The following is a 56,217-nucleotide window of genomic DNA, read 5'->3' as shown; positions in this document are numbered from 1 at the left end:
CATCCCGGCGAGGTCCACACGCTGTCGGCGACGCTCGACGGCAAGCAGCGCCTGCTTTCGGTGGGCTACCTTCCCGAGCTGGACTGGGTGATGATCACGGCGCTGGACGTGCAGGCTGCCCGACTGCTCGATCCCGGTTGGTTATGGCCGCTGGTGGGAGGGCTCGTCACGCTCCTGACGGTCCTGTTGCTGGCGTTTTCCTACGCGACCGAACGGCTGATCATCCTGCCGCTACGCCGCCTTCAGCAGTCGGCATCGGCGATCGCCGATGGTGACTACGTGTCGCAGTTGCCGGTACGCCGCAACGACGAGATCGGCGAACTGTCCCGCGCCTTTGCGCGCATGGCGCAGCAAGTCGAACGGCATACCCGCGAGCTGGAAGCCCGGGTGCGCGAGCGCACCGCCGCACTCGAAAGTGCCAACCGGGACATGGTGAGGGCCCGGCGTCAGATCGAAGACTCGCTGGAGTATGCCGGCATCATCCAGCGGGCTATCCTGCCCAGCCCGCAGCTCGGCACGGCACTAGAGCATCAGTACGCGGTGCTCTGGCGTCCCCGCGACCATGTCGGCGGCGACTTCTACCTGTTCCGCGAGTACGAACACGGGTGTCTGCTGGGCGTCGTCGATTGTGCCGGGCATGGCGTGCCGGGCGCGCTGATGACCATGCTTGCCCGCGCGATCATCGATCATGCCATTCTGGAGATCGGCGAGGACGACCCTGCGGGCATTCTCAACGCCACCGATCGCCAGGCCCGGGAGCTGTTCAACCAGGAGCGCCTGCCGGGTTCCATCGCGACCAACATGGATGTCGGCCTGGTCTGGGTCGATGCCGCGACCCGCACCCTGACCTTCGCCGGGGCCAAGATCGGCCTCTACGCCACCGATGGCGAGCAGCTCGAGGTCCAGCGTGGCGGCAAGCGGGCCCTGGCCCAGAAGCGGCGCATGGTCTACACCAGCACGCGTCAGCCGCTGCGCGCCGGCTGGACCTATACCCTGTGCAGCGATGGTTTCCTCGATCAGGCCGGCGGCGAGCACGGCTTCGGTTTCGGCAATTCGCGCTTCGAGTCGATGTTGATGAGCCAGGCCGGTCGACCGCTCGAGGCGCAGATCGCCGCCTTCGAGACCGAGCTGGAAAGCTATCGCGGCGAGCTTCCCCAGCGTGACGACATCACCGTGCTGAGCTTCCGCTATCGGCCCTCGGCCGACACGCGACGCGATGCTTTTGTCCCTTCTCGCTCCGACGACTCCTCATGAGGACGACGCCATGAATCTGCTCGCCATGCGCGATAGCTATCTTCAGCAGCGCATCATGCTGTGCTTCAACGGTCCGATCTCGCGCAGCCTCATCGAGGAGATCGGCAACGCCCTGCGGAACTACATGGCCAACCAGGAAACCGCCCCCTCGGCGGCGATGGATGTGTTTGCCATCTACATCGAAATGACCCAGAACATACGTCACTATGCTGGCCAGCAGGGCTATGACGAAACCCAGGCTACCGCGACCATCGCCGTCGCCCGGGACGCGGACGAGCGCTACCTGATCTCGGCGGGCAATCTCGTCGAGTGGGCCGACGGCCGGCACCTGGTCGAGAGCATCGAGGCGTTGGCGGGGCTCGACAAGGCCGAGCTCAAGCGCGCCTACAAGCAGCAACTGCGTCAGCCTCGCGATGCCGAGGCGAGCAGCGGTGCCGGTCTGGGTATTCTCGACATGGCCCGCAAGTCCAGTCGACCACTTCAAACCTCGCTGGAGCGCCTGCCCGATGGCCGGGGTTTCTTCAGCCTGACAGCGACAGTATGAGATAGCCCCATGCACAGTGATCTGAAAATTGCCGGTACCCAGTCCACCCCCGCCGTCCAGAGCGACTGGGCGGCGGGACGGCTGACCATGCAGGGCGATTCCTATCCGGAAAACTCCTACGAACTCTTCGGCCAGATCATCGGCTGGGTGCAGGCCTTTCTCGAGCAGGGCTCGGCGCCCCTGCGGCTCGAGCTGGCCCTGGTCTATCTCAACACCAGTTCGGTCAAGGCGATGATGGACATCTTCGACCTGCTCGAGGAGGCGCATCTGGCGGGACGCGACGTCGCCGTGGACTGGCGTTACGACCCGCGCAACGAACGTATCGCCGAACTCGCCGAAGAGTTTCGCGAGGATTGCACCTTTGCCTTTCTCATCGCACCGACCGAGGTTGGTGCGTGAGCGCCGACGACGCTTCGCTGTACGCCTATATCGAGTCGCTGCTCGAGGCGGACGCTTATCGCGAGCATCCGCTCTATCCGGCGCTGGAGCAGCTGTATCGCAGTCACTGCGGGCAGCGAAAGCGCCTGGAGCGTCTGCTGTCGATCGCCGACGGTTATCAGCAGTTCACCCGCGACGAGATGCGCGAGGTCCAGCAGCAATACGAGCGTCAGTTACGCCGGGAGCGAAAATTGTCGCGTATTTCGGACCATTACCAGGAGCTGATGCGCGAGAGCAACCGCGAGCTGCACGCGGCCTCGACGCTCGACCCGCTGACCGGCCTGGCCAACCGGCGGAAGATCGCCGAGTATCTCAAGCAGGCCGCCTGTCGCGCCCACCACGACGCTGCCACGTTCAGCGTGGTGATGGTCGATGTCGACCATTTCAAGAGTATCAACGACAAGTACGGTCACGAGACCGGCGATAGGATTCTCATCGAGCTGGCGGCGATCATGCGCCAGGCGCTACGCACGCGGGATCTGTGCGGTCGCTGGGGCGGCGAGGAGTTTCTGCTGCTGTTGCATGACTGTTCGCTGGCGCAGGCGCGACAGCTCGTCGACCGACTGCTCGCACGGATACGCGAACCTCGCTTCACGGCCGGCGAAGAGGCGCTTGCGCTGACCGTGAGTGCCGGCATCGCCGAATATCGCCTCGACGAGAGCTATCAGAACACGGTCAACCGTGCCGATCTCGCCCTGTTTCAGGCCAAGCGTGACGGCCGCGACTGTTATCGGGTCCCGGTCTAGCCCGCTCGCCACCCGCGTGCGAATGGCTGCCGGCAGCACCGTGTCGCGACGGCTCTGCGGCTCGCCAAGTCGGCTGCGGTGCAGGTGGTGTCTCGGGCGTCACGCGGTGCCACAGAGGGGCTTGGATCGGGTTCTCGCTCGTTTGGGAGCCTCGCTTTATAGGATATGCTAGTGCCCGTCACGCAGAGCACCGGGAAGAACAGGATGAATGAGCGTCAGGATTCCGCTGATATCGATTTGATGACAGAGATTGCCACTCTCTACTATGTGGAAGGCGAGACTCAGGAAGTTATCGCCAATCGGCTGGGGCTGTCCCGGGTCCGGGTCGGACGTTTGCTCAAGCGGGCTCAGGCGGAGGGCATCGTGGATGTCAGGGTGCGCCAGCACCCGGCAGTCAGTGCCGAGATCGAACAGGAGCTCAAGCGTCGCTTTGGACTCAAGCGGGCGCTGATCGCTCTGGATAATGCCGATCTGGACGTGCAACGCTCAGCGGTGGCCAGTCTGGTGGCGGATCATCTTTCCCGGAGCCTGGCCGATGGCCAGATTGTCGCCGTAGGCATGGGACGTAACGTCGGGGCGGTTGCCGACAACGTCTTCGGCGCCGAATCCTTGAGTGTGTCCTTTGTCTGTGCCATTGGTGGCTCGCTTCGGGCTGGCGAATACATGAACCCGGACCATATCTGCCGCCGCATGGCAAGCAAGTTCGGCGGTGAGAGTGAAACCCTCTACGCGCCTGCGCTGGTGCAGAACAGCGAACTGCGCGACGCCCTCTATGACAATCCTACCGTGCGCCAGACGCTGGACCGAGCGCGTCGAGCGGATATCGCCCTGATCGGTGTGGGGGATGTGAGTGAAAATAGCAACATGGTGCGTATGGGGTGGTTCACGGCCCAGGAGATCGCCGAGGCACGGCTCTCCGGAACGGTAGGCGATATGATGGGCTACGACTTTATCGACATTCATGGTTGCCCCTCGGCCACTCCAATGCAGGGCCGGGTGATCGGTCTCAATATTCAGGATCTGATCCGGATTCCCGATGTCATCGCCATCGCCAGCGAGAATACCAAGGCAGTGGGTATCCTCGGCGCCCTGCGCACCGGAGTGATCGATACCCTCGCCACCAGCGTCACCAACGCACATACCATCATTCGCCTCGATGAGGCGACCCGTCGAGGGGACAATTTCGCTTGAGGCGATATTGGCCCCGCTATCACCTCGCCCTCGATGAGGGCGCATGAGTGACATGGAGCATGCACCGATAGCGAAGCAACAGGCGATTCCCAGCGGGGCGCCGCCTGTTGCTCGTGGTGGTAGCGCTCTCCGGTGAGTGTCAGAGGGCGGCCTCAGGCCTCGTATAGCTTGCGTATTTGGTGATGGTTTTCCAGGGTCAAGGCACAGGCATCGGCGGCTTCGCGCCCCTTGGTCACGAAGTGCTCCCGGAAGAATTCGCTGTGCACGGCATGTTCGTGGAAATGATGAGGCGTCAGCACTATGGAGAGCACTGGCACTTCGGTGTCCAGTTGGACCCTCATCATGCCGTCGATCACTGCTTGGGCGACGAAATCGTGGCGATAGATGCCGCCATTGACTACGAAGCCGGCGCCGATGATGGCAGCGTAGCGGTTACTCTTGGCCAGCAGTTGGGCTTGTAGTGGTATCTCATAGGCCCCGGCAACGCTGAATACCTCGATGCTGGACTCCTCGATGCCGTGCTTTTCAGTCAATTCGGTAATGAAGGCTTGCCGGGCTTGACCGACGATGTCGTCGTGCCAACTGGCCTGGATGAAAGCAATGCGTGGGGGAGTCATCGTGAGCTGATTCATGGTCTTCCTCGTAAAGTCACCAGAATCAGGGCATGCGGAACCCATCGCCGGGCCAGTCGGGGCTGGCGATACTGCACGCCAGCATAGTCCGAGGCCCGTCCAGGGTGCCGTTCTCTTCCATCCGGACTGTCACCGTCGGCTTCGGAATCTCACCGAATCTGCTGACCCCGACTTTGTAGGCGTGCCTACCAGGACGGGCGCTCGCGGGCTTGGCTGCTCTTTACTTCCTGGCTGCAGGCTAAAAGGCATCCTTACCGCCGGTGGGGACTTTCACCCCGCCCTGAGAACAGTGGCCGCAATGTAAGCGGCCGCGAGGAATTTTACCCTCCCTCCCTCGGAAGCGCCACTCGAGCACAAAGTAAAGGGACGCACGGTCGTTTGACCGTGCGTCCCCTTTTTCTGCCCATGCGGTAGGCCGTCGCGACCAGCGCTGTCGCTCAGTCGGTGCCGTCCAGCAACGCCTCGACCTGGGCGACGACGTTCTCGACGGTGAAGTTGTAGTACTTGAACAGGTCGCCGGCCGGCGCCGACTCGCCGAAGCTGTCCATGCCGACGATACGCCCGTCCAGGCCGACGTACTTGTGCCAGTAGACGCGATGGCTGGCCTCGATCGCCACCCGCTTGCGAACGTTTGGCGGCAGCACCGTGTCGCGATAGCTCTGCGGCTGGGCGTCGAACACGTCGGTGGATGGCATCGATACCACGCGCACCGCCTTGCCCTCGGCTTCCAGCGCGTCGGCGGCCTGTATCGCCAGGTCGACCTCGGAGCCGGTGGCGATCAGGATCGCCTGGGCCGGTTCGTCGCTGTCCTTGAGCACGTAGCCGCCGCGCTGGATGTCGGCCAGCTGGTGCTTGTCGCGCTGCTGCGGTGCCAGGTTCTGGCGCGACAGCACCAGCGCGGTGGGCGCTCCGCGGCGATGGATGGCAGCGTGCCAGGCGGTGGCCGTCTCGGTGGCGTCACACGGGCGCCAGGTCGACAGGTTGGGCGTCGAGCGCAGCGCGCTGAGCTGCTCGATGGGCTGGTGGGTCGGGCCATCCTCGCCGAGACCGATGGAATCGTGGGTGTAGACGAAGATCGCCTGGCGATTCATCAGCGCGGCCATGCGTACCGCGTTGTGCATGTACTCCATGAAGGTCAGGAAGGTGGCGCCGTAGGGGATGAACCCGCCGTGGGCGCTGATGCCGTTCATGATCCCGCCCATGCCGAATTCGCGCACCCCGTAGTGCAGGTAGTTGCCCTCGAGGTGGTCGCGGTTGATCGCCCGCGAGCCCTTCCAGAACGTCAGGTTGGAGGGCGCCAGGTCGGCGCTGCCGCCGAACAGTTCGGGCAGATCCGGGCCGAGCTCGTTGAGGCACGCCAGCGAGGCCTTGCGGGAGGCCAGCGTCTCGCCCTTGTTCTGGGCTTCCTCGATCAGTTTCTCGCTTTTCAGGGTGCTGGGCAGCTGGCCCTTGAGGCGGCGCTGGAGTTCCTTGGCGAGTTCCGGGTAGTCGGCCTGGTAGCGCTCGAAGCGCTCGTCCCAGTCGGCCTCGGCCTGCTGGCCTCGGCGCGTCGCATCCCAGCCGCTGTAGATCTCCTCGGGGACGTGGAAGGGCGGGTGCGGCCAGCCCAGCTGGCTGCGCGCGGCGTCGATCTCGTCGTCGCCCAGCGGGGCGCCGTGGGCCTCTTCCTTGCCCTGCTTGTTGGGGGCGCCGAAGCCGATGACCGTGGTGCAGATGATCAGGCTGGGCCGGTCGTCGTGCTGACGGGCCAGCTCGATCGCCGCCTTGACCTCTTCCGGATTATGGCCGTCGACATTGGGCACCACATGCCAGCCGTAGGCCTCGAAGCGCTTGGCGGTGTCGTCGGTGAACCAGCCCTCGATCTCGCCGTCGATCGAAATGCCGTTGGAGTCGTAGAAGGCCACCAGCTTGCCCAGGCCCTGGGTGCCGGCCAGTGAGCAGACCTCGTGGGAGATGCCCTCCATCAGGCAGCCGTCGCCGACGAACACATAAGTGTAGTGGTCGACGATGTTATGCCCCGGCTGGTTGAACTGGGCGGCCAGGGTACGCTCGGCGATCGCCATGCCCACCGCGTTGGCCAGGCCCTGGCCGAGCGGGCCGGTGGTGGTCTCGACGCCGGGGGTGTAGCCCAGCTCCGGGTGGCCCGGGGTCTTGGAGTGCAGTTGACGAAAGTTCTGCAGATCCTCGAGAGTGAGCTCGTAGCCGGTCAGGTGAAGCAGCGAATAGAGCAGCATCGAGCCGTGACCGTTGGACAGCACGAAGCGGTCGCGGTCGGCCCAGTGCGGGTTGGCCGGGTTGTGCTTGAGGTAGTCGCTCCACAGCACCTCGGCGATATCGGCCATGCCCATGGGGGCGCCGGGGTGACCGGACTTGGCCTTTTGCACGGCATCCATGGACAGTGCGCGGATGGCATTCGCCAACTCGAAACGGGACGGCATTCTTGAGCTCCTCGCTGCGGCAAATCGGCAATGGCAGTCATCGGCGGGCATCCCTGTCGCTCGACGCCCGACCCACTGCCGCTTGGCTGGACCACGCCGCAGTGCAGCGCGGCACGATAATCAGACAGTTATTGTCGCCGAGATGGGGTTTGCCATCAAATGCGGCGATCGCCGCGGCGCGGCGTTCTCGCTAGGCAGCTATCGAAGCAGCGTGTAGACTCTTGACCCCCGAGCCGGCTCCACCGCCAATCAGGCTTGTCGCGCGTCGTCCTTGCCGTCACGGCGGTCGCGGCGCTGTGTTCCCCTTTTCTCCGAAGCATCGGAACGCCTACCAGAGAGGGTCGAGGACGCCATGAGCGAATATTCCCTGTTTACTTCCGAATCCGTATCCGAGGGGCACCCGGACAAGATCGCCGACCAGATCTCCGATGCGGTGCTCGACGCCATCATCGCCCGCGACAAGCAGGCTCGCGTGGCCTGCGAGACGCTGGTCAAGACCGGCGTGGCGATCGTTGCCGGCGAGATCACCACCAGCGCCTGGATCGATCTCGAGGAGCTGGTTCGCAGGGTGATTCTGGATATCGGCTACAGCTCCTCGGATGTCGGTTTCGATGGCGAGACCTGCGGCGTGCTCAACCTGATCGGCAAGCAGAGCGTCGACATCGCCCAGGGCGTCGATCGCTCGAAGCCCGAGGATCAGGGCGCCGGTGACCAGGGGTTGATGTTCGGCTACGCGACCAACGAGACCGCCTCCTACATGCCGGCGCCGATCCACTATGCGCACCGCCTGGTCGAGCGCCAGTCGGAGTTGCGCAAGAACGGCATGCTGCCGTGGCTGCGCCCGGACGCCAAGAGCCAGGTGACCTTCCGCTATGATGCCGACGGCAAGCCCCTGGCGGTGGAAGCGGTCGTGCTCTCCACCCAGCACGACCCGGAGATCGACCAGGACGATCTGCGCAAGATGGTCAAGCGCGAGATCATTGAGCAGGTGCTGCCGGCCGAATGGTTGACCGACAAGACCCGCTATCACATCAACCCGACCGGCAAGTTCGTGATCGGCGGTCCGGTGGGCGACTGCGGGTTGACCGGGCGCAAGATCATCGTCGACACCTATGGCGGCATGGCGCGCCACGGTGGTGGCGCCTTCTCCGGCAAGGATCCGTCCAAGGTCGATCGCAGCGCCGCCTACGCCGGCCGCTACGTGGCCAAGAACATCGTGGCCGCGGGGCTCGCCGACAAGTGCGAGATCCAGATCTCCTACGCCATCGGCGTGGCCGAACCGACCTCGGTGTCGATCGACACCTTCGGCACCGGCAAGGTCAGCGATGCCAAGATCATCGAGATGGTCCGCGAGCACTTCGACCTGCGGCCCTATGCGATCACCCGCATGCTCGACCTGCAGCATCCGATGTATCAGCTGACCGCGGCCTACGGCCACTTCGGTCGCGAGCCGTTCGAGTCGAGCTACACCTGGACCGACGTTCACGGCGAGGCGCAGACCGAGACCTTCACCGCCTTCCCCTGGGAGAAGGTCGACAAGGTCGATGCCCTGCGAGCCGCCGCCGGCCTCTAGAGCGGCTTTGCCGGATGCGTGCACGACGCCCTGCCACAGCGCGGGGCGTCGTCGTTTGTGGCCGGCCTTATAGCCTTCTACGCTATCTGTGGGAACTGGGTATCGCTAATCAATGGAAATGAGGAACGTGAACATGGTAAACCGCAAACTTGCTTGGTTCGCCGCGATGGCGCTGTCCGGTGCGCTGTTGGTCGGCTGTGGTGACGACGGTGAAGAGCAGCAGTCCGGCGGTGGCAACGAATCGGCCACCAGTTCTGAGACCACCGGTTCGGAGGGCACCAGCGGCGAGGCATCCAATTCGGGCGGTAACACGACATCCGATTCGGCCAGCGGCTCGGCGACCGATACGGGCAGTGGCTCGACATCGGGCTCCACGGGAACCGACGACTCCTCGGGCGAGCTGGGCATGAGCGACGACCAGGCCAGCGGTGACATGCAGGGCGGCCAGTCCCAGGGCGGCTCGTCGGACACCACCAACGGCGACATGGCCGACGACCAGAGCGCCACCCAGGATGGCGGCCAGAACGGCGAAAACGCTCAGGACGGCGACCAGCAGCAGCCGGAGGATGACGAGGAGCAGCAGTCCTCGCAGTGACCGCCGGTCAACGATGAATCGAGCGAATCTGGCGGCCCTCGCGGGCCGCCTTGTCGCGAGCGCGGGCGGGTCGATTGAAAAAGCGCCCCGCCTGTAGTGAACTGCCAGAACAGGGTCATGACCCAGGTCGCGTTGCCGCCGTTCGAGGGGCGCTGCAGCACGCCGATGGCAAGCGTCGGTGTGCGAGGCTCGGACGGCTTGCTGCAAGCAAGCAACGGCGCCCATTCCCAGGAATGGAGACAAGACGACGATGACAGCCATGGCGGATGCCCAAGCCAAACTCGCCGAGGATTACAGGGTCGCCGATATCGCGCTGGCCGACTGGGGCCGGCGCGAAATCCGGATCGCCGAAACCGAGATGCCGGCGCTGATGAAGATCCGCGCCAAGTATCGGGACCAACAGCCGCTGGCCGGTGCCCGTATCGCCGGCTGCATTCACATGACCATTCAGACCGCGGTGCTGATAGAGACGCTGATCGAACTCGGCGCCGCGGTGCGCTGGTCCTCCTGCAACATCTTCTCGACCCAGGATCATGCCGCCGCGGCGATCGCCGCGGCGGGCATTCCGGTGTTCGCCTGGAAGGGGGAAAGCGAGGAGGAGTTCTGGTGGTGCATCGAGCAGACCGCCGAGGGCCCCGACGGCTGGACGCCCAACCTGGTGCTCGACGATGGCGGTGACCTGACCGCGCTGCTCCACGACAAGCGCCCGGAGCTGCTCGACGCCATTCATGGCATCAGCGAAGAGACCACCACCGGCGTGCACCGCCTGCAGGAGATGCTGCGCGACCGCACGCTCAAGGTACCGGCGATCAACGTCAACGATGCCGTCACCAAGTCCAAGAACGACAACAAGTACGGGTGTCGTCACAGCCTCAACGACGCCATCAAGCGCGGCATCGACCACCTGATGGCCGGCAAGCAGGCGCTGGTGGTCGGCTACGGTGACGTGGGCAAGGGCTCGGCGGCCTCGCTGCGCCAGGAGGGCATGATCGTCAAGATCAGCGAGATCGACCCGATCTGCGCCATGCAGGCGTGCATGGACGGCTACGAGGTCGTCTCGCCCTACGTCGACGGCATCAACAACGGCGTCGAAAGCATCGACGCCGAGCTGCTCGGCAGAATCGACCTGGTGGTGACCTGCACCGGCAACGTCAATGCCTGCGACGCGCCGATGCTCAAGGCGCTCAAGAAGGGCGCAGTGGTCTGCAACATCGGCCACTTCGACAGCGAGATCGACACCGCCTACATGCGCCGGCAATGGCACTGGGAAGAGGTCAAGCCCCAGGTCCACAAGGTCTACCGCGACAGCGATCCGGGCGATTTCGATCCGCAGAGCCGCGATTACCTGATCCTGCTCTCCGAAGGGCGCCTGGTGAACCTGGGCAACGCCACCGGCCACCCGTCACGGATCATGGACGGCTCCTTCGCCAACCAGGTACTGGCGCAGATCCATCTCTACGAGCGGCGCTTCGCCGATCTCGGCGACGACGACAGGGCCGGCGGCCTGAGCGTGACGGTGCTGCCCAAGCAGCTCGACGAGGAGGTCGCGCGTTACATGGTCGAAGGCTTCGGCGGGGTCGTCACGCGCATGACCGACGATCAGGCCAGATACACCGGCGTGCCGGCCGAAGGGCCCTACAAGCCGGACGCGTATCGCTACTGAGACCCTTCGACACGTTACACGCAGCGCCGCCGGCAGGCGGCGTTGTCGTATCGGGCCGTCAGACGTGCCAATCCATCGCAAGCGGCCAGGGAGGGCCCATGCTCGATCTCATCGCTATCGTCATCACACTGACCGCCGTGCTGGCGTGGCTCAACCACCGCTTTCTCGGCCTGCCGCAGACCATCGGCGTGATGGCCATCGCGCTGCTGCTGTCGGGGGCCATGCATGGGCTCACCGCGCTGGGCTGGACGGCCCTCGAAGCTCAGGTCGAGACCTGGCTCGGGCAGATCGATTTCAATGCGCTGCTGATGGACGGCCTGCTTTCGCTGATCCTGTTCGCCGGGGCCCTGCACGTCGATCTCGATCGCCTGCGTCGCTATCGCTGGTCGATCGGCTTCCTCGCCACCGTGGGGGTGGTGGTCTCGACACTGGCGATCGGCAGCGCGAGCTATGCGCTGTGCGCGCTGTTCGGCTTCGATATCCCCTGGCTGTACTGCCTGACCTTCGGCGCGCTGATCTCGCCGACCGATCCGATCGCCGTACTGGGCATCCTGCGCAATGCCGGCGCGCCCAAGGATCTGGAGCTGCGCATCGTCGGCGAATCGCTGTTCAACGACGGCGTCGCGGTGGTGGTGTTCACGCTGTTGCTGGGTGCGGCTACCGGGGAGGAGGCGCTCAGCGTCTCGCATGCCGGCATGCTGTTCCTGCAGGAGGCCGGCGGCGGCATTCTGCTGGGGCTGGTCGTCGGCGGGCTGGCGTATGGCCTGATGCGCAGCATCGACGCCTATCGTATCGAGGTGCTGATCTCGCTGGCGGTGGTGCTGGGCGGCTACGCCCTGGCCCTGCACCTGCACTTCTCGGGGCCGCTGGCAATGGTCGTCGCTGGCCTGCTGATCGGCAACAAGGCCCGCGAGAGCGCGATGTCCGACACCACGCGAGAGTATCTCGACGGCTTCTGGGAGCTGGTCGACGAGATCCTCAATACGCTGCTGTTCGTGCTGATCGGCCTCGAGGTGCTGCTGATCCCCTTCGAGACCGGCTATTTCTGGGTCGGCCTGGGTGTGCTGGCGGTGCTGCTCACGGTACGCTTCGTGACCATCGGCGTGCCGGTCAGGCTGTTGCGCGACCAGCTGGGTTTTCGTCGCGGGGCGGCGCGTATTCTCACCTGGGGCGGCCTGCGCGGTGGCATCTCGGTGGCCCTGGCCCTGTCGCTGCCCGACGGCGAGAACCGCGACGTCCTGCTCACCGTGACCTACCTGATCGTGCTGTTCTCGATCCTCGTCCAGGGGCTGTCGATCGGCAGGGTCGTCAAGGGGTTATTGACGGATAGATAAGACCTGCTCCGTCTTGACCTGGGTGCCGGCCACAGGTTCTACGTTAGGAAAGCTAGCCGCTTTCTCGACGCATGACGCCCTGAATGCCCGGCTTTCCCGGGGCGGATAGCGGACCCGTCGAGAGCGGCGAAGCGCTTGCCCCGGGCTGTCGCAGCCACTAAACCTAACAGAGGCGCGACATGACGCGCTGACCAGAATCATCGAACCAGCTTGTGGAGGCCGAAATGGATTTCGGAAAGCATCAGTCCTGCATCGAAGCCTGCAATGTCTGCGCCGCCTATTGCGATGCCTGTGCGGTCGACTGTCTGCAGGAAGACAACGTCGAGATGATGGCCGAGTGCATTCGCCTGGACAGGCAGTGCGCGCAGGTCTGCCGCCTGACGGCGTCGCTGATGGCTCAAGGCAGCGAGTACATCGGCGAGATATGCCGGTTGTGCGCCGACATCTGCCGCAAGTGCGGTGATGAATGCGCCAAGCACGACCATGCACATTGTCAGGAGTGCGCCAGGGCCTGCCATCGTTGCGCCGACGAGTGTGCCGCCATGGCGGCATGAGGGCGCTGGCTACCCACCAGCCGAAGCGCGGGCCCGGTCGCGACCGGGCCTCGGCATGACACCGCTGATACCAGGGGCGAGGGATTCGCATGGAACTGCTGACATTGCTGGCGGTACTGCTGATCGCGCTGGGCGCCGGCCTGGCGCTGCAGTGGCCGGCGCTACGCCGTCAGCCACTGCCGGGCTATTCCCAGCGGGCGCCGTTCCTGGGCGGCGGTACCCCGGATAGCCACGCCTGGAACCGCTATCACATCCGCTATTACCCGATGACCCTGCTGCTGATCGCCTTCGAGATGGAGATGATGTTCATGTACCCGTGGGCGGTGGTGTTCGTCGAGAAGGGGCTGATGGCGGTGATGGAGATGGGCATGTTCCTGGCCATCCTGTCGGTGGGCATCGTCTACGCCTGGCGCGAGGGGGTGTTCAAGTGGCAGTGAGCTGGCTTGGCCGACTCGCGGCCCGCGCGCCGGTTCCGGTCTATCCGCTGCTGGGCATCGGCGGCGAACGGGCGTTGTACCCACTGGCGCTGGCCGGGCGCGTCACGCGGGTCGACTCGCCGCGCCACGCCAGCGTGCTGCTGGTCGCCGGCCACGTGCCGGTACACCACCACGAGGCGCTCAAGCGCGTGCATGACCAGCTGCCGCGCCCGTTCGCCACGCTGTGGTTTCGCAGCCAGCCGTTGCCCGGGCTGGAAAATGCCCGGCGGGTCGATGATCCCGCGACGCTGACCGACGAACTGGTCGCGCTGCACCGCGAGCTGCAGACCGGTCAGCGCGGCAGCTCGCCGCGGCTGCTGCCCGACGAACCACCCAACCCCTGGGAAGGGCTGGGCGACGACGGGCATGGCGGCGAGGGCATGATGGGCGGCACGCCCTATGGCCGGCCGATGGCGATGAACATGCAGGACGACATTCGCGACGGCCTGACGCTCGACTCGCTGACCTTCCGGCTGGGGCCGTTCTATCCGCTGCTACCCCCCGGCCTGGCTGCGGAGATCACCCTGCAGGGCGACGTGATCCAGTCCTGGACGAACCAGTCGCCCGCCTACCCGCGGGCTCTCGATGCGGTCTTCCAGACCGCCCGCGAGCGACCGGTGGCGATCGCCGAACTCGAACTGGCGCGCGCCCGGCACCATCTCCGTCATCTCTACCGGGCGCTGCGTCTGGCCGGCCTCGAAGGGCTCGGCCTCAAGGCGCTGCGTCTGGCCCGCGAGCTGACGCCGGCGAGTCACCTCGATGGCCTGCGCCGGCAGCTGACGCGCGCGGGATTCTTCCGCCTGGCGGCGCTCGACGGCGGTGCGTTGGACGCCGAGACGGCGCGTCGACTCGGTGGTCCGGCGGCGCGCGCCGCGGGCATCGACACCGACCGGCGCAGCGACGATGCGCACTATCGGCGCCTCGGCTTTCGGCCGGCGCTGGGCCGGGGTGGCGACACCCGGGCGCGCTGGCATCAGAAGCTCGCCGAGATCGAGCAGTCGCTGGCGCTGGCCGGGCGCGCCGTCGATGAAGGCGACTTGACCACCGTCGGGCCCGGCGGCCTCGAGACCCCGTGCGGCCCGTGGCGCGAGCGGCCCGCGCAGGACGCCGGCGGCTGTCTCGAGGCGCTGCTGCCCGGCATGGAATGGGACAGTGCGCTGGCGACGATCGCCAGCCTCGATCTTGCCGAGGGCAGCGCCTCGCCGCCCCCCGGCGAGGCGCACGCGGAGGAGCCGCAATGATGGCGTGGGCGGCAATGGTGTTGACGTTCCTGGCCCTGGCCGTGGGCGGTTACGCGGTGGCCGTCGCCGATCGGCTGATCGCCGGCGCCTGCGGCTGGCCGCACCAGGGCAACGCCTGGCTGGCCCCGCTGGCGCGCGGCGCCTGGTTGTATCGCCAGGATGCCAACGTCACCGAGGCGCCCGACCGGCCCGCCTGGCGGCTGGCCCCGGCGCTCTACCTGGCGCTGGCCGCACTGGGCCTGGCGCTGGTGCCCTGGTCGCCGACCCTGGTCGTCGCGGACCTGGCCACCGGCGTGGTGCTGTGGGGCAGCCTCGAGGCGCTGGCCACGGTGGCGATCTTCCTGCACGGCTGGTCGGCCAACGCGCCGCTGGCGCTGATCGGCGGCTATCGCTACGTGGCGCTGGGGCTTTCCTACATCCTGGTCAGCATGTTCGTGCTGATCGGCGTGGTGCTGCCCGCCGAGTCGCTTAAGTTCTCGCAAGTGGTGGCCGCCCAGGAGGAGCTGTGGAACGTGGTGCGCCAGCCGCTGGGCCTGCCGCTGTTCTTGATCGTCGGATTGGGGCTGACCTTCTGGGGACCGCTGAACCTGGCCGACTCGACGGACCTGGCCGGGGGCACCGCCAGCGAGGTCTCGGGGCCGCCGCGGCTGGTCTGGGAGATCGCTCGGGTGGCGATGCTGGTGGCCTTCAGCGGTATCGCGGCAACCGCCTTCCTGGGCGGCTGGCTGGGGCCGTGGCTGCCCGGGCCGCTGTGGCTGGCGCTCAAGATGCTTGCGGTGCTGCTGGCGCTTGCGTGGCTGGGCCGGGTATTGCCGCGACTGGCGCCGGAGCGCTGCGTCACGCTGATGTGGGTGGTACTGCTGCCGCTGTCGTTCGTGGACCTGATCTGGGCCGGACTGGAGGCGCTGTAATGCAAACGAGCCTGTTCGCCGACGCGATCTTCTGGGTGCTGGCCGCGCTCGCCGTGTTCAGCGGCTGGCGGGTGTTCCGCACCGACTCGATGGTTCGCGCGTCGTTCTTCCTGCTCGCCTCGTTCATCGCCGTGGGCGCGATCATGCTGCTGCTGGCGGCGGTCTACCTGGGGTTGGCGATGTTGTTCATGATGGCCGTCGAGATGATGGTCATGGCGCTGTTCATGGTGATGTTCATGATGAACCCGGCGGGGCTCAACCCGATGGTGATGGTCCACCAGCATCGCCTGTCGATCGTCGCGGGCGGCCTGGCCTTCGCGGTGCTGGGGGCGCTGGCGCTGTTCGTCGAGTTTCCCGACCGGCCGCTGCCGGCGGGGCTCGATCCGGTGGCCTCGCTGGGCCGCGAGATGCTCGGCGATTCGATGCTGGTGTTCGAGTCGGCGGGCATCGTGCTGCTGGCGACGATGATCGGCGTGGTGGTGATGTCGAGCCATCGCGGGCGCTTCGGCGCCGCCGACCAGGGCTCGCTGCCGCCGGGGCTCGAGCCGGGCGGCGTACCGGCGGGACCCCAGCCCGACGCGGAAGGTTCGGGCGGCCACCATCACCACTGCCATTGATCGTCCGGGAACCACACAGGGAGACGTGGAATGACCTTGGTTAGCCTCTTGCTTGTTGCCGCCGCGCTGATCGGGATCGGCCTGTATGGCGCGCTGTCGCAGCAGTCGTTCGTGATGCTGATGATGGGCCTGGAGTTGATGCTCAACGGGGTGATGCTGGCCGCGGTGGCGTTCTGGGCGCTGAGCGGTGCCGGCGCCCCGGAGGGCCAGTTGCTGACGATCGTCGTCATGGCGGTGATGGCGATCGAGATGGCCATGGGCTTCGCCCTGGTGGTGGCGGTGTTCCGCACCAACCAGGCCGACATGACCGAAGCGCTCGGCGAGCTCAAGCATTGATGTTGTGGTCGCTGGGAGGGGTGCCGATAGGCGCGGCGGTGCTGCTGTACCTGGGCGGCGCGCGGCTGGATCGTAACGCCGTGACGGCCGCGGCGGCGCTGGCCGTCACGGCCGCGCTGGGGCTGGCGGCGCTCGCCCTGGCCGGCGGCTGGGGCGCGGCGAGCTATCGCTGGAGCGATGCGCTGGTGCTGACCCTGGCGCCTTCGCATGCAGCGGCGGCGTTCACCCTGGCGGTGCCGCTGATCGCGCTGCCGATCGCCGTCTACGCGGGCTTCCACGAGCTGCCGCCGGGTGCGGCCGGCCGGAGCGGTGCTCGACTGATGGCGCTGATCGTCGCCTTCGTCGGGGCCATGCAACTCCTGGTGCTGGCCGACGACCTGCTGACATTGCTGATCGCCTGGGAGCTGATCGGCGCCTGCTCGTGGGCGCTGATCGGTTACCGCTGGGGCGAGGCGGAGGTGACGCGCGAGGCGCTGACGGCCTTTCTGACCACGCGCTGCGGCGATCTGGGGCTGTATGTCGCCGCGGCGGCGGTCTTCGCCGGCAGCGGCGGCTTTAGCTACGCCGATCTGGCCGCGCTCGACGGCCCGCTGCTGGATGTCGCGGTGGCGGGCATCGTGCTGGCGGCCGCCGCCAAGTCGGCGCAGCTGCCATTTTCCGCCTGGCTGTTCGCCGCCATGGCCGGGCCGGTGCCGGTTTCGGCCCTGTTGCACGCGGCAACCCTGGTGGCCGCGGGGCTCTATCTGTTGGTGCGCCTGCAGCCGATCCTCGACGGCGTGGCCTGGTTCGCTCCGCTGGTAATTGCTATCGGCCTGGCCACTGCGCTGGCGGGGGCGCTGACGGCCATCTGCCAGGGCCATGCCAAGAAGCTGCTGGCGGCTTCCACCTCGTCGCAGTACGGGCTGATGTGGCTGGCAGTAGGTGTGGGTTTCCCGGCGGTGGCGCTGGTGCACTTCGTCGCGCATGCGTTCATGAAAGCCGGGTTGTTCCTGTCCGCCGGGCTCGCCGCCAGGGAGTCCGGTGGCCATGAACTGGCCGGCATGCGTCTCGGCCGCCGGCTGCCGGGCGTCGGGGCAACCACGCTGGTCTCGAGTCTGGCGCTGGCCGGGATGATTCCGCTGGGCTCGGCCTGGAGCAAGGAGCAGATCGCCTCGGCGGCAGGCCAGCAGGCGCTCTGGCTGGCCCTGACGGTGGCGCTGGCCGGCGGGCTGAGCGCGCTCTACGCGACCCGTTTCCAGCGCCTGGCCTATGGCCGCACCGATCGCCTGCCGGCGTCGACGCCTCCCTCGCGTGGCGAGATCGCCGCGCTGCGCAGCCTGGCGGCCGGCACGCTGCTGTTGTCGGTATTGTGGTGGCCGCCCGCGCGCCAGGCCGTCGCCGGCTGGCTGGCGACCCGGTGGCCGCCCAGCCACACGTGGTTGCTGCTGGTGTCGCTGGCGCTGGTATTGGCGGGGATCGGCGCCGGCTGGTGGCTGACCCGCCCCGGTCGCCGGGTCGAGCCGGCCTCGGCCGGCCAGGCGATTGTCGCCGAATGGTTTGGCCTGAGCGCGCTGCTCGAGCGTGTGGCGGTTGCGGTGGCCGCGCTCGCCCGGCGCCTGGCACGCTTCGACGATGCCGGGGTCGATGCCGGCCTGCACGCCACCGCACGCGTCGCCGACGGCCTGGCACGCTTCAACGCGCGGCGCGGCGAGGCGTTCGCCGAGGGCCTGCCCGATAGCCTGAGCCGGCTGGCCGATTGGGGCGGCGCATGGGCGCGCCGTGCCCAGAGCGGCCAGACCCACCACTACTACAGCACCATCGTGATCGGTGTCGTCTTGATCCTGAGCTTGCTGGTGATAGGAGTCCTGTTGTGATCCTGAGCATCGCCCTGGCCGTGCCCCTGTTGGGCGCACTCGCGCTGGCCGGTTACCCGCGCTGGAGCGCCGTCCAGGCGCGCCGCATCGCCGTGGGCGCCGCCGGCGTCTCGCTTGCGGCGCTGATCGTCGCCTGGCTGGGTTTCGACCCGCGGGGCGCGCAGTTCCAGCATGTCGTCGAACTGCCCTGGGTGCCGTCGCTGGGCGTCGCCTATCGGCTCGGGGTCGACGGCATCGCGCTGGCGGTGGCGACCATGAGCGCGTTGCTGTTCACCGCGGCGGCGATCTACCCCGTCGATACCCGCGGCGAGCCGCGCAGCTACTATGCCTGGCTGCTGTTCATGCAGGGCGTGTCGCTGGGGGTGTTCCTGACCCTCGACCTGCTGCTGTTCTACGTATTCTTCGACTTGAGCCTGGTGGGGATGTTCTTCCTGATCGGGCGCTGGGGACATGGCCAGCCGCAACTCTCGGCGCTCAAGTTCTTCCTCTACACCTTCGCCGGGTCGCTTTTGCTGCTGCTGGCGATCATCGGCCTGTATCTCTCGCTGGAGCCGCACAGCTTCGACATGCGTGTGCTGATCGAGCAGCAGCCGCTGGCCGGCGGCGGGCTCTACGCCGGGCTGGTGTTCCTGGCGCTGATGCTGGGCCTGGCGATCAAGACCCCGCTGGTACCGCTGCACACCTGGCTGCCGCAGGCCCACGTCGACGCCCCGGGGCCGGTCTCGGCGATTCTCGCCGGGGTGCTGCTCAAGATGGGCGTCTACGGCATGATCCGCCTGCCGCTTTCGATGATGGCCGAGACCTTCGCCCGCTACGCGCCCTGGGTCGGGGCGCTGGCGCTGCTGGCGATCGTCTACGGGGCGCTGGTGGCGCTGGGCCAGGGCAACCTCAAGCGGCGCATCGCCTACACCTCGGTCAACCACATGGGCTATGGCGTGCTGGGGATCGCCGTGGCGGCTTCGGCATTGGGCGACCCGGCCGCGCGGCAGCTGGCGCTGACCGGGGCCTCGCTGCAGATGGTCGTGCACGGGCTGATCACCGGCGCACTGTTCCTGATCAGCGGCTCGCTTTGGCAACGTACCGGCGACTACGAGCTGGCGCACTACGGCGGCCTGGCGCATCAGGCGCCGCTGCTCACCGGCTTCACGGTACTAGCGGCCTTCGCCAGCCTGGGTATGCCGGGGCTGGCCGGGTTCGTCGCCGAGTTCCAGGTGTTCGCGGGCGCGTTTGCCGTCTACCCCTGGCTGGCGGTGCCGGCGCTTGCCGGCATTCTGATCACCGCGGCGCTGTTCCTGGACATGCTGCGGCGGCTGTTCTTCGGCCACCTGCCTGCCTCGCTGGCTACCTTCAGCGACCTTGCCCGCGCCGAATGGCTGGTGCTTGGCGTGCTGTCGCTGGGCATCGTGACGATCGGCGTCTACCCGAGCTTCGTGCTGACGCTGCTCGAATCGGCCTCGAGCGCACTGGTCGGGGGGCGCTGATGCCGGTCGGCGATCTGATTCCCGAGCTCATCCTGCTGGCGGCGGCGGTGGCGATCGTGCTGTTCGCCTCCTTCGCCGCGCAGCGTCACCAGGCCTGGGCCGCCGGCCTGGCGCTGGCCGCGCTGGTGGCGGCGGGAGTGGCCAGCGTGGCGCAGTGGGGGCCGGCACCGCAGTTGAGCTTCGCCGGGGTGTGGGCGCTGGATCGTCCGGCGATCGTCGCCAAGCTGGTGATCCTGGTCAGCGGAGCGGTGTGCATCGGGCTGTCGCCGGATTGGCTGCGCGGCGATCGCCGTCACGGCGAATACTACGCGCTGTGCCTGTTCACGCTGCTCGGCGCGCTGATGATGGCCGCGGCCCACGACACCATGGAACTGATGGTCGGGGTGCTGCTGACCTCGGTGGCCAGCTACCCGCTGGCGGCCTTTCATCGTGGCTGGGCACCGGCGCTCGAGGCAGCGATGAAGTATTACCTGATCGGCGCGCTGACCAATGCGCTGCTGGCGCTCGGCGTGGTGCTGCTGTTCGGACTGGTCGGCGACACCGGCTACGCAGCCACCGCGGCGGCGCTGGCCGGGGCCGACCCCTGGGGCGTGATCGTTGCGGTGGCCTGCGTCGTCATCGGGCTGAGCTTCAAGCTGGCGGCGTTTCCCGGCCACGCCTGGCTGCCGGACGTCGCCCAGGCCGCCCCGGCCCCGGCGGCGGCGCTGCTGACGGTGGTCCCCAAGGTCGGCGCGGCGCTGGCGCTGGCGCGCTTCGTCGCGCTGTTGCCCGATGCCGTGGCCTGGCCGGCGATCGTCGCGCTGATCGCCGCCGTGACCATGACGCTGGGAAACCTGGCGGCATTGCGCCAGCACGATCTGCGCCGGCTGCTGGGCTGGTCGTCGGTATCGCAATCCGGCTATGCGCTGATGGCGATCGTGGTGCTCGACGCCGCGCCGCGCGCACTGCCGGCACTGCTGGTGTTCCTCGTCGCCTATGCGTTGGCCAACCTGGCCGCCTTCGCGGTGGTCACCCATTGGCGCGGGCGCACCGCGTTCGACGATTGCCGCGGGCTGGGGCACAGCCGGCCGCTGACCAGCGCGGTGCTGATCGTCGCGCTGCTGTCGCTGGTGGGTATCCCGCCGCTGGTGGGCTTCGTCGGCAAGCTGCTGCTGTTCGAGGTGACGATCGCGGGCGGCTATGTCTGGCTGGCCGTGCTGGCGGTAGTCAATACCGTGATCTCGCTCTACTACTATCTGCGCGTCGCCGCCACGCTGTTGTTCCACTCACCAAAGGGCGAGATCGCCGTGCTGGGCCGGTTCTCCGGCTGGACGCTGACGCTGACGGCGGCGCTGCTGGGCGTCGTCAGCCTTGTGGTACAGGTCCTGCTGGCGCCGTTGACGGGAATCGCTTTCGCCGCCGCCTAGTGGCGACCAGACATGCCGCAAAAGTTTATCGGCGATGCATAACAGCGCCGGCAAAATAGGTTATGTTGGGGTATCTGATTCTGTCCCGGGCCGCTTCATGACCCACCCGAGTTATCCTGCCTCAGCGTCGTCTTCCATCGCCGACATCGAACGTCCCGCCAAGCTCAGCGACCGTGTCTACGGCGGTATCATCGAGCGCATACTCAAGGGGGAATATGTCGAAGGCGAGCGGTTGCCCTCGGAACTGCGGCTTGCCGAGATGAACGGTGTCTCTCGCCCCGTGGTGCGTGAGGCGCTATCACGGCTGCGCGAAGATGGACTGGTGCACTCGCATCGCGGGGCGGGCAGCTACGTCAAGCGCCGTCCCGACCGGGCGATGCTCGACTTCGCGCCGCTCGAGAGCCTGGCGGACATGCAGCGTTGCTTCGAGTTCCGCGCCGCGCTGGAGGGCGAGTCGGCGCGCATGGCGGCGGTGAACGGATCGTCGTCGATGGTGAAGGAAATCGAGCGCGCCCTGCAGCAGCTCGAAGCCTGCATCGAAGCCCGGGAGCTGGGAGTGGAAGCCGATTTCGCCTTTCACCTGGCGATCGCTCGGGCGACCAATAACCGTTTCTTCAGCGATACGCTGAGCTCGCTGAAAGCGCAGATCAATTTCGGTCAGAACCTGGCGCGCAACCTGGGCTTGCGCCGCCCGGACCAGCATCTGCCGGAAGTTCAGCAGGAACATACCCGCATCTTCATCGCCATCCACGAACGGCAGCCGGAGCAGGCCTGCCAGTACATGCGCGAGCATATCGGCAACTCACGACGGCGTGTCTTCGAAGGTTGATACGGCAACTCCTCATTGCTTGTATGACAAGTCGAAAAAGCGACACTTTCCCTTTATCCCGTATAAGTTACTGATTTAATAGAATTAAATTATGGGTCGAATCTCGGTGGAGTACATTCGGCTTGTTTCAGACGAAGGTCTATGGCTGGTTGATTGACAGATTTTACAGGTTGGCTAGCCTCAGAAGTGTCGAGTCGTAGCGCCTGCCGTTGGCGTTTGGCTACGCCTCATCCGCTCCGTGGTACTGCGACAAGAACAATCACACGGAGCGCGAACGCCAGACCACATAAATACAAGGAGCACGCCAATGAAACTCACCGCAACGCGCTGGGTGGGATCGCTGTCACTGCTGGCTGCGCTGGGCATGCCGGGCATCGCCCTCGCCGAGTATCCCGAACAACCCATCACCTACACGATTCCGTTCGACCCGGGCGGCGAGTCCGACGTTACCGCGCGCTTCCAGGAGCCTCACCTGGAAGAGATCCTGGGGGTCGAGGTCAACGTCAATCACCGCCCCGGCGGCGGGGGCGCCGTCGGCTGGAGCGAGTTCCAGAACAGTGCCGAGCCGACGGGGTACGAGATGATCGGGGTGAACATCCCGCATATCATTGCCCAGCCGATCATGCGTGAAAATGCCGGTTACGAGACAGACAACTGGAAGATCGTGACCTTTTTCCACACCACGCCCAATGCCTTGATCGTTCCCAAGGACAGCCAGTTCAAGACGCTCGACGACCTTGTCCAGTACGCCAAGGAAAATCCCCAGGCGGTGACGCTGGGCGGCAGCGGGACATTCAGCGCCAACCATCTGGGCGCCCTGCGTCTCGAAAGAGAGGCCGACATCGATATCACCTATATCCCGTTTACCGGCACGGGACCGCTGCCGGCGGCGGTACAGGGGAACCATGTGTCGGGCATCTTCAACTATTCGATGCTCGGCGTGCAGATGCAGGACAACGCACGCGTCCTGGCCGTGGCCTCGGAAGAACGCGTGCCCGCGCTACCGGATGTGGCGACGTTCAAGGAACTGGGCTATGACATCGTCGGTGGCGCCTATCGTGGCGTAGCCGTGCCCAAGGGGACGCCGGACGAGATCGTCAATACGCTGCAAGAGGCGTTTGCGAAGACCAACGAGCGCATCGCCGAAAAGCAGGAGCCGCTCGGCTTCGTCATGACCGATATCACCGGTGACGAAGTGGACGAGGTCATGCAGCAACTCAAGTCGGCTTACCAGCCGATCCTCGAAGAAGCCAAAGCCAACCAATAACGCAACGTGATGCGTTCTCGACCCTGTGCGCCTTATGGGCTGCAGGGTCGGGTGCCGGCCGTTCATCCGATGCGCGTCATGCATTCAGTGGAGTTGGCTCATGGACATGTTACTGGAAGCCCTGTTCTCGATCCTGACGCTCGAAGGGCTCGTCACGATCCTGGCCGGGGTGACGGCAGGATTGTTCATCGGCGCCCTGCCGGGGTTGACGGCAACCATGGCGCTGGCGGTGCTGCTGCCGTTCACCTTCACGATGTCGCCCCTGCAGGGCCTGATGGCGCTGGGGGCGGTCTACATGGGCGCCATCTACGGCGGCGCCTTTACCGCCATCCTGATCAACACCCCCGGAACGCCGTCGTCGATCGCCACGACGTTCGATGGGTATCCCATGGCGCGCCAGGGGCGCGCCTACGAAGCCCTGGCCGCCGCGACCATTGCCTCGGTGGTCGGGGGCATCATCGGGGTGACCTTCCTGCTGTTGCTGGCGCCGCCCCTGGCGAGGCTCGCCGTGGTTTTCGGGCCGGCGGAGATGTTCTGGGTGGCGCTGCTGGGTCTGACCCTGGTGGCCAGCCTGTCGAGCGGGTCGCTGCTCAAGGGATTGCTCGGTGGCTGCATCGGCATGCTGTTGAGCACCATCGGGGTCTCGCCGATCGGTGGCGAGACCCGCTTCATCTTCGGCATACCGGCGCTGCAGGGCGGCATCGAGCTGATCGTCGCCCTGATCGGGCTGTTCGTGGTTCCCGAGCTGATCTCGATGGCGGCCCAGGGCCGGGGTGCGTTGCCGGCAAGCGGCAAGCTTGAGGGCGGCGCGGGCTCGGCCATCATGCGCATGGGTCGGCATATCTTCGGCAAGCCGGTCAATCTGATCCGTTCCTGCATCATCGGCCAGATCATCGCCATCATCCCGGGTGCGGGGGGCAACGTCACCAGCCTGGTGGCCTACAACGAGGCCCGCCGTTTCTCCAGGGACCCGTCGTCGTTCGGCAAGGGCAACGTCGATGGCGTGATCGCCTCGGAGTCGAGCAACAACGTCATGGTGGCCGGCAGCATGGTGCCGTTGCTGACCCTGGGCATCCCCGGCGCGCCACCGGATGCCATCATTCTTGGCGTGCTGCTCATGCATGGCCTGCGCCCGGGGCTGGATCTGTTCACCGAAACCGGGGTGCTGACCAATGGCTTCATCCTCTCGATGGGCTTCGCGGCCATGTTCCTGCTGCCGGTCGGCCTGCTTGGCGGGCGCCTGATTCATCGCGTGGTGGTCAAGACGCCGTTCTACTTCCTGCTGCCGAGCATCGCCATGGTCACCATCCTGGGGACCTATGCACTGCGCAACAGCATGACCGACGTGTTCATCATGCTGTTATTGGGCTCGGCGGGGTATTTCCTGCGTCTGATCGGCATCCAGGCGGCGCCCATCGTGCTGGGGATGATTCTGGGCGTCATCGCCGAGAAAGGCTATGTGCAGACCATGCTGACAGCCGTTGTCGACCCGATACCCTGGCTGCGGCTGGTCGCCAACCCGCTGTCGATCGTGCTGGCCTGCCTGGTGGCGTTGAGTGTCGCGACCACCCTGTTGCCGGGCTGGCTGGAGCGCAGCGGCCGGATGGCCAAGGTCGACCCGGACGAGGAGAAGCCGTCATGACCCTGCGACTCAACACCGACTTCGCCGCGGGGCTCTTCGGCTTGCTGTTCGCCGCCGTCCTGTGGTTCCCGCGCGAGGGCATGGGCCGCCTGAGCATCATATTTCCCCGCGCCATCCTGGTGATCACCGTCGCGTTGTCCCTGGCGCTGATCGTCAAGGCGTTTACCCGGCCGGCGGCGCGCGAGATCACCATCGAGGGCAGCCCGCGACGCCTGGTGATCATGATCGCCATCCTGTTCGCCTGGTGGTACGCCATCGACCTGCTGGGATTCCTGGTGGCGACAGCCTTCGTTTTCTTCGGCCTGACCTGGTACCTGGCGAGCGTGGAAGGGGCCGTATCGATGCGACGCCTCGCGCAGTGGGTGCCGATCATCGCGGTTCTGATCGGCGTGTTCTACCTCGCCTTCACGCAGGTGCTGAACGTCAGGCTACCGTCCGGTATCTGGTCGTGATCGCTCAGTCACCCTCTTGGCCACAAGACAGGAAGCAAACATGCGTATTGTTGACATCAAGGAGGCGCGGGTTTCCATCGCCTCCGACATTGCCAATGCCTATATCTCGTTCGCCAGGATGGATGTCTCCATCCTGGCGATCTACACCGACGCCAGGGTCGATGGCCGCCAGGTCGTGGGCTACGGCTTCAACTCGAACGGACGCTATGCCCAGAGCGGCCTGCTGCGGGAGCGTTTCCTGCCGCGCCTGAGGGAGGCGGACCCGGCGTCGTTGCTCGATGACAGTGGCCGCAATCTCGATCCGTTCAGGGTCTGGGCGACGGTGATGGCCAACGAGAAGCCGGGCGGCCACGGGGAGCGCTCGGTGGCGGTGGGGATCATCGACATGGCGATCTGGGACATCGTGGCCAAGGTCGAGAACAAGCCGTTGGCGCAGCTGCTGGCCGAACGCTTCGGTGACGGCGAGGCAGATCGCCGCGTCTCGGTCTATGCCGCCGGCGGCTATTACCATCCCGGCAAGGAAATCCAGGGTCTCCAGGAAGAGATGCGCGATTACCTGGAGATGGGCTACGTGGCCACCAAGATGAAAATCGGCGGAGTACCGCTGGAAGAAGACTTGCCGCGCGTCGAGGCGGCACTCGAGGTCGTGGGCGAGGCGTCGCGCCTGGCGGTGGATGCCAATGGCCGTTTTGGTCTGCAGGACACGCTAGCCTTCGCCGATGGCCTGGCCCCCTTCGGGGTGCGCTGGTACGAGGAGGCCGGCGACCCGCTCGACTACGCCCTGCAGCGCCAGCTATGCGAGCACTATGCCGGCCCGACCGCCACGGGGGAGAACCTGTTCTCCCACCAGGACGTGCGCAACCTGCTGCGCCATGGCGGCATGCGTCCCGATCGCGACATCCTGCAGATGGACCCGGTGCTGTCGTACGGGCTGGTGGAATATCTGCGCATGCTGGACGAATTGCATATTCGCGGCTGGTCGACTCGCCAGTGCATTCCCCACGGTGGGCATCAGTTTGCCCTCAATATTGCCGCCGGTCTCAAGCTGGGCGGCAACGAATCCTATCCTCGGGTCTTTGCGCCCTTCGGCGGTTTCGCCGATTCCACGCCGGTCGAGAATGGCTACGTGGCGATTCCGGCCATGCCGGGGATCGGCTTCGAGGACAAGGCCGAGTTGATGAAGGTCTTCAACGCCCATTTCTAAAGAAGTTACTTCTTGAAGCAAGGAGCGCCACCCATGCGCAGACATAGCATCGCAGTGATTCCCGGCGATGGCATCGGAATCGAGGTCATCGAGGCCGGCAAGCAGGCTCTTCAGGCGCTGGCGGAAAAGAGTGGGGAGCTGGACTTCGCGTTCACCGACTTTCCCTGGAGCTCGCGCCATTACCGGGAGCATGGCCATTACATCCCTGACGGCGGGCTGGCCGAGCTGGCCACTTTCGATGCCATCTATTTCGGCGCAGTGGGCAGCCAGGACGTGCCGGATCACGTCTCGCTGTGGGACTTGCGCCTGGCGATCTGCCAGGGGTTCGACCAGTATGCCAACGTGCGCCCGGCCCGGGTGCTGCCGGGGGTGAACAGCCGGCTGCAAGGCGCGGACAGGATCGACTGGGTGATCATCCGCGAGAACAGCGAAGGCGAGTACTCCGGCAATGGCGGCCGGGTGCATCGCGGCCTGCCGGACGAGATCGGCACCGAGGTGTCGATCTTCTCGCGCAAGGGTGTGGAGCGTATCCATCGCTTCGCCTTCGACATGGCCCGAAGCCGGTCGCGCAAGAAGCTGACCCTGGTGACCAAATCCAACGCTCAGCGACACGGCATGGTGCTGTGGGACGAAGTGTTCTTCGAGGTGGCCAGGGACTATCCTGATGTCGAGACCGACCGTGAGCTCGTCGATGCCGTGACCACGCGCATGGTGCTCAAGCCGGACACTCTGGACACCGTGGTGGCGACCAACCTGCACGCCGACATCATTTCCGATCTGGCGGCGGCGCTGACGGGCAGCCTGGGGATCGCGCCGACCGCCAACCTCAACCCACAGCGCACCTTTCCCTCGATGTTCGAGCCGATCCATGGCTCGGCGTTCGACATTGCCGGGCAAGGCATCGCCAACCCGGTGGGCGCCTTCTGGACGGCGGTCATGATGCTGGAGCACCTGGGCGAGACGACGGCCGCCGAACGGCTGATGGCGGCGATCGAGCGGCTGACCCAGACCGGCGTTCACTCCCAGGATCTGGGGGGAACCGCGACGACTAGCGAATTGACCCAGGCCCTCTGTGACGACATCCGCCGGCAGGCGACATAGTCGAATGCCGGGGCCGGTTTCGGCCCGCCGGCCGCGTGGCGCCTGCCTTTGCTACTCCAGCCCGACCAGCGCCAGCAGCGCCCCGAGATAGGGCGGAATCAGCAGCGGCGCCGCCAGGGTCGTCAGCAGCACCGCGATGGCGCCTTTCTCGGGACGAATGTTGAGCTCCATGGCGACCACCACCACGTTGGCGGCCATCGGCACCACGCCGATCAGCAGCAGCGCCGTGGCCAGGGTGGCGTCGATCCCCACGAAAGCCTGCAACAGCGCCACCGCGGCGACGCTGAGCAGCGGCCAGACGAGATAGCGGATCGTCACGCAGGCGGCGATGAAGCGCGTATCGAACTCGCGCAGGGTCACCCGGCCGAGCGTCATGCCGATGATCATCATGCCGAGTACGGTGAAGCAGTACTTGAAGTACTCGAGCCCGTCGAGCAGCGCCCCGGGTAGCGGCACGCCGAGGCTGCTGACCAGCAGCGCGGCGATGAACGTATAGATCAGCGGCAGCCGGGCGATGCGCAAAAGGCTCTGGCGCACCGAGAAGCGCCCCCGGGCGCTCAGGTAGAAGCCGACGGTGAACTCGAACAGGTTGATCCCCAGCAGGCAGAACAGATACTGGGTCACGCCCTCCGGGGGCAGCAGCACCAGGGCGATCGGCAGGCCGAAATAACCGGTGTTGCCGGTTCCCGAGGAGAACGCCAGCAGCGCGCTTTCCTCGGCGGCGAAGAACGGCCGGGCCAGCCGTGCGACCAGCAGAGCGATGGCGCTCGACAGCAGAAACAGCGCGGCGGTGAGCAGCAGGTCGTCGGCCCCCGGCTCGCCGAGCACCAGGGCGCGGAAGAAGGTCAGCGGGGCGATGACGTAGATCAGCAGGGTGGCGATGGGACGCGGGTCGAGCGCCAGCCGGCGGGCACACAGCCAGCCCAGGGCGACGAACGCCAGCAGCATCCATAGCGGTTGGTAGAGATCGGCCTGAGACATCGGTGACTCCGCGACAAAAGCGCCATGATGCCTGTTCGCCGCGCCGATGGGCAGTACCGTGTGAGAACGGGCGCGCCTTGACCCTGTAGTGGCTACAGGTGAGGTAATCGCCATGAATCCACACTACGGAGCGCTGCATGGCGCATCATCACGCTCAGTCCCATGACCACGCCCGCGGCCATTCGCACGACCACGATCACCACCATGCACCCGCGGTGACCGCCGACAGCGAACGCCGGGTGCGCCTGGCGATGCTGCTGACCGGCGGCTTCATGTTCGCCGAAGTGATCGGCGGGCTGCTGGCCGGTTCGCTGGCGCTGCTCGCCGACGCCGGGCACATGGTCAGTGATACCGCCTCGCTGGCGCTGGCCTGGTTCGCCTTTCGCCTGGGCCATCGTCGGCCGGACCGCCAGCGCACCTTCGGCTATCAGCGCTTTCAGGTACTGGCGGCGTTCGTCAATGGCCTGGCCCTGCTGGCGATCGGGGTGGCCATCGTCATTGCCGCCATCAGGCGTCTCTACGCCCCGGTCGACGTCATGGCCACGCCGATGCTGGTGATCGCGGTGGTCGGGCTCGTGGTCAATGTCGGCGTGTTCCTGATTCTCCACCGGGGCGACCAGGACAACATCAACCTGCGCGGTGCGGTGCTGCATGTGGTCGGCGACCTGCTCGGCTCGGTGGCGGCGATCGTCGCCTCGCTGGTGATCATGGCGACCGGCTGGAATGCCGTCGATCCGTTGCTCTCGGTGCTGGCCGCGGCGCTGATCCTGCGCGGCGCGTGGAAGATCATCCGGCGCTCGGCGCACACCCTGCTCGAGGGCACCCCGGAGGGCGTGGACATCTTCGAGTTGCGCGCGGCGCTGGAGTCGCTCGATGGCGTCATCGGCCTGCACGACCTGCACCTGTGGGGGCTGACGCCCCAGGAGCCGCTGCTCAGTTTGCATCTGGTGGTTCGCGAGGAGGCCGACAACGATCGCGTATTGCGCGACGCCTACGCGCTGCTGCACGAGCGCTTCGCGATCAGCCATGCCACCCTGCAGGTCGAGGGCGAGGCCTGCCTGACCGGCGGCGACTGCGCGCAGCCGGGGAGAGTCGATCCGCGCTGAATCGCGGGTCGGCAAGCCCAACATGACTGGCGTTGAAGTTGCGGCGCGAAACTTTCATTGGTTCCCCTTCGGCCCGGCGGGCACAATGCGTTGCATCGAGTGGCCGCACGCTGCGGCCCGCCAAACACGCCGACTGCGCTGGACAAGGGTTGACCGATGAGCACACGAGAGTATCCGCTGGGCATCAGCTTCGAATTCTTTCCCCCCAATACCGACGCCGGCCGGGAAAAACTCTTGCTGGCCCGCGACGCCCTGGCCGAACGCCGGCCGCGTTTCTTCTCGGTGACCTATGGCGCCGGCGGCTCGACCCAGGCGCGTACCCACAATACGGTCAGGCAGGTGCGCGAGTGCGGTATCACCACCGCGCCGCACCTGTCGTGCATCGGCAGCGAGAAGGCGCAGATGCGCGAGTTGCTCGAGGGCTATCGCGCCGACGGCATAGACAGCCTGGTGGCGCTGCGCGGCGACCTGCCGTCGGGGATGGGCGGGGTCGGCGAGCTGCGCTACGCCAACGAGCTGGTCGAGTTCATTCGTGCCGAGACCGGCGATCATTTCGAGATAGCGGTGGCCGCCTATCCCGAGGCGCACCCCCAGGCGCCGAGCTTCGAGCACGATCTGCAGAATTTCGCGCGCAAGATGCAGGCCGGTGCCGACCTGGCGATCAGCCAGTACTTCTTCAGTGCCGAGGCGTACTTCCACTTCGTCGAGCGGGCCCGGGCGCTGGGCGTCGAGGCGCCGATCGTGCCGGGCATCATGCCGATCACCAACTACACCAAGCTGGCGCGTTTCTCGGACGCCTGCGGCGCCGACATCCCGCGCTGGATTCGCAAGCAGCTCGAGGCCTACGGCGACGACAGCGCGAGCATCCAGGCATTCGGCGAGGAGGTGGTGTCCAACCTGTGTCGGCGTCTGCTCGACGGCGGTGCGCCGGGGCTGCATTTCTACACGCTCAACCAGTCGGCGCCGACCCTGCGTATCCTCGACAACCTGGACTGCTGACGCCGCCGAACGTTTGTCAGCCGGCCGTGGCGTTGACTAGCCTGGAAAGGCACGTCAAACCACGGATGAGGTAACGACATGAGCATGATTCGCCACTGCACGCTGGGGCTGGGCGCCGCGCTGCTGATCGCCGGTTCGGCCCAGGCCGCCGAGGAACAGGTGCCTGTCCACACGGTGACCGGTGAAGGCGTCGGCCAGAAGATCGGTCTCGTGAAACTGGAGGATACCGACCATGGCTTGCTGCTGACCCCCGATCTCGCGGATCTCCCGCCGGGCATTCACGGCTTCCATGTCCACCAGAACGCCAGTTGCGAGCCCGCCGAGAAGGAGGGCGAGCAGACCGCGGCCGCCGCCGCCGGCGGCCATCTGGACCCCCAGGACACCGGTACCCATCAGGGCCCCTACGGCGAGGGCCATCTGGGCGATCTGCCTGCCCTTTCGGTGGATGACAAGGGCAATGCCACCACGCCGGTGCTGGCGCCGCGCCTCGAGGTCAGCGATCTGGAGAACCATGCGCTGATGATCCACGAGGGCGGCGACACGTACAGCGATGATCCCGAGCTGGGCGGCGGCGGTGCGCGCATCGCCTGCGGGACAGTCGGCTTGAATCCCGCTAGCTGATAGGCACGCCGCTTCCCGTTTCCGCCATCGCTGTCAACAAAAAGCCCTGCCGCATGCGGCAGGGCTTTTTGCGTTACGCCTTGCGGCGCTGGCTCAGTCGCCGAAGAAGGCGCTAGCGATCATTCAGGACTTGGCCGCCTGGTACAGCTCGTTGGCGTATTCCCAGTTGACCACCCGCCACCAGTTCTCGACGTAGTCGGGACGCTTGTTCATGTAGGTCAGGTAGTAGGCGTGCTCCCAGACGTCCAGGCCCAGCACGGGCTTGCCCTGGACACTGGCGACATCCATCAGGGTGTTGTCCTGGTTGGCGGTCGAGGTGATTTCCAGTTCGCCGTCGGGCTTGACCACCAGCCAGGCCCAGCCGGAACCGAACTGACCGGTCGCGGCGCCCAGGAAGGCCTTCTTGAATTCGTCGACCGAGCCGTACTTGGCATTGATCGCTTCACCCAGCGCACCCTGCGGATCGCCGCCGCCGTTGGGCGACATCATCTTCCAGAATAGGGCGTGGTTGTAGAAACCGCCGGCGTTGTTGCGCACCACCGGCTTGTGCTGGGAGATGTTGGCGAAGATCTGCTCGAGCGACTGGTTTTCCAGCTCGGTGCCGGAAATCGCGTCGACGAACTTGTCGAAGTAGGTCTTGTGGTGCTTGGTGTGATGAACCTTCATGGTGGTTTCATCGATGACCGGCTCCAGCGCATCGTAGGCGTAGGGTAGATCGGGAAACTCGTGTTGCATGGTGGATCTCCTCCATTGGTTACGTGATGGCGCTTCCTGGCATCTTGGCGAGGGCTCTCGGCCCGCGCTCGCTGCTACTAGTGTTGATGATAATAATTCTGCTTTCAAACATATCTGATATTGAGGCCGCTAAAGGAGAATTCAAGCCGTGTGCGGAAACCCGCACACGGCTGCGGTGAACGTGTGTGGATATACGCACGGCTAAGCTGCCCAGGGGGCTGGGCGTTGCCCGTGATTGTGGGCATGTAACTGATTTGTTGGGTAAATGGGGATCTTGGTGCAGGAGTTGCTCGCCCTGGGGCGACAGGCACCGTCACAGGCGGCCCTTGGCGGCCGACCATGCCGAACAAGATAGCGCCGGACGGCCGCCGGAACTTCATCGCTATAAACATCCGCAAGGAGCCAACAACATGCGCACGCTCAAGCTCGCTTCGCTGACCACCCTCGCCGCCGGCGTGATGATGGCCGGCAGCGCCCTGGCCGACCCCATCACCATCAAGTTCTCACACGTGGTCGCCGAGAACACCCCCAAGGGCCAGATGGCCGAGAAGTTCAAGGATCTCGTCGAGCAGAGCTCGGTGGGCGATCGGGTCGATGTCGAGGTCTACCCCAACTCGCAGCTCTACGGTGACGACCAGGTCCTCGAGGCCATGCTCCTCGGCGACGTCCAGCTTGCCGCGCCGGCGCTGTCGAAATTCCAGAAGTACACCGACCAGCTGCAGGTCTTCGACCTGCCGTTCCTGTTCGAGGACATGGATGCCGTCGAGCGCTTTCAGAGCAGCGAGACCGGCCAGAAGCTGCTGACCTCGCTGGAATCCAAGGGGCTGCTCGGGCTGGGCTACCTGCACAACGGCATGAAGCAGCTGTCGGCCTCCGAGCCGCTGCGCGTGCCGGAAGACGCCGCCGGCAAGAAATTCCGCATCATGACTTCCGACGTACTCGAGGCGCAGTTCGAGGCGGTCGATGCCGCGCCGCTCAAGAAGCCATTCTCCGAGGTCTTCATGATGCTGCAGACCCAGGCGATCGATGGCCAGGAGAACACCTACTCGAACATCTACTCGCAGAACTTCTACGAGGTGCAGCCCTACATCACCGAGTCCAACCACGGCCTGCTCGACTACATGGTGGTCTCCTCGGCGAGCTTCTGGAACGGCCTGCCCGACGACGTGCGGCCCGAGGTCGAGAAGGCGCTGGACGAGGCCGTTGCCTACGGCAACGAGATTGCCGCTCAGGAAAACCAGGAGGCCAAGCAGGCGATCATCGATTCCGGCAAGTCCGAGATCATCGAGCTGACAGCGGAACAGCGCCAGCAGTGGGTCGATGCCATGAAGCCGGTGTGGGAGCAGTTCTCGGATGCCATCGGCCAGGATGTGATCGACGCCGCCGCCGCTTCCAACGAGGGCTGAGCGGCCTTGCGTTCCACCCTGACGGCGGGCCCCGGGCTCGCCGTCTCTCGTAGGTGCGAGGTAAGACCATGATTGTGCGCTGGCTCAACAAGCTGGAAGAGACGGTCTTTTGCGCGCTGCTGGTGGCCATGGTGCTGCTGGTGGGTGTCGAGGTGTTCTATCGCTTCGTGCTGGCCGAGGGCATCGGCTGGGCCCAGGAGGCGTCGCTCTACCTGTCCGGCTGGTTCGTGCTGTTCGGCGTGTCGTGGGGCGTCAAGCAGGGCGCGCATATCGGCGTCGATGTGCTGGTCAAGAAGCTGCCGCGCGGCGGCCGGCGGATCGTCACGCTGGTCGCCCTGGCGGTGTGCCTGGGCTACTGCGGGCTACTGCTGATCGGCAGTTTTCAGTACCTGTCGCTGACCCACATGATCGGTATCGAACTCGAGGACATACCCATTCCCAAGTGGCAGGCGACGTTGATCCTGCCGATCGGCATGGGCCTGCTGGTGTTGCGCTTTCTCGAACTCGGCTGGCGGGTGATTAAGGACGAGGCCGATGGCTTCGGCTTCTCCGACGAGGGGCAGGCGAGTCTGAACCTGGCCGAGCCGCCTGCCGGTGAACCGCGAACCGAGAAAAACGACCGGGAGGAGCGCCCGTGACCACCGCGATCCTGTTTCTGCTGCTGTTCGGGGCGATCTTCCTGGGCATGCCGATTGCCTTCGCGCTGGGCTTTTCCAGCGTCACGACGATCCTGCTGTTCTCCAGCGACTCGCTGGGCTCCATCGCCATCAAGCTGTTCCAGGGGGTGTCCCACCATTACACTCTGCTGGCGATCCCCTTCTTCATCCTGTCGAGCGCTTTTCTGTCCACCGGCGGCGTGGCGCGCCGGCTGATCAACTTCGCCACCGACGCGGTGGGCCACGTCAAGGGCGGCCTGGCGATGGCCTCGGTGCTGGCGTGCATCCTGTTCGCCGCGGTGTCGGGCTCGTCGCCGGCGACGGTGGCGGCGATCGGCTCGATCGTGATCGCCGGCATGGTGCGCCAGGGCTATCCCGAGTCCTACGCCGCCGGGGCGATCGCCAATGCCGGCACGCTGGGCATCCTGATTCCGCCATCGATCGTCATGCTGGTCTATTCGGCGGCCACCGAGGTCTCGGCCGGCAAGATGTTCATGGCCGGGCTGATCCCGGGGCTGCTGATGGGCCTGATCCTGATGATCGCCATCTACATCTCGGCGCGGATCATGAACCTGCCGGCCCAGCCGTTCCCCGGTGCGCTGCCATTGCTGCGTTCCGGCGGCAAGGCGCTGGCCGGGCTGATGCTGATCATCCTGGTGCTGGGGTCGATCTACGGCGGCGTGGCCAGCCCGACCGAGGCGGCGGCGATCGCCGCGCTCTACGCCTGGCTGGTGGCGGTGGTCGGCTATCGCGACATGGGCCCGCTCAAGGACGACCCCTGGAAGCGCTCCGGCGAGAGCCTGGGCGCGGCGCTGGTGAGGAGCCTGTGGCAGATCCCGCTGGCGATCGGCGGCTCGTTCGTCAACCGCGAGGTGCGCGGCGTGGTGCTGGACGGCGCCAAGGTCTCGATGATGCTGCTGTTCATCATCGCCAACGCCATGCTGTTCGCTCATGTGCTGACCACAGAGCGCATTCCGCACCAGATCGCCGAGGTGATCATCGACTGGGGGCTGCCGGCGTGGGGCTTTCTGATCGTGATGAACCTGCTGCTGCTGGCGGCGGGCAACTTCATGGAGCCCTCGGCGATTCTGCTGATCATGGCGCCGATCCTGTTTCCGATCGCCATGCAGTTGGGCATCGACCCGGTCCACCTGGGGATCATCATGGTGGTCAACATGGAGATCGGCATGCTCACGCCGCCGGTGGGGCTCAATCTGTTCGTCACCGCGGGCATCACCGGGCGCTCGATCGGCTGGGTGATCAAGGCCTGCCTGCCGTGGCTGTGCCTGCTGCTGGGCTTCCTGGTCCTGATCACCTACGTGCCGGCGATTTCGCTGTGGCTGCCTAACCTGCTGTCTTGAGGTCGGCGCCAGTCACGCGATCAACGGCGTGCTCCCGCGATGAGCGGGGGCACGTGCATCTCGAGCATCATTCATCGAGCGCCCGCCAGGCCTGTTCAAGATCCGTGAGCAGGTCCTCGGCGGCTTCCAGGCCGGCGTGCAGCCGCAGGCAGGGGCCGCGCCGTGTCCAGCTATCGTCGAGGCTGCGCGCGGCGGCGACATCGCAGGGCAGGGCCAGGCTTTCGAATCCGCCCCAGGAGGAGCCGATGCCGAACAGGTCCAGGCGCTCGACCAGGGCATCCACACGCGCGTCGGGGGTTCCGGCGGTGAATTCCACCGTCAGCAGGCCGTTGGTATCCTCGAAGTCGCGTTGCCATAGCGCGTGACCGGGGTGGTCGCTGCGCGAAGGTTGGTGAACGCGTGCCACGTGGGGCCGGTGTTCCAGCCAGTCGCCCAGCCGCCGGGCATTTTCGGCGTGGGTTGCCATGCGACAGGCCAGGGTACGCATGCCACGCAGCGCGAGGTAGGCGTCGTCGCCACCGATGCACTGGCCCTGGGTCACTGCCATCTCGCCCAGGCGCCGGCCGAGTTCGCCATTGGCGGTGACGCTGCCCAGCATCACGTCGGAGTGACCTACCACATACTTGGTGCAGGCCATCAGCGAGATCGTGGCACCGTGCGCCAGCGGCTGCATGAGGATGCCGCTGGCCCAGGTGTTGTCGACGGCGAGGGGAATATCGTGTGTGGCGGCGATCGACGCCAGCGCGGGCAGATCCTGCATTTCGTAGACCAGCGAGCCCGGCACCTCGGTATAGATCAGTTGCGTCTCGGCGCGCAGTAGCGCGGTCAACTGCTCGGGACTGCCGTCGAAGTAGTCCACGGCGATACCCCAGGGGCGCATCCAGCCCTCCACGATGCGCCGTACCGGCTGATAGACGCTGTCGGCGATGATCACGTGGCCGCCGGGCCGCAACAGGGTCATGAAGACCAGGTTGATGGCGGCGACCCCCGAGGGCAGCAGTTGCGTGTGCTCGCCACCCTCGAGCCGCGAAATGGCGTCTTCCAGGGCATGCGTGGTGGGCGTGCCGCGCCGTCCGTAACTGAACAGCCGCTCGCCGCGGCCACGGCGTTGCTTGATGTCGCGCATCTCGTCGAGCGTCGAAAAGGTCACGGTGCTGGTGCGCACCACCGGGGGGTTGACCGGCGCCGGCCGCTGGTCGGGACGCGCGAGATGAATCAGATCGGTTGCTAGCTTCATGGGAGTCCTCGATGGCGCACTCAGATCGGGAAGGTGGCGCGTTCCTGGTCGTCGAGTCGGGCAAGCAGGCCGGTTTCCCAGGCCAGGTAACGGCGCGAGGCTTCCAGGTTGCCATCGTGTCGGTCATGAACGAAGAACAGGAAGTCGATGCAGTGCGCATCGTCCGGGGTATCGGGGGTGCGCTCCAGCGCGATGCCGGCGCGTTGCCAGTCGTCGACCGCCGGCGCCAGCCAGCCGAGGCGCATGACACCGCGCGCCGCGAGCTCGTTGGCCAGGCAGGCGGCATGCTCGATATCGGCAACGAGAACCACGGGGCGCAACAGGTCGGCATCGGCGAGCTGCTCATCGAGCAGCGAGCGGTTGACCCAGCGTGCGCCGGGGAGGTGGCCATCGCGATACTGCATCCCGGGGCGAGCGTCGAGACACAGGGTCGCCGGATCCAGGGCCTCTACGAGATCGACCGCCGGCGGCAGCATGGGCAGGTCAGCGGCGTCGCGGCGATCCGAGAGGTGGCGTAGCGACGGCCAGTGCGTGTTGCCGCCACGCAGCCAGGCGACCTCCTGACCCATCAGTGCCAGCCAGTGAGCCACCACCGGTGCCCGGCACTCGTCGTCGTCAATCAGCACCAGGCGGGCGCGCTGGACGCCGACCCAGTGGTCGGTGGCCTGGATCAACTGCCCACCCGGGGCGTGAACGGCACCGGCGGGTGCGTTCCGGTGATGTTCCTCCGCGGTGCGGACATCGAAGACATAGGTGGTGCGGGTATCGTCGGCGAGCCAGGTATCCAGGGTCGCGGCGTCGATCGCCAGCGCGCCGCCCGACTCGGCAAGCCGGCGCGCGGCCGCGCCCAGTTCTTCGTCGGCAGCGATCTCGTCGGGGTAGAAACGCTCGCTGCCGTGGTCGAGCGAAAGGCCGGCCAGCCGCCAGCCCTGGGTGCCGTTCTCGAGAGCGTAGAGCGGATTTTCTATGCCCAGCCAGCGCAGGGTCTGGGTGCCGATGATGCTGCGCGTGCGCCCGGCACAGTTGATCACCACCGGGGTGGCGGTGTCGCCGTCGAGCAGGGTGGGGAGTCGCTTGGCAAGCTCGCCGTTGGGACAGCAGATACTGCCGGGAATGTTCATCTTGCGGTATTCGGCGACGGGCCGGCCGTCGATGACATGCACCGGCTTGCCCTGACGTTGCCATTCGTCCAGCGTGTGGGCCGGGATCCCTGGGGTATGAAAGCGCTCGTGCACCAGTTCGCCGAACGTCTTGCTGACCACGTTGACGCCGGCGAACAGGCTGTAGCCCGCCGCCCGCCAGCCCTGTGTACCGCCTTCCAGCCAGGCCACGTCGCGATAGCCCAGGTCGGCCAGGCACTGGCTGGCTCGACGGGCCCGTCCCTCGTCATGATCGTCCATCACCACGATCGGTGCGTTGCGACGTGGTACCAATTGGCCGACCAGGGCCTCGAGCCGACTGAAAGGGACATTGACGGCGTGGAAGGGGTGCCCCATGCCGTATTCACCGAATTCGCGGATGTCGAGCAGGGCGATTTCCTGGCCGTCGTTGGCCAGCAGGCGCTTGAGGGCCCGGGGCGCTATGGCATGCATCAGCGCTCCTCCGCCCTGCGCGTCTTGACGCCGATGTCCATGATCCGGCAGGTCTCCGCTTCGAGATCGAAGGCGGTGCGCCCGGTGAGCGTTTCGAGGGCGCGTCCGTAGAGATGCAGGTGACGGATCGGCCTGTCGCCGTCGATGCGCACCGAGTGGATGTCGTCGGCGAGCAGGGCGATGCCGTTGCCGGGGCCCACGATGTGACGTTCGGCTTCTTCCAGCTTGGCCCGGCCGGGCTGCGTGCCGTCGTCGAGGCGGCGATAGAGGGTGTTGCATTCCTCGCCCTCGACGGCGGCGATGCACGCCCAGGTCGTGTGGTCATGGGGAGGAATGCGCTTGCCCGGACGCATGACGTTGAGATAGAGCGCGATGCTCTGGTCGTCGCCCTGGTCGATCAGGTAACGGGCCTGATGCTCGTCGGGTGCCGGCGCGGGATAGTCGGCCTCGTTCCAGAGTTCGCGACGCGCGGCCAACTGCTTGAGCGTGTCGAGGACGCGATCCAGCGTGGGACGGTCCATGGGGCGCTCGGCGATTGTCTGGCGCACTCTCTGAAGGGTCTCGGCGACGGCCTGTCGGCGAAGGGTGGAGGAGGATTCCATGAGCGATTCCGTAGTTGGCGAAGTCACCATTACGGTACTGCACTAAACTTTATAATTATAATAAGCTTTTTGGGGCTATTCATAAGCAGGGGTTAAGTATATGCGCCACCTGGATCTCTCGCTGCTGCGGACCTTCGTGGCGATCTGCGACGAATCGAGTTTTGCCAAGGCCGCGCTCAAGGTGCACAAGTCGCAACCGGCCATCAGTCAGCAGATGAGGCGCCTGGAGAGCGAGCTACAGGTCGCCTTGTTCATCAAGCAAGGGCGTCAGAAGCAATTGACGCCGGCAGGTATCCGGCTGGCCGAGTACGCGCGCCGGCTGCTGGCCCTGCACGACGAGCTGTGGGCGACGCTGCACGACCAGGAACTCAGCGGCCCGGTGCGTATCGGCGCCCCGGCAGATATTGCCGACACGGTACTGCCCAATATCCTGCAACGCTTCGCGCGGGCCAATCCACGGCTGTCGATGGCTATCCATGTCGGTCGCAGTCCCGATCTGATGGACATGCTTTTCGCCGGCGAGCTGGATCTGACCGTTTCCACCCGGGAAGCGGCGGGGCATCCGCATCTGGTGCTGCGCAGTTCGCCGGTGGTGTGGATCGCCGCCAGTGATTATCAGCTCGACACCGGCGGGCCATTGTCGCTGGTCCTGGCCGACGAGCCCAGTATCTTCCGGCGGCTCGCCCTGGAGGCCCTGGTGCGCGAAGGGTGCGAATACAAGGAAAGTTACGTCGCGCCCAACCTGGCGGGCATCAAGGCGGCAGTGCGCGCCGGGCTGGGCATCACGGCGCGCAGCATCGAGATGGTCACGCCCGAGTTCCGGGTGCTGGGGGAGCGCCAGGGGTTGCCGGCGCTGCCGGACATCAATTTCTACCTCTATCTGCGTGACGACAATCCCAGCGAGGCGGCCACCAAGCTCTACCAGCTGCTCGCCAGCCAGGTCGGTGGGCGCGCCTCGCCGGTCCTGGAACCGGGTCTCAACGCCTAGCGCCTGGCCGCGCGGCGTTGCAGGACGTAGCGCTTGCCGAACGGCCAGAGCAGAAAGGCCAGGGTGAAGAGCAGCATCGTTGCGCTCAGCGGTTGGGTGAAGAAGTAGCTCGGCGACCCCTGCGACAGTGACATGCTTTGAAAGAAGGCGCGTTCGATCACCGGGGCCAGCACCAGGGCCAGGATGAACGGCGACAGGGGCACCTGCATGCGATTGAAGCCGAAGCCGATGACGCCGAAAGTCAGGGCGACCAGGATACCGAAGACGCTGTTGCCGATGGCGAAAGCCCCGGTGAAGCACAAGCCGGCGATCGCCGCGGCCAGCAGCGGCTGGGGGACGGCGCGGATCAGGTTGGGAACGATACGCGCCAGCAGCAGGCCCACGGGGAACATCATCAGGTTGGCGAGCACGAAGCAGATCACGATCAGGTAGGCGATATCGGGGCTGTTGCTGAACAGCCCGGGGCCGGGTCGAAGCCCCTGGATCAGCAGGGCGCCGAGAAACAGCGCCGAGGTCGAATTGCCGGGGATGCCCAGCGACAGCAGCGGGACCATCGAACTCGAGACCACCGAGTTGTTGGCGGCTTCCGGTGCTGCGATGCCTTCCGGTAGCCCCTGGCCGCAGCGCTCCCCGAAGCGGCGACGGACACGCTCGTAGGCCATGTAGATCGCCACCAGCATACCCGCGCCGGGCAGGATTCCCACCAGGTTGCCGAGGGCCGTCGCACTCAGCCAAGTCGGCAGCAGCCGGCGCACCAGGGACCAAGGCAGCAGCATGTCGGTAAAGCGAATCGGTGTTTGCCGGGCCTCGCTCATGGTATCGCCCCTCGGCTTGCCGACCAGCATCTCGAGAACCACGCTCAGCCCGAACAGGCCGATCAGGATCGGTGTCAGCGGCAGGCCCTCGAAGAGCCAGAAATTGCCGAACGTGAAGCGCGGAAAGCCGGATTCGGGGCTCATGCCGATCATCGCGACCAGCAGACCGAGCAGGCATGACAGCGCGCTCTTCATGGCATTGCCGGCGCCCATGCCGATTACCGTGGAAAGCCCCAGGACGCTTAGCGAGAAGTATTCGGCCGGACCGAACTCCAGCGCATAGCGGGCCAGCAGCGGTGCGAAGAACAGCAATATCAGCGCCGAGATCACGCCGGCGAACGTCGAGCTGTAGGTGGCGATGCCCAGCGCGCGACCGGCCTCGCCCCGGCGGGTCATGGCATAGCCGTCGATCGCGGTGAGCACCGAGGAGGCAGTCCCCGGGATCTTCAGCAGGATGGCCGGGAAGGCACCGCCGAAACAGGCGGAGCAATACACGCCCACCAGCAACGGGAAGGCGATGTCGGAGGGCATGGCAAAGGTGACCGGAACCAGCACGGCCAGGGTGATGGTGTCGTTGAGGCCGGGGATGGAGCCGACGATCAGGCCGAGCGAGACGCCGGCCAGCAGGCTCAGCAGCGGCCAGAGGCTGATGGCGTGAAGGCCCGCTTGCAACAGGGCAGCATAATCCATGGAGTCGGTTCTCGTTGGGGACGGTCGACCCGGGTCAGTCGAGGAAGAGGCCGAAGGCCGGCCCGGTCAAGGGGACGCCGAGCAGACTGCCGAACAGCACGCCCAGCCCGGCCGTGAACAGCAATGCCACCAGGGCGAGCCGCGTGTTCGGTGCGTGGCCCATGAGCCAGGCGCAGCCGAAGAAGAGCACCCATAGGCCGGCCTCGGCACCGATGGCGGTGAACAGCCAGCAGCTCAGTGTCAGTATCGCCGCGGCCCGAACCAGCCGGATCGTGACGATGCCTCGGGTGTCACTGGGTTGGCCGGGGAACAGCCAGAGCCCGATCGCGCATGGTATCAGCAGCCAACCCAGAATCAGGGGCACGGCGGCGGCCGAGTCCGGGTAGTCTTCGGCCAGCGTCAGCACACCGATCGCCAGGGCCAGGCAGACCGCCGATAACACCCTGTCCAGCCAATGGCCGGACAGGGGGGAGAGGCGCTGACGGGTCACGACTGGGTGTCCAGCAGGGGCAGTACTTCCTGCATCTTCTTGGCCGTCGTGTCGAGATAGCGGCTGAACGCCTCGCCATCACGGTAGTCGACCTTGTAACCGGCCGCGTTCATGCGCTCGACGAACTCGGACGAGGTAAGTACCTGCTGCAGGCGCGACTCCAGTTCGGCCTCGACGGCGTCGGACAGGCCCGCCGGGGCGGCGATGCCGCGGAAAGTGCCCCACTGGAAGTCATCGCCGGTCACTTCCTGATAGGTCGGGACATCGGGGGCGAGATCGCTGCGCTTGCCATCCATCACGGCCAGGATGGTGATATTGCCGTCCTGGGCGGGGCCTACCGCCTCACCCAGCGACATGAAGCTGGCCTGAACGTGGTCGCCCATCAGTTGCTGGAGCTGCATGGCGGCGCTGGCATTGTGCACGAAGCGGAACTCGAGCCCCTTCTCCTGCGCCAGTGCCAGGGCCGCGATGTGGTGCGAAGTACCGTTGCCCGGCGTGGCGACGCTTAACCCCTGGTCGGCGGCGGCATCGAGGAAGTGCTGCAGGTCGCTTAGCTGGCTGTCGGCAGCCGTGACGATCACCTCGGGGTCGAGGTTGTAGAGGGCCAGAGGCGTGAAGCTGTCGAGGTCGTAGCTGACTGACTTGGTCAGAGAGTTGTTGATGATCGACGAGGTCATGGCCAGCAGCGTGTAGCCATCCGCGGGGGCCGAACTGACATAGGTCTGTCCGATCACCGCGCCGCCACCGGGCATGTTCTTGACGACGAACTTGTGGTCATCAAAGGCATTCGGGGCATTGTCGGCAATCAGGCGTCCAGTGACGTCGACGGCGCCGCCGGCGGCGAATGGCACGATGTAATTGACGTTCTTCTGCGGATATTCGGCGGCCTGCAGGATACCGCTGGCGGTCAGAGTGACTAGGGCCAGGGTCAGGCGAGCATTGAAGACAGACATGGGGGAGTCCTTGGTTGTGTTGTGTTGGGAGGACAGGTCTAACGCTATCGCCGAAAAGTTATGCCATCAATTAAATAAATATCAAAAAAACATAAGCAATGCTTACCACTTTGCCGAGGTCATGCCGTCGAGCCCCCACCCGGGTGGTTGGCAGCACTCGCATTGACTAGCCTGAGGACGCACATGCGATCACGATCAGGGAGGAAGAGAATCATGCGTTTGTCGCAATGGATGGTGGGCCTGGGCGTCGCCGCGCTGACCACCGCTGGGGCCTACGCCTCGACCAGCGTGGAGATGCATGCAGTATCGGCCGACGGGAGTGGTGAGCCGGTCGGCACCATCAACGTCGAGAAGACCGAGTGGGGCGTCAAGTTCACTCCCGACCTGGAGGGCCTGGAAACCGGCATGCACGGTTTCCATCTGCACCAGAACCGGGCCTGCGATCCGGCCGTGAAGGATGGCGAGACGGTCGCTGCAGGCGCGGCCGGCGGCCACTTCGATCCCGAGGGCAGCGGCACGCACCAGGGGCCCTATGGCGAGGGTCATCTGGGCGATCTGCCGCTATTGACGGTGGACGCGCAGGGAACCTCGACGACGCCGGTACTCGCGCCGCGCCTGACGATGGACGACGTCAAGGGCCATGCCCTGGTGATCCACAACGGTGGCGATACCTATGGTGATGAACCCCACCTGGGAGGCGGTGGCTCGCGGGTCGCCTGTGGGCTTTTCGAGGGGTAGCATCCGCGCGATTCGGCAACGCCGAGATCGCCCAGGTAGCGTCGTATCCAGGCAATCGGCCCGCCAGTGCGGGCCGATTGGCTTTTAGCGCTCATGCCATCCGTGGCAGCGCTAGCCCTTGGGACCCTTGGGATCGAGGATGCGCACCGGCTGCACGCTGTTGCGCTGGTCGTCGTCGCGTTCCCGGTTGACGCGGGTGGTGAGTTCCGGCGCGTCCTGCTCCTCGATCGGCAGTTGCTCGAAGAAGTCGCAGGCCACGCAGTCGCGGTAGCGGATGCCGTTGGCTTCCCAGGTGCGAACCTTGTCCATGGCCGCACAGCGCGGGCAGATGGCGCCGGCGATGAAGCGTTTGGGGGTCGACATGCATTCTCCTGGTCAGGCGGCACGAATGCCGCTGTGGCGAAGCAGAGGCTCGACGCTGGGCTCGCGGCCGCGGAATGTCTTGAACAGCTCGGCGGCGTCGCGGGAACCACCCTGTTCGAGAATCTCGCGACGGAAGCGCATCCCGGTGTCGCCATCGAACACCCCGGCCTCCTCGAAGGCGCCATAGGCGTCGGCCGACAGTACCTCGGCCCACTTGTAGCTGTAGTAACCCGCCGCGTAGCCGCCGGCGAAGATATGCCCGAAGCTGTTCTGGAAGCGGTTGAAGTCGGCGCGCGGGACCACCGAGTACTGGTCGCGCACCGCGTCGAGCAGGCCCTGGACGTCGTCGGCCGTGGGGGTCTCGAGTTCATGATGAAGGCGGAAGTCGAACAGCGAGAACTCGATCTGGCGCAGCATGCCCATCGCCGACTGGAAGTTCCTGGCCGCCTGCAGCTTGCCGAGCAGCTCGTCGGGCAGGCGCTCGCCGGTGTCGACGTGGGCGGCGATCATGTCCAGCCCTTCGCGTTCCCAGCAGAAATTCTCCATGAACTGGCTGGGCAGTTCCACCGCATCCCAGGCCACGCCGTTGATGCCCGAGACGTCGGCGACGGTCTGGCGGGTCAGCATGTGGTGCAGGCCGTGGCCGAACTCGTGGAACAGTGTGGTGACCTCGTCGTGGGTGAGCAGCGCCGGCTTGCCGCCCACCGGGCGGGTGAAGTTGCAGGTCAGGTAGGCGACCGGCAGTTGCAGGCTGCCGTCCTCGCGCTCGCGACGTACCCGGCATTCATCCATCCAGGCGCCGCCGCGCTTGCCTTCGCGGGCGTACAGGTCGAGATAGAAGCCGGCGATCGGCGTGTCGCCCTCGCGGATCGAGTAGTAGCGCACATCGGGGTGATAGCGCGGTGCCTCCGTGTCTTCTTCGAAGCGCACGCCGTAAAGCCGCTGGGTGACCCGAAACAGGCCGTCGATCACCTGTGGTGCCGGAAAGTAGGGGCGCAGCTGCTCCTGGGAGATGGCGTAGCGGGCCTCGCGCAGCTTCTCGCTGGCATAGCCGACGTCCCAGGGCTCGAGGGTGTCGAGCGACAGGGTCTCCTTGGCGAAGGCTTCGAGCTCGTTGAACTCCTCCTGAGCCTGGCGATGGGCGCGCCCGGCCAGGTCGCCGAGAAAATCGAGCACCTGGGCGGGGGACTCGGCCATCTTGGTCGCCAGCGAGTAATCGGCGTAGGTCGCAAAGCCCAGCAGCCGGGCGAGCTCCTGACGCAGCGCGAGGATCTCCTCGATTATCGGCGCGTTGTCGTACTCGCCGGCGTTGGGGCCGAGTTCCGAGGCGCGGGTGACGAAGGCGGTGTAGACCTCCTTGCGCAGCGCCCGGTCGTGGGCGTAGCTCATCACCGGGAAGAAGCTGGGGAAGTCCAGGGTAATGCGGTAGCCGTCGAGCTGCTTGGCCTCGGCGTTGGCCTTGAGCGTGTCCAGGGCGCTCTCGGGCAGGCCGTCGAGCGCGTCGGCATCGGCGATGTCCTTGTGCCACGCCTGAGTGGCATCGAGCACATGGTTGGAAAAGGTGTTGGTCAGCTCGGAGAGCCGTGCCTGGATCTCGCCGTAGCGATGCTTGTCATCGGCCGGCAGGTCGACGCCGGCGAGGCGGAAGTCACGTAACGTGTTGTCGATCGAGCGCTGCTGCGCCGGGGTCGACTCGGCGTAGTTCGGCGAATCCTTGAGCGCCCGATAGGCGCGGAACAGCCCCTCGTGCTGGCCCAGCCAGGTGCCGTATTCGGAAAGCTTGCCGAGGCATGCCTGGTAGGCGTCGCGCAGTGCCGGGCTGTTCATGGTGCCGTTCAGGTGCGATACCGGCGACCAGGCCTGCGACAGCCGGTCGTTGAGCTCCTCGATGGGCGCGGCCAGGCTCTGCCAGGTCGGTGTCTCGCGATTGGCCTGCTCGGCCAGCCGGTCGATGGCACTACGGTTCTCGTCGAGGATCTGCTCGATTGCCGGAACCACATGGTCGGGCTGAATCTCGCCGAAGGGCGGCAGGGTATGCGATTCGAGCAGCGGGTTGCGGGACATGAAGAAGCCTCGTGTGATACCGAATATATCGGGGTAGATGCGGGCGTGGAGGGCGGGTTTCAATGACCGACTGCGTCATTGGCGGCCGCGGGCCGGCCTGCTAGTCTTGCGCCTTTCGCCGGCGGCTCGGGGCGCGTTGCCCGGGCATGTGGCGTGCGGGCCAATTAAAGGATAGGGGATCATGAACGAAACGCTGGAACGCTGGAGCTCACGGCGTGCATTCATACTCGCGGTCACCGGGGCCGCCGTGGGCCTGGGCAACATCTGGCGCTTCCCCTACATGACCGGCGAGAACGGCGGCGCGGCGTTTTTGCTGCTGTACGTGGTCTTCGTCGTGCTGTTGGGCCTGCCGGTGATGATGGCCGAGATCCTCATCGGCCGCGCTGGGCGACGCAGTCCGATGCAGTCGCTGGGACATCTGGCGCGTCAGGCCGGGGCCTCGCCGCACTGGCGCTGGCTGGGCCTGTTTGGGGTGACCACGGTGTTCTTCATCCTGTCGTTCTATTCGGTGGTCTCGGGCTGGTCGATCGAGTATCTGGTCGAGTCGATAAACGGCAATTTCGCCGGCATGACGCCGGAGGCGGTGGGCGCCAACTTCAACGCGTTCCTCGCCGACCCGCTGCGCATGACCTTCAACCATACGCTGTTCATGCTGTTGACCCTGTCGGTGGTCGCGGCGGGCATTTCCGGCGGCCTCGAGAAGCTCAACAACCTGCTGATGCCGCTGCTCTACCTGCTGCTGATCGTGCTGGCGGCCTACGCCGCCACCACCGACGGCTTCGGCACGGCGATGGCCTGGCTGTTCACGCCCGATCCCTCGGCGCTGAGCGTGGCGGTAATGCTCAACGCCATGGGCCATGCCTTCTTCACCCTGGCGGTAGGCGCCTGCGCGCTGATGGCCTACGGTGCCTACATGCCCGATGAGCAGAGCCTGCCGCGGGCGGTCGCCGCGGTGGCGGTGCTCGACGTGGCGGTGGCGCTGCTGTCGGGTATCGCGATCTTCTCGGTGGTCTTCTCGCAGGGCCTGGATCCGGGCGAGGGGCCGGGGTTGATGTTCGTCACCCTGCCGATCGCCTTCGCCGAGCTGCCCGGAGGCTCGCTGTGGCTGGGGGTGTTCTTCCTGTTGCTGCTGCTGGCGACCTGGACCTCGTCGATCAACCTCGCCGAACCGATGGTCGCCACCCTGCAGGGCTGGGGGCTCCGGCGCGGTCGCGCGGCGGCCTGCGTCGGCGTGGCGGTATGGGCGGTGGGCCTGCTGTCGGTGTTCTCGTTCTCGTCGATGGCCGAGGTGCACTGGATCGGCGAGATGAACTTCTTCGATCTGGTGACCACCGTGCCCACCGACCTGTTCCTGCCTGTCGGCGGCCTGCTGATCGCGATCTTCGCCGCCTGGGTGATGCCGCGTGATATCGCCGAGCGGGCGTTGGATGCCGGGCCGGCGGGCTTCCGCAGTTGGCAGGCGCTGGTGCGTTTCGTGTCGATCCCGCTGGTGGTGGTGGTGCTGGTCTCGGGGCTGTGGTGATCCCGTTTCGGCGGGCCGCGATTATCGATTTGCTGTGACGGACCAACCGTCGAGGAGAGACTCAATGACCCTGCGAACCTTTCGAGGCCATACGCCGCAACTCGGCGAGCGCGTCTACATCGATCCCGCCTGCGTGGTGCTGGGCGACGTGGTGCTGGGTGACGATTGCTCGGTATGGCCGATGGCGGTGATTCGCGGCGATATGCATCGCATCCGCGTCGGTGCGCGCTGCAGCATCCAGGATGGCAGTGTGCTGCACATCACCCATGCCAGCGACTTCAATCCCGGCGGACACCCGCTGACTATCGGCGATGACGTGACCATCGGCCACAAGGCGATCCTGCACGGCTGCACGGTGGGCGACCGGGTGCTGGTGGGCATGGGCGCGACGGTGATGGACGGGGCGGTGGTCGAGGGGGAGGTGATCATCGCTGCCGGCGCGCTGGTCACGCCGGGCAAGCGGCTCGAGAGCGGCCACGTCTATGCCGGCAACCCGGCCAAGCCGCTGCGTGCGCTCAAGGAGAGCGAGCGGGCCTTCTTCCGCTACACCGCCGGCAATTACGTCGCGCTCAAGGACCGGTATCTGGCCGAAGGCGCTTAAGGTCGCGGCAAGCGATTGTTTTTCAGGGCCACGCTGGGGATAATCTGGATTTATATCCAGCTTTTCTGGCAGGCATTGCGTGGCCGATTTCCGTACCCATCTGAGTGTCGCCGTATCCGGCGGCGCGTTGCTCGCCGTGACGGGCTGGCAGGCCGCCCTGTGGTCGCCGGTCGACGGCGCGTCGCTGGCCGCGCTGACCGCCTTCGGCGGCATCCTGCCGGACATCGATTCGGATCATTCCCACTCCATCCGATTGATCTTCAACCTCTTCGCGCTGCTCGCGGTGGTTGCCGGGGCGCTGTGGCTGCAGTCGCGGCTCAGTCCGGCCGGATTGCTGGTCGCCTGCGGCGGGCTCTATCTCGGGGTACGCTTCGGCGTAGGCGCGGTGTTCCGGCGCTTTACCGTGCACCGCGGCATCTGGCATTCCGTGCTGGCGACGGGACTGTGCGGGCTCGGCGTCACCGCGCTGAGCTACCAGTGGCTGGCTCAGGGAGCCTGGCAGGCCTGGTCGCAGGGGCTGGCGCTGACGCTCGGCGGGCTGATCCATCTGCTGCTTGACGAGGTCTACAGCGTCGACCTGGTGGGCTCGCGGCTCAAGCGTTCGTTCGGCACCGCGCTCAAGCTGTTCGACTATCGCGAGCCGGGCAACTCACTGGTCATGCTGATGCTGGCGGCGGGTCTGGCACCCTGGCTGCCGCCCTGGCAGGCGCTTGCCGAACTGGTCAGCCAGAGCGCGCGGCTCTGGCGCTAGCAGCGCCATGCGGGCTGGTCCGCGGCGTGGTGCAGGCGATAATCCTCGGCGCGCAGGTCGTACTTCTTGAGCTTGTCGTAACAGGTCTTGCGCGGCAGCCCGAGGTGTTCGCAGACGTCATTGACGCGCCCGCCGTGATTGGCCAGCGACTGGCTCAGAAGGCTCTTCTCGAACAGCTCGACCTGCTGCGGCAGGGTCATCTCGCCCGTGCCGCTGTCGCCGCCCTCGACTAGCCGTTCGAGCCGGTAATCGTAGGTCGCGCCGAGCAGCACGAAGCGCTCGGCGAGATTGCGCAGCTCGCGCACGTTGCCGGGCCAGTCGTGAGCCATCAGCACCGAGACGCCAGCGGCGTCGAGCGGTGGCGCCTCGAGCCCGCTGCGATTGGCGGCGACCACCGCGAAGTGCTGGAACAGCAGCGGCAGGTCTTCGCGGCGTTCGCGCAGCGGCGGGATCGGCACGGTCACCACGTTGAGCCGGTAGTACAGGTCCTCGCGGAATTCGCCGCGCTCGGCGGCGAGCTTGAGGTCGGTCTTGGTCGCGGCGATGATGCGGATATCCAGCGCCACCGGCTGGTTGGATCCCAAGCGCTCGACCGAGCGTTCCTGCAGTACGCGCAACAGCTTGACCTGCAGCGTCAACGGCATCGACTCGATCTCGTCGAGGAACACGCTGCCGCCGTTGGCATACTCGAACTTGCCGATGCGGCGCTCGACGGCGCCGGTGAAGGCGCCCTTTTCGTGCCCGAACAACTCCGACTCGATGATGCTCTCGGGCACCGCGCCGCAGTTGATGGCGACGAAGGGATGGCCGCTGCGCGCACTGCGCTCGTGCAGCGAGCGGGCCACCAGGTCCTTGCCCACTCCGGTTTCGCCGAACAGCAGCACGTCGGCCTCCACCTGGCTGACGCGCTGCAGCATCGCCGAGAGCTGCTGCATGGCCGGCGTACGCCCGACGATGCGTGGCCCCGGCGCGGCACGCTGGGCGTCCAGTTCGGCCTTGAGACGACGGTTCTCGAGACTCAGTCGGCGTTTCTCCGCGGCACGGCGCACCACGTCGGCGAGGCGCTCGCCGGCGAACGGTTTCTCCAGGAAATCCCAGGCGCCTTCGCGCATCGCCTCCACCGCGGTCGAGATGTCGCCATGGCCGGTAATCAGGATCACCGGCAGGTCGGGGTCGCGGCGGCGCACTTCGCGCAGCAGCGCCAGCCCGTCCATGCCCGGCATGCGGATGTCGCTGACCAGCACGCCGGGGTAGTCGTCGCTCAGCGCGGCCAGGGCGGCTTCGGCATTGCTCACCGCCCGGGGGCGGTAGCCGGCCAGTTCGAGGGTCTGGCTGGCGGTGATGCGCAGGTGTTCCTCATCGTCGACGATCAATACCGGCGTTGCGTCGGATTCATACATGGTGATCCTCTCGGGCGTGATGACGGGGCGTCGCCGGAGCCGCTGCGCCGGCCGGCAGGTCGATGGTGAACCGCGCACCGCCGGCGGCGGCATTGCAGGCCTCGAGTCGGCCGCCGAGGTCTTCGACGATGCGTGCCGAGATCGACAGCCCCAGCCCAAGCCCCTTGCCGACCGGCTTGGTGGTGAAGAAGGGTTCGAAGACGCGCCCCAGGTGGGCTTCGGCGATCCCCGGGCCGCTGTCCTCGACACCGATACGTACCCGGCCGGCGGTATTGGCGATACTCAGCTTCAGGCGCGGCTCGGGCGTGTCGGCCATCGCCTGCAGGGCGTTGCCGATCAGATTGACCAGCACCTGTTCGAGGCGCACCGGGTCGGCATGCACCCAGACCTCGTCGGCGGGCCAGTCGCGGACGATCGTGACACCGGCGCCGAGCAGCCGCGCCCGGTACAGGCGCAGGGCGTAGCCGAAACCGGCCTGGACCGAGACCGCGGTCAGGCTGTCGCCGCTCCTGCGCGAGAATTGCTTGAGCTGGGCGCTGATCTCGGCCATGCGCGCGGTGAGCTCGACGATCTGCTGCAGGTTGGCGTTGGCCGCGTCGCTGCGCCCGCGCTCGATGAAGGCCTGGGCGTTCTCGGCATAGGCGCGGATCGCCGCCAGCGGTTGATTGAGCTCGTGGTTGATGCCGGCGGCCATCTGGCCGAGCACCGCCAGCTTGGCGGCCTGGATCAGCTCGTCCTGGGTCTGGCGCAGGTCGGTCTCGGCACGGCGGCGCTCGTCGATCTCCGCGGACAGCCGGCGGTTGGAGTCGAGCAGGTCGCGGGTGCGTTCGGCGACGCGCTGCTCGAGCTGATCGCGGGCCAGCGCCAGCGCCTGTTCCTGGGCCTTGCGTTCGCTGATGTCGAACACCGTGGCCAGCCAGCGCTGGCCGTGGGGGCTGACCAGCGGCCCGACGGTCAGCTCCAGCGGTACGCGCTGTCCGCCGGGGCGCAGTGCCACGACCTCGATCGCCGGACTGCCGGCGGCCGAGCGATGCCCGGCAGCGTGACGCAGAGTATCGATGCGGCGCGCATCGGCGGGGGTCAGCAGCTCGGTGAGCTGGCGCCCCTCGACCGCTACCGGGGTATGGCCGAAAAGCGCCTGGGCAGTGGGGTTGAGGTAGGTCAGCGCCGAGCGCTCGTCGAGCACCAGCAGGCCGGCCCGGGTGCGGTCGATGATCCCGCGCACGCGGGCCTGGCCCTCGGCCAGGGTCCGCCGTTCGCGGCTGGCGAACAACTCGCGCTCGCGGCGTAGCCGGCGGCGCTGCCAGCCGATGCCGCCGCCCAGCACCACCACTCCGTACAATCCAGCGGCCAGGAAGCCCGCCTGCCATTGAGCGTTCTTCAGCGGGCCGAGGGGCTTGAGCATGCGCATCTGCCAGTTCTGCTCGGGCAGCGTACGACTGACCGAGAGGAACCCGCGACCGGCCAGCGGGCCGGCTTCGAAGCGCACGAGTTGCGACCCGTCGGGCCGCGAGCTGAGCCGGTCGAGGGGCAGCGGGGGCAGTCGGGCGCCGTCGTAACGCCGCGTCTCGCGCAGGCGCGCGCGTACGCCGGCGTCGAGCGGGGCGAGGCTCGTCAGGCGTAGCCCCGGCTGGCTGGCCATGAACACCACGCCGTTGCCATCGCTGATCAGCAACTCGCCGTTCTGGCCGCTCCAGTTGGCCTCGAGTGGGGCGATCAGCACCTTGACCACCATCACGCCAACGACGCTTTCGTTGCCCGGGACGTCGGACCAGACCGGGGCCGAGAAGTAGTAGCCGCGCTCGCCGGATTGGGTGCCCAGGCCATAGAAGTGGCCCATGCGGCCCTGGATGGCGTCCTTGAAATAGGGGCGGAAGCCGTAGTTCTGACCGACGAAGCTGTGGGGCAGCGCCCAGTTGCTGGCCGCCAGCGTGGTGCCCTGGCGGTCGAGCAGGTAGATGTCGGAGACGTCGCTGGCGGCACGGAACGTGTCGAGAATGCGGTTGAGCCGGTTGACTACCTGCGTATCGCCGGGGTGGGCCAGCGCCCGACCGACCGCTTCTCGACTGGCCAGCAGACGCGGCAGGTAATCGTGGCGCGAGAGATAGGCCGAGACGCCCGCCGCGGACAGCCTCAGCTCGTTGCGCGCTTCGCTATAGAGCGTATCCAGGGCCTGGTCGCGGGCTAGTCGGGCCGCCTGCCAGACGCATAGCACCAGGCCCAGCGGCACCAGCAGTAGCAGCAGGCGTCGCCAGGTCGCGGGGAGCCGGGTCGACCGCATCCTCAGCGCGCCTCGGGCAGGGCATGGGTGCGGCGCAGGGCGCGCTGGGCGCGGGTCTCGGTGCGTTCCAGCTCGTGAAGGCCCTGCTCGACGAAGGCCAGGTGCTCGTGCGCCCGCGCCTGGGCCTCCTCGGCGCGACCCTCGAGAATCGCCTCGAGCAGCGCGCGATGCTGGGCCATGAGCTGCTCGCGCGTGCCGGGGCGCTCGAACAGGTGAGCGAGACTCGAGGCGATGCTTTTCTCCAGCAGGTGAAAGATGCCGCGAATGGTGTGCAGCAGCAGCACGTTGTGGCCGGCTTCGGCGATCGCCAGATGGAAGGCGGCGTCGGCCTTGGCTTCGCGGTGCGGGTCGTCCTGCAGGGCGGGCTCGGCGTAACAGGCTTCGAGTTCCTCGAAGCGCTGCTGCAGCTGTTGCTTGTCGGCGGGCGTCGCGCGCAGCGCGGCGTAGTAGGCGGAGAGCCCTTCGAGGGCGTCGCGGAACTCGAGCAGGTCGAGCTGGAACTCGCCGTGGCGCGAGAGCATCTCCAGCAGCGGGTCGCTGTAACCGCTCTTGAGCTCCTCACTGACGAAGGTGCCGCCACCCTGGCGGCTGCTCAGCAGGCCGCGAGCGGCGAGCTTCTGGATCGCTTCACGCAGCGAAGGGCGCGATACGCCGAAACGCTCGGCAAGCTCGCGCTCCGGCGGCAGGCGATGCCCCGGTGCGAGGCTGCCCTCGAGGATCATCGACTCGAGGCGTTCGGTGATGACGTCGGCGATGCGCGGTTGACGGACCGGCTGGTAGACCATGCGCTATTCTCATGAGCCTGAAATTGGTTTTACCAATTTTAGTCGGAGGGGCGCTCCCTGCAACCGGCGAGCAATACCAAAGTATAAGCATTATTTTATGTGCAGCGATGTGAGACAGTTGACTGCCTTGCAAACTTGACCATAAGGTACTTTTGAAAGCTATTGTCAATTGGTCTTACCAATCATGCGCCGAGTGTAATGCGGGTTCAGAACCGCTGCGGTCAGCCGCCCATACCCGAGCGTTCGATACAGGGTCCGCGATGACCACTCATAGATAGCGCATCCATTACCCAGGGCTTGCCATGATCATTTCAGCTTCCACGGACTACCGCCAGGCCGCCCAGCGCCGTATCCCGCCGTTTCTTTTTCACTACGCCGACGGGGGCGCCTACGCCGAGCATACGCTGCGGCGTAACGTCGAGGATCTTGCCGGCATCGCGTTGCGCCAGCGCGTGCTGAAGGACATGTCCACCTTGTCGCTGGAGACCGAGCTGCTCGGCGAAAGCCTGGCCATGCCCGTTGCCCTGGCGCCGGTGGGGTTGGCGGGCATGTACGCCAGGCGAGGTGAGGTGCAGGCGGCGCGGGCCGCAGCAAGCAAGGGCGTGCCGTTCACGCTGTCGACGGTATCGGTATGCCCCATCGACGAGGTGGCCTCGGCAGTCGATCGCCCCCTCTGGTTTCAGCTCTATGTGCTGAAGGACCGGGGGTTCATGAAACACGTTCTGGAGCGCGCCAAGGCCGCCGGCGTCAAGACGCTGATCTTCACGGTCGACATGCCCGTGCCGGGGGCGCGTTACCGCGACGCCCATTCCGGCATGAGCGGCAAGCACGCTGCGGTTCGGCGAATGTTCCAGGCCGCGACGCATCCTTCCTGGGCCTGGGACGTGGGCATTCATGGCCGCCCTCATGACCTGGGCAACGTGACGGAATATCGCGGCAGTCCGACGGGGCTCGAGGATTACATCGCCTGGCTCGGCAAGAATTTCGATCCCGCCATTTCCTGGAAGGATCTGGAGTGGATTCGCGAATTCTGGGACGGTCCGATGATCATAAAAGGGATACTCGATCCCGACGACGCCCGCGATGCGGTCCGCTTCGGTGCGGATGGCATCGTCGTTTCCAATCATGGCGGCCGCCAGCTCGATGGCGTTCCCTCTACCGCACGCGCCCTGCCTGCCATCGCCGATGCGGTCAAGGACGATCTGGCCATTCTGGCCGATTCCGGGGTGCGCAACGGTCTCGATGTCGTGCGCATGATCGCCCTGGGTGCCGATACCGTATTGCTGGGACGTGCTTTCATCTACGCACTCGCCACCGCCGGGGAATCTGGCGTTGTCCACCTGCTCGAGTTGTTCGAAAAGGAGATGCGGGTCGCGATGACGCTCACCGGGGCGCGTAGCATCGCCGAGCTGGGGCCGGATTCGCTGGTTTCGGACTCGAGCCGCGGCCTCGACTGAGTATCGCCGGTGCAACCAGCCCGGGTCATCAGTTCTCGAGAGACTGCTCTGGCAAGGCCTGCATCGAGCGGGCGGCTGGTCTCGGGAGCGCACGGCCGCATGAATTCCTGGCGATTGTCCGCCATGCTGGTTCGGCTACGTTGTCATGATCAACAAGAGAAAGCGGCATGGCTGAGGAAAAGGCAAGAGTACTGTTGTTCGACGCGGGCGGGGTGCTGGTCGACTGGCGCGGCACCTCCGGGTTGGTCGAACTGACGCAGGGGTGTTTCGGGCACGAGCAGGCCCGACGCTTCTGGATGGGCTTCGCGGCGATCGCCCCTTTCGAGACCGGAGGCGATGACGGGGCGGAGTTTGCCCGGGAGGCGGTCGAGGCACTCGAGCTCGACATGACGCCGCAGGCGTTCCTCGAGGTATTCAATGGCTGGATGCGGGGTCCCTACCCCGGGGCCCTGGAGCTGATCCAGCGTATCCGTCCCGGCTATCGTCGCGTCGTGCTGAGCAACACCAATCCCGTGCACTGGGCGCGGCTGATCGACGACTATCGTCTCGACGCCCCCTTCGAGCGGGCCTTCGCCTCCCATCTGCTCGGCGCGCGTAAACCCGATGCCGAGGCCTACCGGCGGGTCTGCGATGAGCTCGGCGTCGAACCGAGCCAGGTGCATTTCTTCGACGACAACCCCGAGTGCGTCGAGGGCGCTCATGCGCTGGGCATGTCGGCCACTCAGGTGCGTGGGCTGGACGAACTGCGCGACGCGCTGGTTGCGCTCGACGTGCTCGAACCGGCCGGTGGCCGCTGAGGCACCTCTCCGGCGCCTGGGACTCACGCACTGAGCATGGATCGGGCGTGGTGAAGTCATTGCGACCTTGGTCTCAAAAAGTGCTTGCGTTCGCCGCTTTCGAGCCGTAAAGTACGCATCCGCTGCTCGCGACGGACACACGTCGCCGGCGGTGGAGGTGGCGCAAGGTCTTGTTCCCGTTAGATTTTTCTTCGCTCGATTGAGCAAGGCAGGGTTGACAGGGACGCCGGATTCGGTAGACTATGCGCCACTCGATCGGGGTTCGCCCGACGGCTCGAGTCGGCTTTCCAGCAAAGCCTCTCGGGCAGGCTACGAAGCCCTGGCTTCGGATCGCCACGGCGGACACGGCGCTTGACAGCGCGGCCCGGATCGGTAGAATACGCCTTCCTCGCAGGGCGCTGGCGAGCCACCCGGTGGCGCGACAGCACAGCGAGACGCTCTTTAACAA

52 protein-coding genes and 2 riboswitches (1 of these 54 only partly in view) are annotated in these 56,217 nt (G+C 66.2%); of the genes, 37 read left to right on the top strand and 15 right to left on the bottom strand.

Annotated features, from left to right (window positions below; translation table 11 throughout):
- From siaA to HR9077_RS04230, 5 genes are all read left to right on the top strand, one after another.
- On the top strand, positions 1 to 1,254 hold the 3' portion of the coding sequence (siaA, locus tag HR9077_RS04250) for a biofilm regulation protein phosphatase SiaA (protein WP_136065467.1). The gene continues 801 nt to the left of window position 1, outside the view; 1,254 of the gene's 2,055 nt are visible here — the last part of the coding sequence; its start codon lies off the left edge, out of view; its stop codon occupies positions 1,252 to 1,254.
- 10 nt (positions 1,255 to 1,264) lie between these two features.
- The gene (gene siaB / locus HR9077_RS04245; RefSeq protein ID WP_136065465.1) at positions 1,265 to 1,798 is read left to right on the top strand and encodes a biofilm regulation protein kinase SiaB; all 534 of its coding nucleotides are present in this window, start codon (positions 1,265 to 1,267) and stop codon (positions 1,796 to 1,798) included.
- Between the two features lie 9 nt (positions 1,799 to 1,807).
- Positions 1,808 to 2,197: a biofilm regulation phosphoprotein SiaC gene (siaC, locus tag HR9077_RS04240; RefSeq protein ID WP_136065463.1), complete on the top strand. Its 390-nt coding sequence runs from the start codon at positions 1,808 to 1,810 to the stop codon at positions 2,195 to 2,197.
- A complete protein-coding gene (gene siaD, locus HR9077_RS04235) occupies positions 2,194 to 2,982 on the top strand; it encodes a biofilm regulation diguanylate cyclase SiaD (RefSeq protein WP_136065461.1) in 789 nt (262 codons plus the stop codon). Before siaC ends, siaD begins: the two co-directional genes overlap by 4 nt.
- A 204-nt stretch (positions 2,983 to 3,186) precedes the next feature.
- A complete protein-coding gene (locus HR9077_RS04230; protein ID WP_136065459.1) occupies positions 3,187 to 4,173 on the top strand; it encodes a sugar-binding transcriptional regulator in 987 nt (328 codons plus the stop codon).
- Positions 4,174 to 4,325: 152 nt separating this feature from the next.
- Here HR9077_RS04230 and HR9077_RS04225 read toward each other — a convergent pair whose 3' ends face one another.
- Positions 4,326 to 4,805, bottom strand: coding sequence for a 6,7-dimethyl-8-ribityllumazine synthase (locus HR9077_RS04225; protein ID WP_136065457.1), 480 nt, complete (start codon positions 4,803 to 4,805; stop codon positions 4,326 to 4,328).
- Positions 4,806 to 4,910: 105 nt separating this feature from the next.
- Positions 4,911 to 5,097: riboswitch (FMN riboswitch) on the bottom strand.
- Positions 5,098 to 5,242: 145 nt separating this feature from the next.
- A complete protein-coding gene (tkt, locus tag HR9077_RS04220; RefSeq protein WP_136065455.1) occupies positions 5,243 to 7,243 on the bottom strand; it encodes a transketolase in 2,001 nt (666 codons plus the stop codon).
- 352 nt (positions 7,244 to 7,595) lie between these two features.
- On the opposite strand from tkt, the gene metK reads away from it, so the two are divergent.
- The 19 genes from metK (at position 7,596) to HR9077_RS04125 (ending at position 27,778) form a co-directional block, all read left to right on the top strand.
- Complete coding sequence (metK, locus tag HR9077_RS04215) at positions 7,596 to 8,816, top strand: methionine adenosyltransferase (protein ID WP_136065453.1); 1,221 nt, start codon at positions 7,596 to 7,598, stop codon at positions 8,814 to 8,816.
- Between the two features lie 133 nt (positions 8,817 to 8,949).
- Entirely contained in the window at positions 8,950 to 9,411 is a 462-nt protein-coding gene (locus HR9077_RS04210) for a hypothetical protein (protein ID WP_136065451.1), read from the top strand.
- Between the two features lie 138 nt (positions 9,412 to 9,549).
- A riboswitch (S-adenosyl-L-homocysteine riboswitch) is annotated at positions 9,550 to 9,641 on the top strand.
- Between the two features lie 20 nt (positions 9,642 to 9,661).
- Complete coding sequence (gene ahcY / locus HR9077_RS04205; protein ID WP_210725856.1) at positions 9,662 to 11,074, top strand: adenosylhomocysteinase; 1,413 nt, start codon at positions 9,662 to 9,664, stop codon at positions 11,072 to 11,074.
- Positions 11,075 to 11,172: 98 nt separating this feature from the next.
- Positions 11,173 to 12,408 (top strand): cation:proton antiporter, encoded by a 1,236-nt coding sequence (locus HR9077_RS04200; protein WP_136065447.1) that lies wholly within the window; start codon positions 11,173 to 11,175, stop codon positions 12,406 to 12,408.
- 224 nt (positions 12,409 to 12,632) lie between these two features.
- Entirely contained in the window at positions 12,633 to 12,962 is a 330-nt protein-coding gene (locus HR9077_RS04195; RefSeq protein WP_136065445.1) for a four-helix bundle copper-binding protein, read from the top strand.
- 89 nt (positions 12,963 to 13,051) lie between these two features.
- The gene (locus HR9077_RS04190) at positions 13,052 to 13,399 is read left to right on the top strand and encodes an NADH-quinone oxidoreductase subunit A (RefSeq protein ID WP_136065443.1); all 348 of its coding nucleotides are present in this window, start codon (positions 13,052 to 13,054) and stop codon (positions 13,397 to 13,399) included.
- Positions 13,390 to 14,679, top strand: coding sequence for an NADH-quinone oxidoreductase subunit D-related protein (locus tag HR9077_RS04185; RefSeq protein ID WP_136065441.1), 1,290 nt, complete (start codon positions 13,390 to 13,392; stop codon positions 14,677 to 14,679). The genes HR9077_RS04190 and HR9077_RS04185 overlap by 10 nt, the downstream gene beginning before the upstream one ends.
- Entirely contained in the window at positions 14,676 to 15,590 is a 915-nt protein-coding gene (locus HR9077_RS04180) for a complex I subunit 1 family protein (RefSeq protein ID WP_210725855.1), read from the top strand. The genes HR9077_RS04185 and HR9077_RS04180 overlap by 4 nt, the downstream gene beginning before the upstream one ends.
- Positions 15,590 to 16,207 carry an NADH-quinone oxidoreductase subunit J family protein gene (locus tag HR9077_RS04175; protein ID WP_136065439.1) on the top strand — a complete coding sequence of 206 codons (618 nt, stop codon included), beginning with the start codon at positions 15,590 to 15,592 and terminating at the stop codon, positions 16,205 to 16,207. Before HR9077_RS04180 ends, HR9077_RS04175 begins: the two co-directional genes overlap by 1 nt.
- A 30-nt stretch (positions 16,208 to 16,237) precedes the next feature.
- Positions 16,238 to 16,543 carry an NADH-quinone oxidoreductase subunit NuoK gene (gene nuoK, locus HR9077_RS04170; protein ID WP_136065437.1) on the top strand — a complete coding sequence of 102 codons (306 nt, stop codon included), beginning with the start codon at positions 16,238 to 16,240 and terminating at the stop codon, positions 16,541 to 16,543.
- The gene (locus tag HR9077_RS04165) at positions 16,543 to 18,396 is read left to right on the top strand and encodes an NADH-quinone oxidoreductase subunit 5 family protein (RefSeq protein ID WP_136065435.1); all 1,854 of its coding nucleotides are present in this window, start codon (positions 16,543 to 16,545) and stop codon (positions 18,394 to 18,396) included. The genes nuoK and HR9077_RS04165 overlap by 1 nt, the downstream gene beginning before the upstream one ends.
- The gene (locus HR9077_RS04160) at positions 18,393 to 19,877 is read left to right on the top strand and encodes a complex I subunit 4 family protein (protein ID WP_136065433.1); all 1,485 of its coding nucleotides are present in this window, start codon (positions 18,393 to 18,395) and stop codon (positions 19,875 to 19,877) included. The genes HR9077_RS04165 and HR9077_RS04160 overlap by 4 nt, the downstream gene beginning before the upstream one ends.
- Entirely contained in the window at positions 19,877 to 21,283 is a 1,407-nt protein-coding gene (locus HR9077_RS04155) for an NADH-quinone oxidoreductase subunit N (RefSeq protein ID WP_136065431.1), read from the top strand. Before HR9077_RS04160 ends, HR9077_RS04155 begins: the two co-directional genes overlap by 1 nt.
- Positions 21,284 to 21,380: 97 nt before the next feature.
- Positions 21,381 to 22,112 (top strand): FadR/GntR family transcriptional regulator, encoded by a 732-nt coding sequence (locus HR9077_RS22305; RefSeq protein WP_168380885.1) that lies wholly within the window; start codon positions 21,381 to 21,383, stop codon positions 22,110 to 22,112.
- A gap of 307 nt (positions 22,113 to 22,419) precedes the next feature.
- A complete protein-coding gene (locus HR9077_RS04145; protein WP_136065427.1) occupies positions 22,420 to 23,379 on the top strand; it encodes a Bug family tripartite tricarboxylate transporter substrate binding protein in 960 nt (319 codons plus the stop codon).
- Positions 23,380 to 23,479: 100 nt separating this feature from the next.
- Positions 23,480 to 25,021: a tripartite tricarboxylate transporter permease gene (locus HR9077_RS04140; RefSeq protein WP_136065425.1), complete on the top strand. Its 1,542-nt coding sequence runs from the start codon at positions 23,480 to 23,482 to the stop codon at positions 25,019 to 25,021.
- Positions 25,018 to 25,473, top strand: coding sequence for a tripartite tricarboxylate transporter TctB family protein (locus HR9077_RS04135; protein ID WP_136065423.1), 456 nt, complete (start codon positions 25,018 to 25,020; stop codon positions 25,471 to 25,473). The genes HR9077_RS04140 and HR9077_RS04135 overlap by 4 nt, the downstream gene beginning before the upstream one ends.
- A 40-nt stretch (positions 25,474 to 25,513) precedes the next feature.
- Positions 25,514 to 26,677, top strand: a complete 1,164-nt coding sequence (locus tag HR9077_RS04130; RefSeq protein WP_136065421.1) for a mandelate racemase/muconate lactonizing enzyme family protein — start codon at positions 25,514 to 25,516, stop codon at positions 26,675 to 26,677.
- 33 nt (positions 26,678 to 26,710) lie between these two features.
- Positions 26,711 to 27,778, top strand: a complete 1,068-nt coding sequence (locus HR9077_RS04125) for a tartrate dehydrogenase (protein ID WP_136065419.1) — start codon at positions 26,711 to 26,713, stop codon at positions 27,776 to 27,778.
- A gap of 51 nt (positions 27,779 to 27,829) precedes the next feature.
- Here the strand turns inward: HR9077_RS04125 and HR9077_RS04120 are convergent, their stop codons facing one another.
- Complete coding sequence (locus HR9077_RS04120) at positions 27,830 to 28,759, bottom strand: AEC family transporter (RefSeq protein ID WP_136065417.1); 930 nt, start codon at positions 28,757 to 28,759, stop codon at positions 27,830 to 27,832.
- Between the two features lie 137 nt (positions 28,760 to 28,896).
- On the opposite strand from HR9077_RS04120, the gene HR9077_RS04115 reads away from it, so the two are divergent.
- From HR9077_RS04115 to sodC (HR9077_RS04105), 3 genes are all read left to right on the top strand, one after another.
- A complete protein-coding gene (locus HR9077_RS04115) occupies positions 28,897 to 29,865 on the top strand; it encodes a cation diffusion facilitator family transporter (protein ID WP_136065415.1) in 969 nt (322 codons plus the stop codon).
- A gap of 156 nt (positions 29,866 to 30,021) precedes the next feature.
- Positions 30,022 to 30,864, top strand: coding sequence for a methylenetetrahydrofolate reductase [NAD(P)H] (gene metF, locus HR9077_RS04110; RefSeq protein ID WP_136065413.1), 843 nt, complete (start codon positions 30,022 to 30,024; stop codon positions 30,862 to 30,864).
- A 78-nt stretch (positions 30,865 to 30,942) separates the two neighbouring features.
- A complete protein-coding gene (gene sodC / locus HR9077_RS04105; protein ID WP_280178406.1) occupies positions 30,943 to 31,485 on the top strand; it encodes a superoxide dismutase [Cu-Zn] SodC in 543 nt (180 codons plus the stop codon).
- Positions 31,486 to 31,608: 123 nt separating this feature from the next.
- Here the strand turns inward: sodC (HR9077_RS04105) and HR9077_RS04100 are convergent, their stop codons facing one another.
- On the bottom strand, positions 31,609 to 32,220 hold the full coding sequence (locus tag HR9077_RS04100) for a superoxide dismutase (protein WP_136065411.1): 612 nt from the start codon (positions 32,218 to 32,220) through the stop codon (positions 31,609 to 31,611).
- Positions 32,221 to 32,630: 410 nt separating this feature from the next.
- Between HR9077_RS04100 and HR9077_RS04095 the strand changes: the two genes are divergently transcribed.
- The 3 genes from HR9077_RS04095 (at position 32,631) to HR9077_RS04085 (ending at position 35,643) form a co-directional block, all read left to right on the top strand.
- On the top strand, positions 32,631 to 33,626 hold the full coding sequence (locus tag HR9077_RS04095; RefSeq protein ID WP_136065409.1) for a TRAP transporter substrate-binding protein: 996 nt from the start codon (positions 32,631 to 32,633) through the stop codon (positions 33,624 to 33,626).
- Positions 33,627 to 33,694: 68 nt separating this feature from the next.
- The gene (locus HR9077_RS04090) at positions 33,695 to 34,264 is read left to right on the top strand and encodes a TRAP transporter small permease (RefSeq protein ID WP_210725854.1); all 570 of its coding nucleotides are present in this window, start codon (positions 33,695 to 33,697) and stop codon (positions 34,262 to 34,264) included.
- On the top strand, positions 34,261 to 35,643 hold the full coding sequence (locus HR9077_RS04085) for a TRAP transporter large permease (RefSeq protein ID WP_136065407.1): 1,383 nt from the start codon (positions 34,261 to 34,263) through the stop codon (positions 35,641 to 35,643). Before HR9077_RS04090 ends, HR9077_RS04085 begins: the two co-directional genes overlap by 4 nt.
- Before the next feature lie 67 nt (positions 35,644 to 35,710).
- Here the strand turns inward: HR9077_RS04085 and HR9077_RS04080 are convergent, their stop codons facing one another.
- From HR9077_RS04080 to HR9077_RS04070, 3 genes are read right to left on the bottom strand one after another with little or no spacing between them, the layout of a single operon-like run.
- Positions 35,711 to 36,880, bottom strand: a complete 1,170-nt coding sequence (locus tag HR9077_RS04080) for a trans-sulfuration enzyme family protein (protein WP_136065405.1) — start codon at positions 36,878 to 36,880, stop codon at positions 35,711 to 35,713.
- A gap of 20 nt (positions 36,881 to 36,900) precedes the next feature.
- On the bottom strand, positions 36,901 to 38,472 hold the full coding sequence (locus HR9077_RS04075) for a rhodanese-like domain-containing protein (RefSeq protein ID WP_136065403.1): 1,572 nt from the start codon (positions 38,470 to 38,472) through the stop codon (positions 36,901 to 36,903).
- Positions 38,472 to 39,074: a cysteine dioxygenase family protein gene (locus HR9077_RS04070; protein WP_136065401.1), complete on the bottom strand. Its 603-nt coding sequence runs from the start codon at positions 39,072 to 39,074 to the stop codon at positions 38,472 to 38,474. The genes HR9077_RS04075 and HR9077_RS04070 overlap by 1 nt, the downstream gene beginning before the upstream one ends.
- 100 nt (positions 39,075 to 39,174) lie before the next feature.
- Between HR9077_RS04070 and HR9077_RS04065 the strand changes: the two genes are divergently transcribed.
- On the top strand, positions 39,175 to 40,062 hold the full coding sequence (locus HR9077_RS04065; RefSeq protein WP_136065399.1) for a LysR substrate-binding domain-containing protein: 888 nt from the start codon (positions 39,175 to 39,177) through the stop codon (positions 40,060 to 40,062).
- Here HR9077_RS04065 and HR9077_RS04060 read toward each other — a convergent pair.
- Genes HR9077_RS04060 through HR9077_RS04050 form a run of 3 tightly spaced genes read right to left on the bottom strand, consistent with a single transcriptional unit; the run spans position 40,059 to position 43,010 of the window.
- A complete protein-coding gene (locus HR9077_RS04060; protein ID WP_136065397.1) occupies positions 40,059 to 41,567 on the bottom strand; it encodes a tripartite tricarboxylate transporter permease in 1,509 nt (502 codons plus the stop codon). The two genes, HR9077_RS04065 and HR9077_RS04060, sit on opposite strands and share 4 nt — an antisense overlap.
- 34 nt (positions 41,568 to 41,601) lie before the next feature.
- Positions 41,602 to 42,057, bottom strand: coding sequence for a hypothetical protein (locus HR9077_RS04055; protein WP_136065395.1), 456 nt, complete (start codon positions 42,055 to 42,057; stop codon positions 41,602 to 41,604).
- Positions 42,054 to 43,010 (bottom strand): Bug family tripartite tricarboxylate transporter substrate binding protein, encoded by a 957-nt coding sequence (locus HR9077_RS04050; protein ID WP_136065393.1) that lies wholly within the window; start codon positions 43,008 to 43,010, stop codon positions 42,054 to 42,056. Before HR9077_RS04050 ends, HR9077_RS04055 begins: the two co-directional genes overlap by 4 nt.
- 213 nt (positions 43,011 to 43,223) lie before the next feature.
- Here HR9077_RS04050 and sodC (HR9077_RS04045) point away from each other — a divergent pair, with 213 nt between their 5' ends.
- Positions 43,224 to 43,748, top strand: coding sequence for a superoxide dismutase family protein (gene sodC / locus HR9077_RS04045; protein ID WP_136065391.1), 525 nt, complete (start codon positions 43,224 to 43,226; stop codon positions 43,746 to 43,748).
- A gap of 111 nt (positions 43,749 to 43,859) precedes the next feature.
- On the opposite strand, the gene HR9077_RS04040 is transcribed toward sodC (HR9077_RS04045), so the two are convergent.
- Positions 43,860 to 44,111: a YheV family putative zinc ribbon protein gene (locus HR9077_RS04040; RefSeq protein WP_136065389.1), complete on the bottom strand. Its 252-nt coding sequence runs from the start codon at positions 44,109 to 44,111 to the stop codon at positions 43,860 to 43,862.
- Positions 44,112 to 44,123: 12 nt separating this feature from the next.
- Positions 44,124 to 46,175, bottom strand: a complete 2,052-nt coding sequence (gene prlC / locus HR9077_RS04035; protein ID WP_136065387.1) for an oligopeptidase A — start codon at positions 46,173 to 46,175, stop codon at positions 44,124 to 44,126.
- Positions 46,176 to 46,356: 181 nt separating this feature from the next.
- Between prlC and HR9077_RS04030 the strand changes: the two genes are divergently transcribed.
- From HR9077_RS04030 to HR9077_RS04020, 3 genes are all read left to right on the top strand, one after another.
- The gene (locus tag HR9077_RS04030; protein WP_136065385.1) at positions 46,357 to 47,697 is read left to right on the top strand and encodes a sodium-dependent transporter; all 1,341 of its coding nucleotides are present in this window, start codon (positions 46,357 to 46,359) and stop codon (positions 47,695 to 47,697) included.
- Positions 47,698 to 47,761: 64 nt separating this feature from the next.
- A complete protein-coding gene (locus HR9077_RS04025; RefSeq protein WP_136065383.1) occupies positions 47,762 to 48,298 on the top strand; it encodes a gamma carbonic anhydrase family protein in 537 nt (178 codons plus the stop codon).
- Positions 48,299 to 48,377: 79 nt separating this feature from the next.
- Complete coding sequence (locus tag HR9077_RS04020; protein WP_136065381.1) at positions 48,378 to 49,049, top strand: metal-dependent hydrolase; 672 nt, start codon at positions 48,378 to 48,380, stop codon at positions 49,047 to 49,049.
- Here HR9077_RS04020 and HR9077_RS04015 read toward each other — a convergent pair.
- Genes HR9077_RS04015 through HR9077_RS04005 form a run of 3 tightly spaced genes read right to left on the bottom strand, consistent with a single transcriptional unit; the run spans position 49,046 to position 53,515 of the window.
- Complete coding sequence (locus tag HR9077_RS04015; RefSeq protein ID WP_136065379.1) at positions 49,046 to 50,449, bottom strand: sigma-54-dependent transcriptional regulator; 1,404 nt, start codon at positions 50,447 to 50,449, stop codon at positions 49,046 to 49,048. The genes HR9077_RS04020 and HR9077_RS04015 overlap by 4 nt on opposite strands.
- Positions 50,442 to 52,730, bottom strand: coding sequence for an ATP-binding protein (locus HR9077_RS04010; protein WP_136065377.1), 2,289 nt, complete (start codon positions 52,728 to 52,730; stop codon positions 50,442 to 50,444). Before HR9077_RS04010 ends, HR9077_RS04015 begins: the two co-directional genes overlap by 8 nt.
- A gap of 2 nt (positions 52,731 to 52,732) precedes the next feature.
- The gene (locus tag HR9077_RS04005) at positions 52,733 to 53,515 is read right to left on the bottom strand and encodes a GntR family transcriptional regulator (RefSeq protein WP_136065375.1); all 783 of its coding nucleotides are present in this window, start codon (positions 53,513 to 53,515) and stop codon (positions 52,733 to 52,735) included.
- Between the two features lie 302 nt (positions 53,516 to 53,817).
- On the opposite strand from HR9077_RS04005, the gene lldD reads away from it, so the two are divergent.
- Positions 53,818 to 54,972 carry an FMN-dependent L-lactate dehydrogenase LldD gene (lldD, locus tag HR9077_RS04000; protein ID WP_136065373.1) on the top strand — a complete coding sequence of 385 codons (1,155 nt, stop codon included), beginning with the start codon at positions 53,818 to 53,820 and terminating at the stop codon, positions 54,970 to 54,972.
- Between the two features lie 167 nt (positions 54,973 to 55,139).
- Positions 55,140 to 55,769, top strand: a complete 630-nt coding sequence (locus HR9077_RS03995; RefSeq protein ID WP_136065371.1) for an HAD family hydrolase — start codon at positions 55,140 to 55,142, stop codon at positions 55,767 to 55,769.
- Positions 55,770 to 56,217 lie beyond the last annotated feature (448 nt).

Source organism: Modicisalibacter radicis (genome assembly GCF_900961225.1).
Lineage (GTDB): Bacteria > Pseudomonadota > Gammaproteobacteria > Pseudomonadales > Halomonadaceae > Modicisalibacter.
Note: the sequence above shows the minus strand (reverse complement) of the source record. Positions and strands in the feature narration are given on the sequence as shown.

Bases quoted from the DNA above. Each gene is read 5' to 3' on its own strand.
- siaB (WP_136065465.1), top strand. From the start codon at position 1,265: ATGAATCTGCTCGCCATGCGCGATAGCTATCTTCAGCAGCGCATCATG.
- siaC (WP_136065463.1), top strand. From the start codon at position 1,808: ATGCACAGTGATCTGAAAATTGCCGGTACCCAGTCCACCCCCGCCGTC.
- HR9077_RS04230 (WP_136065459.1), top strand. From the start codon at position 3,187: ATGAATGAGCGTCAGGATTCCGCTGATATCGATTTGATGACAGAGATT.
- HR9077_RS04225 (WP_136065457.1), bottom strand. From the start codon at position 4,805: ATGAATCAGCTCACGATGACTCCCCCACGCATTGCTTTCATCCAGGCC.
- tkt (WP_136065455.1), bottom strand. From the start codon at position 7,243: ATGCCGTCCCGTTTCGAGTTGGCGAATGCCATCCGCGCACTGTCCATG.
- metK (WP_136065453.1), top strand. From the start codon at position 7,596: ATGAGCGAATATTCCCTGTTTACTTCCGAATCCGTATCCGAGGGGCAC.
- HR9077_RS04210 (WP_136065451.1), top strand. From the start codon at position 8,950: ATGGTAAACCGCAAACTTGCTTGGTTCGCCGCGATGGCGCTGTCCGGT.
- ahcY (WP_210725856.1), top strand. From the start codon at position 9,662: ATGACAGCCATGGCGGATGCCCAAGCCAAACTCGCCGAGGATTACAGG.
- HR9077_RS04200 (WP_136065447.1), top strand. From the start codon at position 11,173: ATGCTCGATCTCATCGCTATCGTCATCACACTGACCGCCGTGCTGGCG.
- HR9077_RS04195 (WP_136065445.1), top strand. From the start codon at position 12,633: ATGGATTTCGGAAAGCATCAGTCCTGCATCGAAGCCTGCAATGTCTGC.
- HR9077_RS04190 (WP_136065443.1), top strand. From the start codon at position 13,052: ATGGAACTGCTGACATTGCTGGCGGTACTGCTGATCGCGCTGGGCGCC.
- HR9077_RS04180 (WP_210725855.1), top strand. From the start codon at position 14,676: ATGATGGCGTGGGCGGCAATGGTGTTGACGTTCCTGGCCCTGGCCGTG.
- HR9077_RS04175 (WP_136065439.1), top strand. From the start codon at position 15,590: ATGCAAACGAGCCTGTTCGCCGACGCGATCTTCTGGGTGCTGGCCGCG.
- nuoK (WP_136065437.1), top strand. From the start codon at position 16,238: ATGACCTTGGTTAGCCTCTTGCTTGTTGCCGCCGCGCTGATCGGGATC.
- HR9077_RS04165 (WP_136065435.1), top strand. From the start codon at position 16,543: ATGTTGTGGTCGCTGGGAGGGGTGCCGATAGGCGCGGCGGTGCTGCTG.
- HR9077_RS04155 (WP_136065431.1), top strand. From the start codon at position 19,877: ATGCCGGTCGGCGATCTGATTCCCGAGCTCATCCTGCTGGCGGCGGCG.
- HR9077_RS22305 (WP_168380885.1), top strand. From the start codon at position 21,381: ATGACCCACCCGAGTTATCCTGCCTCAGCGTCGTCTTCCATCGCCGAC.
- HR9077_RS04145 (WP_136065427.1), top strand. From the start codon at position 22,420: ATGAAACTCACCGCAACGCGCTGGGTGGGATCGCTGTCACTGCTGGCT.
- HR9077_RS04140 (WP_136065425.1), top strand. From the start codon at position 23,480: ATGGACATGTTACTGGAAGCCCTGTTCTCGATCCTGACGCTCGAAGGG.
- HR9077_RS04135 (WP_136065423.1), top strand. From the start codon at position 25,018: ATGACCCTGCGACTCAACACCGACTTCGCCGCGGGGCTCTTCGGCTTG.
- HR9077_RS04130 (WP_136065421.1), top strand. From the start codon at position 25,514: ATGCGTATTGTTGACATCAAGGAGGCGCGGGTTTCCATCGCCTCCGAC.
- HR9077_RS04125 (WP_136065419.1), top strand. From the start codon at position 26,711: ATGCGCAGACATAGCATCGCAGTGATTCCCGGCGATGGCATCGGAATC.
- HR9077_RS04120 (WP_136065417.1), bottom strand. From the start codon at position 28,759: ATGTCTCAGGCCGATCTCTACCAACCGCTATGGATGCTGCTGGCGTTC.
- HR9077_RS04115 (WP_136065415.1), top strand. From the start codon at position 28,897: ATGGCGCATCATCACGCTCAGTCCCATGACCACGCCCGCGGCCATTCG.
- metF (WP_136065413.1), top strand. From the start codon at position 30,022: ATGAGCACACGAGAGTATCCGCTGGGCATCAGCTTCGAATTCTTTCCC.
- sodC (WP_280178406.1), top strand. From the start codon at position 30,943: ATGAGCATGATTCGCCACTGCACGCTGGGGCTGGGCGCCGCGCTGCTG.
- HR9077_RS04100 (WP_136065411.1), bottom strand. From the start codon at position 32,220: ATGCAACACGAGTTTCCCGATCTACCCTACGCCTACGATGCGCTGGAG.
- HR9077_RS04095 (WP_136065409.1), top strand. From the start codon at position 32,631: ATGCGCACGCTCAAGCTCGCTTCGCTGACCACCCTCGCCGCCGGCGTG.
- HR9077_RS04090 (WP_210725854.1), top strand. From the start codon at position 33,695: ATGATTGTGCGCTGGCTCAACAAGCTGGAAGAGACGGTCTTTTGCGCG.
- HR9077_RS04080 (WP_136065405.1), bottom strand. From the start codon at position 36,880: ATGAAGCTAGCAACCGATCTGATTCATCTCGCGCGTCCCGACCAGCGG.
- HR9077_RS04075 (WP_136065403.1), bottom strand. From the start codon at position 38,472: ATGCATGCCATAGCGCCCCGGGCCCTCAAGCGCCTGCTGGCCAACGAC.
- HR9077_RS04070 (WP_136065401.1), bottom strand. From the start codon at position 39,074: ATGGAATCCTCCTCCACCCTTCGCCGACAGGCCGTCGCCGAGACCCTT.
- HR9077_RS04065 (WP_136065399.1), top strand. From the start codon at position 39,175: ATGCGCCACCTGGATCTCTCGCTGCTGCGGACCTTCGTGGCGATCTGC.
- HR9077_RS04060 (WP_136065397.1), bottom strand. From the start codon at position 41,567: ATGGATTATGCTGCCCTGTTGCAAGCGGGCCTTCACGCCATCAGCCTC.
- HR9077_RS04050 (WP_136065393.1), bottom strand. From the start codon at position 43,010: ATGTCTGTCTTCAATGCTCGCCTGACCCTGGCCCTAGTCACTCTGACC.
- sodC (WP_136065391.1), top strand. From the start codon at position 43,224: ATGCGTTTGTCGCAATGGATGGTGGGCCTGGGCGTCGCCGCGCTGACC.
- HR9077_RS04040 (WP_136065389.1), bottom strand. From the start codon at position 44,111: ATGTCGACCCCCAAACGCTTCATCGCCGGCGCCATCTGCCCGCGCTGT.
- prlC (WP_136065387.1), bottom strand. From the start codon at position 46,175: ATGTCCCGCAACCCGCTGCTCGAATCGCATACCCTGCCGCCCTTCGGC.
- HR9077_RS04030 (WP_136065385.1), top strand. From the start codon at position 46,357: ATGAACGAAACGCTGGAACGCTGGAGCTCACGGCGTGCATTCATACTC.
- HR9077_RS04025 (WP_136065383.1), top strand. From the start codon at position 47,762: ATGACCCTGCGAACCTTTCGAGGCCATACGCCGCAACTCGGCGAGCGC.
- HR9077_RS04015 (WP_136065379.1), bottom strand. From the start codon at position 50,449: ATGTATGAATCCGACGCAACGCCGGTATTGATCGTCGACGATGAGGAA.
- HR9077_RS04010 (WP_136065377.1), bottom strand. From the start codon at position 52,730: ATGCGGTCGACCCGGCTCCCCGCGACCTGGCGACGCCTGCTGCTACTG.
- HR9077_RS04005 (WP_136065375.1), bottom strand. From the start codon at position 53,515: ATGGTCTACCAGCCGGTCCGTCAACCGCGCATCGCCGACGTCATCACC.
- lldD (WP_136065373.1), top strand. From the start codon at position 53,818: ATGATCATTTCAGCTTCCACGGACTACCGCCAGGCCGCCCAGCGCCGT.
- HR9077_RS03995 (WP_136065371.1), top strand. From the start codon at position 55,140: ATGGCTGAGGAAAAGGCAAGAGTACTGTTGTTCGACGCGGGCGGGGTG.